Annotated in this window: 53 protein-coding genes (2 of these 53 only partly in view); 28 read left to right on the forward strand and 25 right to left on the reverse strand. The window is 59.7% G+C overall.

Annotation, left to right across the window (positions count from 1 at the left end; all coding sequences use genetic code 11):
* A protein-coding gene (locus JFT85_RS09005; protein WP_053254835.1) for a serine hydrolase domain-containing protein crosses the window boundary here: on the reverse strand, window positions 1-140 show its beginning. 943 nt of this gene lie to the left of the window's left edge; the window shows 140 of its 1,083 coding nt (coding positions 1-140); the start codon lies at window positions 138-140; its stop codon lies off the left edge, out of view.
* Between the two features lie 335 nt (window positions 141-475).
* On the opposite strand from JFT85_RS09005, the gene olsB reads away from it, so the two are divergent.
* Window positions 476-1,231 (forward strand): L-ornithine N(alpha)-acyltransferase, encoded by a 756-nt coding sequence (olsB, locus tag JFT85_RS09010; RefSeq protein WP_053254834.1) that lies wholly within the window; start codon window positions 476-478, stop codon window positions 1,229-1,231.
* Window positions 1,231-2,022 (forward strand): lysophospholipid acyltransferase family protein, encoded by a 792-nt coding sequence (locus tag JFT85_RS09015; protein WP_053254833.1) that lies wholly within the window; start codon window positions 1,231-1,233, stop codon window positions 2,020-2,022. Before olsB ends, JFT85_RS09015 begins: the two co-directional genes overlap by 1 nt.
* Before the next feature lie 109 nt (window positions 2,023-2,131).
* On the opposite strand, the gene JFT85_RS09020 is transcribed toward JFT85_RS09015, so the two are convergent.
* On the reverse strand, window positions 2,132-2,716 hold the full coding sequence (locus JFT85_RS09020; protein WP_201229725.1) for an acyl carrier protein phosphodiesterase: 585 nt from the start codon (window positions 2,714-2,716) through the stop codon (window positions 2,132-2,134).
* 154 nt (window positions 2,717-2,870) lie between these two features.
* Between JFT85_RS09020 and JFT85_RS09025 the strand changes: the two genes are divergently transcribed.
* Genes JFT85_RS09025 through JFT85_RS09035 form a run of 3 tightly spaced genes read left to right on the forward strand, consistent with a single transcriptional unit; the run spans window position 2,871 to window position 5,465 of the window.
* A complete protein-coding gene (locus JFT85_RS09025) occupies window positions 2,871-3,197 on the forward strand; it encodes an ArsR/SmtB family transcription factor (RefSeq protein WP_053254831.1) in 327 nt (108 codons plus the stop codon).
* Between the two features lie 14 nt (window positions 3,198-3,211).
* Window positions 3,212-4,378: an MFS transporter gene (locus JFT85_RS09030; protein WP_201229726.1), complete on the forward strand. Its 1,167-nt coding sequence runs from the start codon at window positions 3,212-3,214 to the stop codon at window positions 4,376-4,378.
* 31 nt (window positions 4,379-4,409) lie between these two features.
* A complete protein-coding gene (locus JFT85_RS09035; RefSeq protein WP_053254830.1) occupies window positions 4,410-5,465 on the forward strand; it encodes an alkene reductase in 1,056 nt (351 codons plus the stop codon).
* A 234-nt stretch (window positions 5,466-5,699) separates the two neighbouring features.
* On the opposite strand, the gene JFT85_RS09040 is transcribed toward JFT85_RS09035, so the two are convergent.
* On the reverse strand, window positions 5,700-6,332 hold the full coding sequence (locus tag JFT85_RS09040) for a TetR family transcriptional regulator (RefSeq protein WP_053254829.1): 633 nt from the start codon (window positions 6,330-6,332) through the stop codon (window positions 5,700-5,702).
* 286 nt (window positions 6,333-6,618) lie between these two features.
* Here JFT85_RS09040 and JFT85_RS09045 point away from each other — a divergent pair, with 286 nt between their 5' ends.
* From JFT85_RS09045 to adeC, 3 genes are read left to right on the forward strand one after another with little or no spacing between them, the layout of a single operon-like run.
* Window positions 6,619-7,773 carry an efflux RND transporter periplasmic adaptor subunit gene (locus JFT85_RS09045; RefSeq protein ID WP_053254828.1) on the forward strand — a complete coding sequence of 385 codons (1,155 nt, stop codon included), beginning with the start codon at window positions 6,619-6,621 and terminating at the stop codon, window positions 7,771-7,773.
* A gap of 3 nt (window positions 7,774-7,776) precedes the next feature.
* Entirely contained in the window at window positions 7,777-10,938 is a 3,162-nt protein-coding gene (locus JFT85_RS09050; protein ID WP_053254827.1) for an efflux RND transporter permease subunit, read from the forward strand.
* The gene (gene adeC / locus JFT85_RS09055) at window positions 10,935-12,392 is read left to right on the forward strand and encodes an AdeC/AdeK/OprM family multidrug efflux complex outer membrane factor (protein ID WP_053254826.1); all 1,458 of its coding nucleotides are present in this window, start codon (window positions 10,935-10,937) and stop codon (window positions 12,390-12,392) included. The genes JFT85_RS09050 and adeC overlap by 4 nt, the downstream gene beginning before the upstream one ends.
* Before the next feature lie 83 nt (window positions 12,393-12,475).
* Here the strand turns inward: adeC and JFT85_RS09060 are convergent, their stop codons facing one another.
* A complete protein-coding gene (locus tag JFT85_RS09060) occupies window positions 12,476-13,000 on the reverse strand; it encodes a hypothetical protein (protein WP_201229727.1) in 525 nt (174 codons plus the stop codon).
* A gap of 178 nt (window positions 13,001-13,178) precedes the next feature.
* Between JFT85_RS09060 and JFT85_RS09065 the strand changes: the two genes are divergently transcribed.
* From JFT85_RS09065 to JFT85_RS09075, 3 genes are all read left to right on the forward strand, one after another.
* Entirely contained in the window at window positions 13,179-14,429 is a 1,251-nt protein-coding gene (locus tag JFT85_RS09065) for an OprD family porin (RefSeq protein ID WP_053254824.1), read from the forward strand.
* Between the two features lie 83 nt (window positions 14,430-14,512).
* Window positions 14,513-15,403 carry a polysaccharide deacetylase family protein gene (locus JFT85_RS09070; protein WP_073637194.1) on the forward strand — a complete coding sequence of 297 codons (891 nt, stop codon included), beginning with the start codon at window positions 14,513-14,515 and terminating at the stop codon, window positions 15,401-15,403.
* A 235-nt stretch (window positions 15,404-15,638) separates the two neighbouring features.
* A complete protein-coding gene (locus JFT85_RS09075) occupies window positions 15,639-16,772 on the forward strand; it encodes a hypothetical protein (protein ID WP_201229729.1) in 1,134 nt (377 codons plus the stop codon).
* A gap of 121 nt (window positions 16,773-16,893) precedes the next feature.
* Here the strand turns inward: JFT85_RS09075 and pcaC are convergent, their stop codons facing one another.
* The 11 genes from pcaC to pcaR all read right to left on the reverse strand — a co-directional run bounded on the left by pcaC (window position 16,894) and on the right by pcaR (window position 27,692).
* On the reverse strand, window positions 16,894-17,286 hold the full coding sequence (pcaC, locus tag JFT85_RS09080; protein ID WP_024073913.1) for a 4-carboxymuconolactone decarboxylase: 393 nt from the start codon (window positions 17,284-17,286) through the stop codon (window positions 16,894-16,896).
* 10 nt (window positions 17,287-17,296) lie between these two features.
* Window positions 17,297-18,088 carry a 3-oxoadipate enol-lactonase gene (gene pcaD, locus JFT85_RS09085; protein WP_053254821.1) on the reverse strand — a complete coding sequence of 264 codons (792 nt, stop codon included), beginning with the start codon at window positions 18,086-18,088 and terminating at the stop codon, window positions 17,297-17,299.
* A 10-nt stretch (window positions 18,089-18,098) separates the two neighbouring features.
* The gene (locus tag JFT85_RS09090; RefSeq protein WP_201229731.1) at window positions 18,099-19,463 is read right to left on the reverse strand and encodes a 3-carboxy-cis,cis-muconate cycloisomerase; all 1,365 of its coding nucleotides are present in this window, start codon (window positions 19,461-19,463) and stop codon (window positions 18,099-18,101) included.
* Between the two features lie 10 nt (window positions 19,464-19,473).
* A complete protein-coding gene (locus JFT85_RS09095; protein WP_053254819.1) occupies window positions 19,474-20,769 on the reverse strand; it encodes an MFS family transporter in 1,296 nt (431 codons plus the stop codon).
* A 182-nt stretch (window positions 20,770-20,951) separates the two neighbouring features.
* On the reverse strand, window positions 20,952-21,518 hold the full coding sequence (gene pcaG, locus JFT85_RS09100; RefSeq protein WP_201229733.1) for a protocatechuate 3,4-dioxygenase subunit alpha: 567 nt from the start codon (window positions 21,516-21,518) through the stop codon (window positions 20,952-20,954).
* 1 nt (window position 21,519) lies between these two features.
* Complete coding sequence (gene pcaH / locus JFT85_RS09105; protein ID WP_053254817.1) at window positions 21,520-22,224, reverse strand: protocatechuate 3,4-dioxygenase subunit beta; 705 nt, start codon at window positions 22,222-22,224, stop codon at window positions 21,520-21,522.
* Window positions 22,225-22,241: 17 nt separating this feature from the next.
* The gene (gene pcaF / locus JFT85_RS09110; RefSeq protein ID WP_171902627.1) at window positions 22,242-23,447 is read right to left on the reverse strand and encodes a 3-oxoadipyl-CoA thiolase; all 1,206 of its coding nucleotides are present in this window, start codon (window positions 23,445-23,447) and stop codon (window positions 22,242-22,244) included.
* Complete coding sequence (locus tag JFT85_RS09115) at window positions 23,444-24,223, reverse strand: CoA-transferase subunit beta (RefSeq protein ID WP_069552634.1); 780 nt, start codon at window positions 24,221-24,223, stop codon at window positions 23,444-23,446. Before JFT85_RS09115 ends, pcaF begins: the two co-directional genes overlap by 4 nt.
* Window positions 24,223-25,080, reverse strand: coding sequence for a CoA transferase subunit A (locus JFT85_RS09120; protein ID WP_078827847.1), 858 nt, complete (start codon window positions 25,078-25,080; stop codon window positions 24,223-24,225). The genes JFT85_RS09115 and JFT85_RS09120 overlap by 1 nt, the downstream gene beginning before the upstream one ends.
* Before the next feature lie 282 nt (window positions 25,081-25,362).
* Entirely contained in the window at window positions 25,363-26,703 is a 1,341-nt protein-coding gene (locus tag JFT85_RS09125) for an MFS transporter (RefSeq protein ID WP_053254813.1), read from the reverse strand.
* Window positions 26,704-26,849: 146 nt separating this feature from the next.
* Complete coding sequence (pcaR, locus tag JFT85_RS09130; protein WP_034103970.1) at window positions 26,850-27,692, reverse strand: pca regulon transcriptional regulator PcaR; 843 nt, start codon at window positions 27,690-27,692, stop codon at window positions 26,850-26,852.
* 569 nt (window positions 27,693-28,261) lie between these two features.
* Between pcaR and JFT85_RS09135 the strand changes: the two genes are divergently transcribed.
* Both JFT85_RS09135 and JFT85_RS09140 read left to right on the forward strand, forming a co-directional pair.
* Window positions 28,262-28,462 (forward strand): hypothetical protein, encoded by a 201-nt coding sequence (locus JFT85_RS09135; RefSeq protein WP_003172389.1) that lies wholly within the window; start codon window positions 28,262-28,264, stop codon window positions 28,460-28,462.
* Window positions 28,463-28,794: 332 nt separating this feature from the next.
* Window positions 28,795-30,270 (forward strand): inorganic phosphate transporter, encoded by a 1,476-nt coding sequence (locus JFT85_RS09140; RefSeq protein WP_053254812.1) that lies wholly within the window; start codon window positions 28,795-28,797, stop codon window positions 30,268-30,270.
* Window positions 30,271-30,421: 151 nt separating this feature from the next.
* On the opposite strand, the gene ccoM is transcribed toward JFT85_RS09140, so the two are convergent.
* The 3 genes from ccoM to JFT85_RS09150 form a co-directional block, all read right to left on the reverse strand.
* Entirely contained in the window at window positions 30,422-30,538 is a 117-nt protein-coding gene (ccoM, locus tag JFT85_RS28595) for a cytochrome c oxidase subunit CcoM (protein WP_053254811.1), read from the reverse strand.
* A 145-nt stretch (window positions 30,539-30,683) separates the two neighbouring features.
* A complete protein-coding gene (locus JFT85_RS09145) occupies window positions 30,684-30,845 on the reverse strand; it encodes a hypothetical protein (protein WP_096236836.1) in 162 nt (53 codons plus the stop codon).
* Between the two features lie 101 nt (window positions 30,846-30,946).
* Window positions 30,947-31,432 (reverse strand): lipocalin-like domain-containing protein, encoded by a 486-nt coding sequence (locus JFT85_RS09150; RefSeq protein WP_053254810.1) that lies wholly within the window; start codon window positions 31,430-31,432, stop codon window positions 30,947-30,949.
* Window positions 31,433-31,591: 159 nt separating this feature from the next.
* Between JFT85_RS09150 and JFT85_RS09155 the strand changes: the two genes are divergently transcribed.
* The 3 genes from JFT85_RS09155 to JFT85_RS09165 all read left to right on the forward strand — a co-directional run bounded on the left by JFT85_RS09155 (window position 31,592) and on the right by JFT85_RS09165 (window position 34,203).
* A complete protein-coding gene (locus tag JFT85_RS09155) occupies window positions 31,592-32,464 on the forward strand; it encodes a LysR substrate-binding domain-containing protein (RefSeq protein ID WP_053254809.1) in 873 nt (290 codons plus the stop codon).
* A 90-nt stretch (window positions 32,465-32,554) separates the two neighbouring features.
* Window positions 32,555-33,025, forward strand: a complete 471-nt coding sequence (locus JFT85_RS09160; RefSeq protein WP_073637198.1) for a RidA family protein — start codon at window positions 32,555-32,557, stop codon at window positions 33,023-33,025.
* Window positions 33,022-34,203 carry an aminotransferase class V-fold PLP-dependent enzyme gene (locus JFT85_RS09165; RefSeq protein WP_053254807.1) on the forward strand — a complete coding sequence of 394 codons (1,182 nt, stop codon included), beginning with the start codon at window positions 33,022-33,024 and terminating at the stop codon, window positions 34,201-34,203. The genes JFT85_RS09160 and JFT85_RS09165 overlap by 4 nt, the downstream gene beginning before the upstream one ends.
* Here JFT85_RS09165 and JFT85_RS09170 read toward each other — a convergent pair.
* A complete protein-coding gene (locus JFT85_RS09170; RefSeq protein WP_053254806.1) occupies window positions 34,200-34,541 on the reverse strand; it encodes a hypothetical protein in 342 nt (113 codons plus the stop codon). The two genes, JFT85_RS09165 and JFT85_RS09170, sit on opposite strands and share 4 nt — an antisense overlap.
* Before the next feature lie 218 nt (window positions 34,542-34,759).
* Here JFT85_RS09170 and rapA point away from each other — a divergent pair, with 218 nt between their 5' ends.
* Window positions 34,760-37,606 carry an RNA polymerase-associated protein RapA gene (gene rapA / locus JFT85_RS09175; protein ID WP_053254805.1) on the forward strand — a complete coding sequence of 949 codons (2,847 nt, stop codon included), beginning with the start codon at window positions 34,760-34,762 and terminating at the stop codon, window positions 37,604-37,606.
* A gap of 178 nt (window positions 37,607-37,784) precedes the next feature.
* Here the strand turns inward: rapA and JFT85_RS09180 are convergent, their stop codons facing one another.
* On the reverse strand, window positions 37,785-39,131 hold the full coding sequence (locus JFT85_RS09180) for a spinster family MFS transporter (RefSeq protein WP_053254804.1): 1,347 nt from the start codon (window positions 39,129-39,131) through the stop codon (window positions 37,785-37,787).
* A 263-nt stretch (window positions 39,132-39,394) separates the two neighbouring features.
* Between JFT85_RS09180 and JFT85_RS09185 the strand changes: the two genes are divergently transcribed.
* The 3 genes from JFT85_RS09185 to JFT85_RS09195 all read left to right on the forward strand — a co-directional run bounded on the left by JFT85_RS09185 (window position 39,395) and on the right by JFT85_RS09195 (window position 44,544).
* Window positions 39,395-39,760, forward strand: coding sequence for a YkgJ family cysteine cluster protein (locus JFT85_RS09185; RefSeq protein WP_053255350.1), 366 nt, complete (start codon window positions 39,395-39,397; stop codon window positions 39,758-39,760).
* Window positions 39,761-39,899: 139 nt separating this feature from the next.
* Entirely contained in the window at window positions 39,900-42,164 is a 2,265-nt protein-coding gene (locus JFT85_RS09190) for a putative bifunctional diguanylate cyclase/phosphodiesterase (RefSeq protein WP_069552060.1), read from the forward strand.
* A 202-nt stretch (window positions 42,165-42,366) separates the two neighbouring features.
* Complete coding sequence (locus tag JFT85_RS09195) at window positions 42,367-44,544, forward strand: hypothetical protein (RefSeq protein WP_053254802.1); 2,178 nt, start codon at window positions 42,367-42,369, stop codon at window positions 44,542-44,544.
* 308 nt (window positions 44,545-44,852) lie between these two features.
* Here the strand turns inward: JFT85_RS09195 and JFT85_RS09200 are convergent, their stop codons facing one another.
* Entirely contained in the window at window positions 44,853-45,155 is a 303-nt protein-coding gene (locus JFT85_RS09200; RefSeq protein ID WP_069552058.1) for a DUF2288 domain-containing protein, read from the reverse strand.
* A 342-nt stretch (window positions 45,156-45,497) separates the two neighbouring features.
* Here JFT85_RS09200 and JFT85_RS09205 point away from each other — a divergent pair, with 342 nt between their 5' ends.
* The 5 genes from JFT85_RS09205 to JFT85_RS09225 all read left to right on the forward strand — a co-directional run bounded on the left by JFT85_RS09205 (window position 45,498) and on the right by JFT85_RS09225 (window position 50,494).
* Window positions 45,498-46,625 carry a branched-chain amino acid ABC transporter substrate-binding protein gene (locus tag JFT85_RS09205; RefSeq protein ID WP_053254800.1) on the forward strand — a complete coding sequence of 376 codons (1,128 nt, stop codon included), beginning with the start codon at window positions 45,498-45,500 and terminating at the stop codon, window positions 46,623-46,625.
* A gap of 228 nt (window positions 46,626-46,853) precedes the next feature.
* On the forward strand, window positions 46,854-47,777 hold the full coding sequence (gene livH, locus JFT85_RS09210) for a high-affinity branched-chain amino acid ABC transporter permease LivH (RefSeq protein ID WP_003172375.1): 924 nt from the start codon (window positions 46,854-46,856) through the stop codon (window positions 47,775-47,777).
* The gene (locus tag JFT85_RS09215) at window positions 47,774-49,027 is read left to right on the forward strand and encodes a high-affinity branched-chain amino acid ABC transporter permease LivM (RefSeq protein ID WP_053254799.1); all 1,254 of its coding nucleotides are present in this window, start codon (window positions 47,774-47,776) and stop codon (window positions 49,025-49,027) included. The genes livH and JFT85_RS09215 overlap by 4 nt, the downstream gene beginning before the upstream one ends.
* Window positions 49,024-49,791 (forward strand): high-affinity branched-chain amino acid ABC transporter ATP-binding protein LivG, encoded by a 768-nt coding sequence (livG, locus tag JFT85_RS09220; protein WP_010212365.1) that lies wholly within the window; start codon window positions 49,024-49,026, stop codon window positions 49,789-49,791. The genes JFT85_RS09215 and livG overlap by 4 nt, the downstream gene beginning before the upstream one ends.
* Window position 49,792: 1 nt before the next feature.
* Window positions 49,793-50,494 (forward strand): ABC transporter ATP-binding protein, encoded by a 702-nt coding sequence (locus JFT85_RS09225; RefSeq protein ID WP_010212366.1) that lies wholly within the window; start codon window positions 49,793-49,795, stop codon window positions 50,492-50,494.
* Between the two features lie 50 nt (window positions 50,495-50,544).
* Here JFT85_RS09225 and JFT85_RS09230 read toward each other — a convergent pair whose 3' ends face one another.
* Genes JFT85_RS09230 through JFT85_RS09245 form a run of 4 tightly spaced genes read right to left on the reverse strand, consistent with a single transcriptional unit; the run spans window position 50,545 to window position 54,538 of the window.
* The gene (locus JFT85_RS09230) at window positions 50,545-51,843 is read right to left on the reverse strand and encodes an MFS transporter (RefSeq protein ID WP_310886758.1); all 1,299 of its coding nucleotides are present in this window, start codon (window positions 51,841-51,843) and stop codon (window positions 50,545-50,547) included.
* 6 nt (window positions 51,844-51,849) lie between these two features.
* The gene (locus JFT85_RS09235; RefSeq protein WP_053254797.1) at window positions 51,850-52,827 is read right to left on the reverse strand and encodes a phytanoyl-CoA dioxygenase family protein; all 978 of its coding nucleotides are present in this window, start codon (window positions 52,825-52,827) and stop codon (window positions 51,850-51,852) included.
* Between the two features lie 23 nt (window positions 52,828-52,850).
* Window positions 52,851-53,546, reverse strand: coding sequence for a hypothetical protein (locus JFT85_RS09240; RefSeq protein ID WP_053254796.1), 696 nt, complete (start codon window positions 53,544-53,546; stop codon window positions 52,851-52,853).
* Window positions 53,546-54,538 carry a hypothetical protein gene (locus tag JFT85_RS09245; protein WP_187601841.1) on the reverse strand — a complete coding sequence of 331 codons (993 nt, stop codon included), beginning with the start codon at window positions 54,536-54,538 and terminating at the stop codon, window positions 53,546-53,548. The genes JFT85_RS09240 and JFT85_RS09245 overlap by 1 nt, the downstream gene beginning before the upstream one ends.
* An 808-nt stretch (window positions 54,539-55,346) precedes the next feature.
* Here JFT85_RS09245 and JFT85_RS09250 point away from each other — a divergent pair.
* The 3 genes in view from JFT85_RS09250 to JFT85_RS09260 are tightly spaced (at most 23 nt apart) and all read left to right on the forward strand, a layout consistent with a single transcriptional unit that may run on beyond the window.
* Window positions 55,347-55,652 (forward strand): BufA1 family periplasmic bufferin-type metallophore, encoded by a 306-nt coding sequence (locus JFT85_RS09250; RefSeq protein ID WP_053254794.1) that lies wholly within the window; start codon window positions 55,347-55,349, stop codon window positions 55,650-55,652.
* A gap of 23 nt (window positions 55,653-55,675) precedes the next feature.
* The gene (gene bufB / locus JFT85_RS09255) at window positions 55,676-56,554 is read left to right on the forward strand and encodes an MNIO family bufferin maturase (RefSeq protein WP_053254793.1); all 879 of its coding nucleotides are present in this window, start codon (window positions 55,676-55,678) and stop codon (window positions 56,552-56,554) included.
* Window positions 56,551-56,928 carry the 5' portion of an HvfC/BufC N-terminal domain-containing protein gene (locus JFT85_RS09260; protein ID WP_201229735.1) on the forward strand. Its footprint extends 399 nt past the window's final position, so the window shows 378 of its 777 coding nt (coding positions 1-378); its start codon is at window positions 56,551-56,553; the stop codon falls past the right edge of the window. Before bufB ends, JFT85_RS09260 begins: the two co-directional genes overlap by 4 nt.

A 56,928-nucleotide genomic window follows, 5' to 3' on the forward strand; every position in this document is an offset into this window, starting at 1 on the left:
GGAAAAGCGTAGGCATTGAGGGCGTCAACAGCGGCACCGTCGAGCGGTGTGCCCTTGGCCCACGCCTTGTCAGGCCAGGTTTCGGCGTGGGCGGTGACGGTGACTAACAGCAGGGCAACACACAACAGGCCTCGGACCATGGGCACGAACTCAAGGGGGGCATTCAAGCCCGCGAGCCTAGCCTGGATGAGTGACAGTTTTGCTACGCGAGTCTTGAGTGGGTGCCTGTTAATTGTGGGAGGGGCCTTGCTCCCGATGGCAGTGGCTCAGTCAGCTGATCTGTAACTGATCCACCGTCATCGGGAGCAAGCCCCCTCCCACATTTGGATCGCGCTGCATCCGGTAGCAGACGCCCTGCCGCGGCTGTCATCTAAGCGTCACTGGAACTTCATGGAGATGACACCGAGCCTACATAGCCTGAGTTTGGACAAACAAGTCGACCGGCCGGAACGTGGCTGGCACTCGGAGATTCGCCATGACTCAGATCGCCCGCATCAGCGACACCGGCAATGAACGCCGTCTGCAAGCCGAACGCCTGATTGGCGCACAGGCTTTGCAGGAAGCCCAGGCCCTGCGGTTCAACGTGTTCAGCGGCGAGTTCAACGCCAAGCTGAAAGGCGCGGAACTGGGTCTGGACATGGATGACTATGATGTTCACTGCAGCCACATTGGCGTGCGTGACTTGAACAGCGGTCGATTGGTGGCCACCACCCGTTTACTCGATCACCAGGCTGCCAGCACCTTGGGCCGGTTCTACAGCGAAGAAGAATTCAGCCTGCATGGCTTGCGGCACCTGCAAGGGCCGATCCTGGAAATCGGCCGCACCTGCGTCGACCCGGCCTACCGCAATGGCGGCACCATTGCGGTGTTGTGGGGCGAGTTGGCGGAAGTCTTGAATCAGGGTGGCTACAGCTATTTGATGGGCTGCGCGAGCATCCCGATGCACGACGGCGGCATCCAGGCCCACGCGATCATGCAGCGCCTGCGCGAACGCTACCTGTGCAACGAACACTTGCGCGCCGAGCCGAAAAAACCACTGCCGGCGCTGGACCTGCCGACCAACGTGATCGCGGAAATGCCGCCGCTGCTCAAGGCCTATATGCGCCTGGGTGCGAAGATCTGCGGCGAGCCGTGCTGGGATGAAGATTTCCAGGTGGCCGACGTGTTCATCCTGCTCAAGCGCGATGAGTTGTGCCCGCGTTACGCACGCCACTTCAAGGCGGCCATGTAATGGGCCGCCTGCGTGTGTACGGGCGCATCGCCCGAGTGCTGCTGGTGGTCGCGCTGGGCTTGAGCATGGCCAGTGTGTTCGGTGTGTTCGAGCGTTTGGGTGTGGCCAACTCAATGGTGCGGCGCCAGCGCTGGTCGCGGTTTTTCATGGCGCGGCTGACCAACGCCCTGCCCTTTCGCGTGACAGTCCACGGTGAGTTGCCGCAAACGCCGATGCTGTGGGTGAGCAATCACGTGTCCTGGACCGATATTCCGCTGCTGGGCATGGTCACGCCGATGTCGTTTTTGTCCAAGGCCGAAGTGCGCACCTGGCCGGTGGCCGGCTGGTTGGCGGCCAAGGCCGGTAGCCTGTTTATCCGCCGGGGTTCGGGCGACAGCCAGTTGATCCGCAAGCAGATGACCCGTCACCTGGAACAACAGCACCCGCTGCTGATGTTCCCTGAGGGCACCACCACCGACGGGCGCAGCCTGCGCACCTTTCACGGACGCTTGCTGGCCAGTGCGATTGATGCAGACGTGTCACTGCAACCGGTGGCGATCCGTTACCTGCGCGACGGGCAAGTGGACCCGCTGGCACCGTTTATCGGCGATGACGATTTGCTCTCGCACCTGATGCGCCTGTTTGCCAATGACCAGGGCGATGTGGAAATCCATGTGCTCACGCCGATTGCCTGTGCCGGGCAGGAACGCGCAGCGCTGGCGTTCCAGGCGCAACAGGCGGTTCAGAAAGCGTTGTTTGGGCCGTTGCCGGAAACTGAGCACGTGGCGGTGCGACCGGCGTTTGCGGCCTAAAGCGGGCACGGTTAAAAAATGTGAGAGCGGGCTTGCTCGCGAATGCAGTCTGTCAGCAACAAATAGGCTGACTGATACAGCGCATTCGCGAGCAAGCCCGCTCCCACATTTAGATCCCACTCATCAGTTGGGCTTGTGCGAATTTCTGCAATTCGGGGTAGAACACCCGGAAGTCTTCGCTCAACGGCTCATACAGCACCCGCAACTCCTGCATCGCATGGCCCAACTCCTCGGGCTGGGTCAACCGCCGCGAGATCCCCCGCAACACTTGCTCCATTACCGCGAACTCTCGGTATGAGCCCAGCCAATCATCCGCTGCCATATACGGTGCAATCTGCGCCAGCCGCCCCGGCAACTGGGGCTCGGCGGCGAGTACGCGGTACACCTGTGACGTGAAGTGCTCCAGAGGCTGCTCGGCATACAGCGCCCAATCCCGCGCCAGGCAGTGGTCGAAAAACACATCGAGGACGATCCCGGCGTAGCGCTTGCGGGTCAGGCTGAAGCGTGACAACGCCGCGCCTACCAGCGGGTGGCTGTCGGTGAAACGGTCAATGGAGCGATGCAACTGAATCGCCGACTCGATTTGCGGGCTGAACTGCCCCTGCAGCCGGCCTTTGACGAAATCACCATAGAGGCTGCCCAGCAGTTGTGCAGGAAGTTGGCCGCCCAGGTGCAGATGTGCGAGATAATTCATGGCGCGCAGTTTAGCACTGCCGTCAACGTATCGTTATAACCCGATATACCGATTTGATCTGGCTTAAGACCAAAATCATATTGGTATATCGGGATATACCGATTTAAAGTTCGCTTCATCGCGATATAACGCTTTACGAAACCGAGCAACCGCCATGTCCATCGACCTCGACGAAATAATAAAAGCACTGGCACACCCAGTACGACGAGACATTCTCACCTGGCTCAAAGACCCGAAAGTGCAGTTCCCAGAGCAATTGCACAACCACGAATACGGCATCTGCGCCGGGCAGATCGACCAGCGCTGCGGCTTGTCCCAGTCGACCGTGTCGGCCCACCTGGCCACCCTGCAACGCGCCGGGTTGATCAGCAGCCAGAAGGCCGGGCAGTGGCACTTTTTCAAGCGTAACGAGGAAGTGATCCAAGCATTCCTCGCGGCACTCACGACTGAACTCAGCGCCGAAATCATCGAACCGCTGTAACCAAGGACACGCAAATGCCCCTCTCGCTACTCATACTGGCCCTGAGCGCCTTCGCCATCGGCACCACCGAGTTCGTCATCATGGGCTTGCTGCCCGACGTGGCGGCGGACTTGGGCGTGTCGATTCCCGGCGCCGGCTGGCTGGTCACCGGCTACGCCCTGGGCGTGGCCATCGGCGCGCCCTTCATGGCACTGGCCACCGCCAAGCTGCCACGCAAGGCCGCCCTGGTAGCGTTGATGGGCATCTTTATTGTCGGCAACCTGCTCTGTGCGCTGGCCAGTGATTACAACGTGCTGATGTTTGCCCGTGTGGTCACCGCGCTGTGCCACGGTGCCTTCTTTGGTATCGGTTCGGTGGTCGCCGCCAACCTGGTGCCGGCCAACAAGCGCGCGTCGGCGGTAGCCTTGATGTTCACCGGCCTGACCCTGGCCAATGTACTCGGCGTACCGCTGGGCACCGCGCTGGGTCAGGAAGCCGGCTGGCGCTCGACCTTCTGGGCAGTGACCGTCATTGGTGTGGTGGCGCTGATCGGCCTGATCCGTTTCCTGCCGGCCAAGCGCGACGAAGAAAAACTCGACATGCGCGCCGAACTGGCCGCCCTCAAGGGCGCCGGCATCTGGTTGTCGCTGACCATGACCGCGCTGTTCGCCGCCTCCATGTTCACCCTCTTCACGTATGTCGCACCACTGCTTGGCGACGTCACCGGCGTGTCGCCCAAAGGCGTGACCTGGACCCTGCTGTTGATCGGCCTGGGCCTCACCGTGGGCAACATCATCGGCGGCAAGCTGGCGGACAAACGCCTGGCGGCCACCCTGATCGGCGTGTTCATCAGCATGGCGGTGGTCTCCACGGTGTTGACCTGGACCAGCGTCGCGGTGATCCCGACTGAAATCACCCTGTTCCTGTGGGCCACCGCCTCGTTCGCTGCCGTACCGGCGCTGCAAATCCACGTGGTGACCTTCGGCAAGGCGGCACCGAACCTGGTGTCCACCTTGAACATCGGCGCCTTCAACATCGGCAACGCCCTGGGCGCCTGGGTTGGCGGCAGTGTGATTGCCCACGGTTTCGGCCTGACCAGCGTGCCTCTGGCCGCTGCGGCCCTGGCGATTCTTGCCTTGCTGGTGACCTTGATTACTTTCCGTCAGAGCGGCGATGCCGACCTGGCCCCTGCGACCAACTGATCAATCCACTTAAAGAGAAGGGTGTTATCCCATGACGACTATTTTCGATCCGATCAAACTGGGCGACCTGGAACTGTCGAACCGCATCATCATGGCACCGCTGACCCGCTGCCGCGCCGATGCCGGTCGCGTACCCAACGCGCTGATGGCCGAGTATTACGTGCAACGCGCTTCCGCCGGGCTGATCCTCAGCGAAGCCACGTCCGTGACGCCGCTGGGCGTGGGCTACCCGGACACGCCGGGCATCTGGTCCAACGACCAAGTGCGCGGCTGGGCCAATGTGACCAAGGCCGTGCATGGCGCGGGTGGCAAGATTGTCCTGCAACTGTGGCACGTTGGCCGGATCTCCCACGCGTCCTACCTGAACGGCGAAACCCCGGTGGCACCGAGCGCCATCCAGCCAAAAGGTCACGTGAGCCTGGTGCGCCCATTGGCCGACTACCCAACCCCACGCGCCCTGGAAACCGCTGAAATCGCCGACATCGTCGACGCTTACCGCGTCGGTGCCGAAAACGCCAAGGCTGCAGGTTTTGACGGCGTGGAGATCCACGGCGCCAACGGTTACCTGCTCGACCAGTTCCTGCAGAGCAGCACCAACAAACGTACCGACAACTACGGTGGTTCCCTGGAAAACCGTGCGCGCCTGCTGCTGGAAGTGACCGACGCGGCCATCGAAGTCTGGGGCGCCGGCCGTGTGGGTGTGCACCTGGCACCGCGCGCCGACTCCCATGACATGGGCGACGACAACCTGGCCGAAACCTTCACCTACGTTGCCAGCGAACTGGGCAAGCGGGGTATCGCGTTCATTTGCTCGCGTGAAAAAGAAGCCGGCGACAGCCTCGGCCCACAACTGAAAAAAGCTTTCGGCGGCGCTTACATTGCCAACGAACGCTTCACCAAAGACAGCGCCAATGCCTGGCTGGCTTCCGGCAAGGCTGATGCGGTGGCCTTCGGCGTACCGTTCATTGCCAACCCGGACCTGCCGGCGCGCCTGAAGGCCGATGCGCCATTAAATGAAGCGCACCCGGAAACCTTCTACGCCAAGGGCCCGGTCGGCTACATCGACTACCCGACACTGGCAATTTGATGTAATCCGCTGAAACGAAAAAGCCCCAGTTCGAAGGAACCGGGGCTTTTTCATTGGGGCCGGGAAACATTCCTTTACAGCCTTGCAACAATATCGCTACAAAATACTTAGGCGGCTACCTATCAACCGCCCGCCAGCCCGTATATAAAGTCACCCCACCAATCGTCCGAAGGGACGATGGACTGTGTCTCGTCTTTACTGTTGACACAACTGGAAGTAATTACGCATTTTGTCTTAATTGCGCAGGCTGGGGCTCAGGCGCAGCATGTCCAGCCCCGCATCAACCCAGCGTTCAGCCTGCTGATGCAGTTGAAAACTGTCGGGCACCAGAAGCCACTGGCCAATGATCCCGTTGATATAGGCATGTATGCACACCGCCCCACGGGTGGTGTCGAGATTTTCCGGAAGTTGCCCGCGATGGATCGCGTTACGCAAGGTCAGGCCAATACGCAGGTTGCATTCCAGGCTATGGGTCTGGCGCTGGCGACGCATGTCACACATTTCATCGGTGAACTCGCACTTATGAAACAAAATCTCGTTGATGCGCCGGGTTTTCGGGTCCAGAGCCACCTGATGAAACAAATGAATCAACAGCTTGCGCATGCAGCCAAGCGGGTCGACTTCATCCTCGCTTTCACTGGCCCGCGCCAACTCGTCCAACGGTTCGTGCAGGGTGTCGAGCAGTGCCTGCAGCAAATCGGACTTGTTACTGAAATGCCAATAGATAGCCCCGCGCGTCACCCCGGCCAACGCGGCGATGTCCGCCAACGTAGTCCGCGCGACGCCGCGCTCATAAAAGGCTTGCTCGGCGGCCTGGAGAATCTGGCTGCGCGTTTCCTGAGCTTCCTCTTTGGTGCGACGAACCATGGCAGTAAAACCTCAATCAGAACACTTGGGACTATCGGTAACGCTGCTTTAATAGGCGGTAACGATCATCTGAATAATTGTGGGACGACACCGTCTTGGGCACCGAACGTACTAAAATCGAGGCTTTCGGGGCTGCTTTGTCAACAACCTGCGAAGCCTGTCAAGAGTTTACAAACAACCATGAACGTAAGTATATTGCGTAGCAAGCTACTTATCTACTCACAGCTTGTTTTTTACCCTTCCACACTTCTTGTGCGCATTCTGCGCGCCTGACCCGAGGATCTTCATGCAACTTAAGCCAGCTGTTACCGCTCTGGTCACTGCCGTCGCCCTGGCATCGCTGCTCAGCGGATGTAAAAAGGAAGAAGCGGCTCCGCCCGCTCAAACCCCTCAGGTCGGCGTGGTCACCATTCAACCGCAAGCCTTTACCCTGACCACCGAGCTGCCGGGCCGCACCACGGCTTACCGCATCGCGGAGGTTCGTCCTCAGGTCAATGGCATCATTCTCAAGCGCCTGTTCAAGGAAGGCGGCGACGTGAAGGAAGGGCAACAGCTCTACCAGATCGACCCGTCGGTGTATGAAGCCACCCTGAAAAGCGCACAAGCGAGCCTGACCCAAACCAAGTCAATCACTGACCGCTACAAGCAGTTGGTCGATGAGCAAGCTGTCAGCCGTCAGGAATACGACACCGCCGTCGCCAACCGCATGACGTCCGAAGCCAATGTGCAAACCGCCCAGATCAATGTGCGCTACACCAAAGTGTTCGCGCCGATCTCCGGGCGTATTGGCCGCTCTTCGGTCACCGAAGGCGCACTGGTGAGCAATGGCCAGGCCGATGCCATGGCCGTGATCCAGCAACTGGACCCGATCTACGTCGACGTCACGCAGTCCTCGGCAGAAATGCTCAAACTGCGCCGCGACCTGGCAAGCGGCCAGCTGGAAAAATCCGGCGAAAACGCGGCCAAGGTCAAGCTGACCCTGGAAGACGGCACCGCTTACGGCCAGGACGGCAAGCTGGAGTTCTCCGAAGTGTCGGTCGACCAGACCACCGGTTCCGTGACCCTGCGCGCCGTGTTCCCGAACCCTGACCACACCCTGCTGCCGGGCATGTTCGTCCACGCCCAGCTGCAAGCCGGCGTGAACAGCAAGGCTATCCTGGCACCGCAACAAGGCGTGACCCGCGACCTGAAGGGCACGCCAACGGCGCTGATCGTCAACGCCGACAACAAGGTCGAGCAACGTGAGCTGGTGGCCAACCGTACGTACGGCGCCTACTGGCTGGTGGAAAAAGGCCTGAACGCCGGCGACCGTGTGATCACCGAAGGCTTGCAGTACGTCAAGCCGGGCGTCGAGGTCAAGGTCAAGGCAGCCGACAACGCTAAGCCTGCTGACGCTGGCACTGCTGCTGCTCCTGCTGCCGCTGCTGGCAAAGGGGAGTAACCCATGTCGAAATTTTTTATCGACCGCCCCATTTTCGCCTGGGTTATTGCCCTGGTGATCATGCTGGTCGGGGCACTTTCGATCATGAAGTTGCCCATCAACCAATACCCGGCCATCGCGCCGACCGCCATCGACATCCAGGTGACCTACCCAGGCGCGTCCGCACAAACCGTGCAGGACACCGTGGTGCAGGTCATCGAGCAACAGCTCAACGGTATCGACAACCTGCGTTATGTTTCCTCGGACAGTAACTCCGACGGCAGCATGACCATCACCGTGACGTTCAACCAGGGTACCAACCCGGATATCGCCCAGGTTCAGGTGCAGAACAAGCTGAACCTGGCCACCCCGCTGCTGCCGCAAGAAGTGCAGCAACAGGGTATCCGCGTGACCAAGTCGGTGAAGAACTTCCTGATGGTGATCGGTCTGGTGTCGGAAGACGGCAGCATGACCAAGGACGACCTGTCCAACTACATCGTGTCGAACATCCAGGACCCGATTTCGCGGACTGCGGGTGTCGGTGACTTCCAGGTGTTCGGTTCGCAGTACGCGATGCGTATCTGGCTGGACCCGGGCAAGCTGAACAACTACCAGCTCACGCCGGTGGATGTCAGCACGGCGATTTCCGCACAGAACGTACAGGTGGCCACCGGCCAACTGGGCGGCCTGCCTGCCCTGCCCGGCACCCAGTTGAACGCCACGATCATCGGCAAGACCCGCCTGCAGACGGCCGAGCAGTTCGGCAATATCCTGATGAAGGTCAATACCGACGGTTCACAGGTACGCCTGAAGGATGTCGCCCGTATTGAGCTCGGTGGCCAGAACTACAGCATTGCTGCGCAGTTCAACGGCAAGCCGGCTTCCGGTATGGCGATCAAGCTGGCGTCGGGCGCCAACGCCCTGGACACCGGCAAGGCCATCCGCGCCACCGTCGCGTCGCTCGAACCGTTCTTCCCGCCTGGCATGAAGGCGGTGGTGCCGTATGACACCACCCCAGTCGTAACCGAATCGATCTCCGGTGTTGTCGACACCCTGGTCGAAGCGATCGTGCTGGTGTTCCTGGTGATGTTCCTGTTCCTGCAGAACTTCCGCGCGACCATCATCACCACCATGACCGTACCGGTGGTGTTGCTGGGTACCTTCGGGATCCTGGCTGCGTTCGGCTTCACCATCAACACCCTGACCATGTTCGGCATGATCCTGGCCATCGGCTTGCTGGTGGATGACGCCATCGTCGTGGTGGAAAACGTCGAGCGGGTGATGGCCGAGGAGCACCTGTCGCCCAAGGAGGCGACGGTCAAGTCCATGGGCCAGATCCAGGGTGCCCTGGTGGGTATTGCCCTGGTACTGTCGGCGGTGCTGTTGCCGATGGCGTTCTTCGGTGGTTCCACCGGTGTGATTTACAAACAGTTCTCCATCACCATCGTTTCGGCCATGGCGTTGTCGGTACTGGTTGCGCTGATCTTCACCCCGGCCTTGTGCGCCACCATGCTCAAGCCGATCGACCCGGAAAAACACGGCCAACCCAAGCGTGGTTTCTTCGGCTGGTTCAACCGCACCTTCGACCGTGGCGTACTGAGCTACGAGCGCGGCGTGGGTAACATGATCAAGCACAAGATCCCGGCGTTCCTGGTGTACGCACTGATCATCGCCGGCATGATCTGGCTGTTCATGCGCATCCCTGCGGCGTTCCTGCCCGATGAAGACCAGGGCGTGATCTTTGCCCAGGTGCAGACGCCGGTCGGTTCTACGGCTGAACGTACGCAAAAAGTCATCGACGACATGCGCACATTCCTGCTCAACGACAAGGAAGGCGAGCCAGGCGAAGGCAAAGGCGTGAAATCGGTGTTTACCGTAAACGGCTTTAACTTCGCCGGTCGCGGCCAAAGTTCGGGCCTGGCCTTTGTGATGCTCAAACCGTGGGGCGAGCGTGACGCTTCCACCTCGGTGTTCGAGATCGCCAAGCGCGCCCAGGGTTACTTCATGCAGACATTCAAGGACGCCATGGTATTTGCCATCGTTCCGCCGTCTGTACTGGAGCTGGGTAACGCCACCGGCTTCGACGTGTTCCTGCAAGACCAGGGCGGTGTCGGCCACGATAAACTGATGGCGGCGCGTAACCAGTTCCTGGGTATGGCAGCACAAAGCAAGATTCTGGCAGGTGTGCGCCCCAACGGCGTGAACGATGAGCCGCAGTACGAGCTCACCGTCGACGACGAGAAGGCCAGTGCCCAAGGCATCACCCTGTCGAATATCAACCAGACCCTGGCGATCGCCCTGGGTGGCAGCTACGTCAACGACTTCATCGACCGTGGTCGGGTGAAGAAGGTGTACGTGCAAGGTGACGCCGCCAGCCGCATGTCGCCTGAAGACCTGAACAAATGGTACGTGCGCAGCGACTCCGGGAAGATGGTGCCGTTGTCCGCCATCGCGTCGGGCAAGTGGATCTACGGTTCGCCGAAACTCTCGCGCTACAACGGTGTTGCGGCGATGGAAATCCTCGGCACCCCGGCGCCGGGCTACAGTACCGGTGACGCCATGGCCGAAGTCGAGCGTATCGCCAAGCAACTGCCGGCAGGTGTTGGCTATGCGTGGACCGGCCTGTCGTATGAAGAACGTCTGTCCGGCTCCCAGGCACCTGCGCTGTACGCCTTGTCGCTGCTGGTGGTGTTCCTCTGCCTCGCGGCACTGTACGAAAGTTGGTCGATCCCGATTGCGGTGATCCTGGTAGTGCCCCTCGGGGTTGTGGGTGCGTTGATGGCGACCAGCATGCGCGGGTTGTCCAACGACGTGTTCTTCCAGGTGGGCCTGTTGGTGACGGTGGGCCTGGCGGCGAAAAACGCCATCCTGATCGTGGAGTTTGCCAAGGAGCTTCACGAACAAGGCAAAGGCATCGTCGAGGCGGCCATCGAGGCGTCCCGCATGCGTCTGCGGCCGATCATCATGACCTCCATGGCGTTCGTCCTCGGCGTATTGCCACTGGCGATCTCCAGCGGCGCAGGCTCAGGCAGCCAGCATGCAATCGGTACCGGCGTAATTGGCGGTATGATCACCGCCACCGTCCTGGCGATCTTCTGGGTCCCACTGTTCTTCGCGACCGTATCGGCCGCGGGCGAACGTAAAAAGACGGTTACTACTGAAACTCCTAAAGAGGCTGGCCAATGAGCAAGTCGCTACTTTCCCTAGCCGTCACGGCATTCGTGCTCAGTGGCTGCTCGCTGATACCTGACTATCAGCGCCCTGAAGCACCGGTGGCTGCTCAGTTCCCGCAAGGGCCGGCGTATTCGTCGGCCCAGGCGCCGGGCCAGGCCGCTGCCGAGCAAGGCTGGAAGCAGTTTTTCCACGACCCTGCCCTGCAACAGCTGATCCAGACTGCGCTGGTGAACAACCGTGACCTGCGTGTCGCGGCCTTGAACATCGACGCCTACGCGGCGCAATACCAGATCCAGCGTGCCGACCTGTTCCCGGCCGTTTCGGCAACCGGCAGCGGCAGCCGTTCGCGCACCCCGGCCAAACTGTCGCAAAGCGGCGAATCGACCATCGCCAGCCAATACTCGGCGGGCCTGGGGATCAGCTCGTATGAACTGGACCTGTTCGGCCGCGTGCGCAGCCTGAGTGAAGAAGCCCTGCAAAAGTACTTCGCCACTGAAGAAGCGCGGCGCAGCACCCAGATCAGCCTGGTGGCCAGTGTGGCCAACGCCTACCTGACCTGGCAGGCCGACAAGGAACTGCTCAAGCTGACCCAGGAAACCCTGGGCGCATTCGAGCAGAGCTACAAGCTCACCACGCGCAGTAACGAAGTTGGCGTGGCCTCGGCCCTCGACCTCAGCCAGGCGCGCACCTCGGTGGAAAATGCCCGCGTGCAATTGGCGCGGTATACCCGCCAGGTGGCTCAGGACGAAAACAGCCTGACCCTGTTGCTGGGCACTGGCCTGCCGGCGAATATCGCCAGCAAGCCGCTGTCGGATGACCTGCTCAGCGAAGTGCCGGCCGGGTTGCCCTCCGACCTGCTGCAACGTCGTCCCGACATTGTGCAGGCCGAGTACAACCTCAAGGCTGCCAACGCCAATATCGGTGCGGCGCGTGCTGCGTTCTTCCCAAGCATCAGCCTGACCGCCAGCGCCGGCACTGCCAGCCCGACGCTGGGCGGCCTGTTCAAAGGCGGCTCGGGTACTTGGTCGTTCGCCCCGCAGATCAACATCCCGATCTTCAACGCCGGTAGCCTGCGCGCAAGCCTGGACTACTCGAAGATCCAGAAAGAGATCAACGTGGCCAACTACGAGAAGGCGATTCAGACCGGCTTCCAGGAAGTTTCCGACGGCCTCGCCGCGCGTGAGACCTACAAGCAGCAGCTGGATGCCCAGCGTGGTTTTGTCGCCGCCAACCAGGATTACTACCGCCTGGCCGAGCGTCGCTACCGCATTGGTGTCGACAGCAACCTGACCTTCCTCGACGCCCAACGCCAGCTGTTCAGTGCCCAGCAATCGCTGATCACCGACCGCCTGGCGCAGCTGAACAGCGAGGTCAACCTGTACAAGGCCCTCGGCGGTGGCTGGAATGAGCAGACCGCGAAGAACGAGCCGTTGAAAGAAGAAGCACCGGCACTGAAGTTGTTCTGATCGTGCTGTTGTGAAAAAAACCGCTTCCCTCACAGGAAGCGGTTTTTTTATATCCCGACATATTGGTCATCATCCCAATGAGCCTAGGTACTGACCTGCAGCGTCGAGCACTTGAGCTCCATCTCGTTACCGTCATCGTCATCCCAACCGATCGAGAAGCTGACATTGATCGATGTCTTGCCGGCTTTGTCGGTGTAGATGTGATTGACGTCTAAATTGCCCCAATAAATGTCGGGGAGGTGCTCAAGGTAGCCTTCCAAACCAAAGCGGGCCCTCACTGGCAAGGATTTCGGACCGATGGGATAGGTCATTCCCGGTTTCAACGGGAGCGCGTCAGCCTCAAGGGTCAACTCATTATTGGCGCCAGGCTTGCTTTGAATCCCCAGGCGAATGCACAGCTGAACGCCCTCGATGCAGGACTGCAACTCAAGGTTGTCGAAGTTAATCGGAATCGGCTTCTTGTGCGCAATGGTCAGGCTGGCGTCGAACTCATCCGAAGACGTTAAACACTGACCCACATATGATCCAAAATTCATGAGCTCTTCTCCCTTAAACACTTGGAAAGCAACGGCTGCCGCCACGAAAATAGGCGCTTGAATACACGGCATCTACTGTTAAACCTGACAGTAGACACCGGCCCCCATACGCCAGAAGCTGACGATTTGACGCGCCACAATTGCGTTCGATCATCGCCCACAACCCGCCCTCCCCCACTTTCATCGCCCCCACACCGCCAAGCACCATGGCCGGCACCTGCATAACCCCAATAACAACAGGTCCACCACCATGAGCACTTTCCACCCGCGCCAGCTATTGCTGGCGACCGCTGTCGCCAGCCTTGCCCTACCCGTGGTCGCCGAGGAACACGGTTTTCTCGAAGACGCCAGCGCCAACCTCAACATGCGCAACTTCTTCTTCAACCGCAATTACACCAACCCGACCAAAGCCCAGGGCGGCGCGCAGGAGTGGACGCAAAGTTTCATCCTCGACGCCAAGTCCGGCTTTACTCAGGGCACCGTCGGTTTCGGGCTGGATGTATTGGGTATGTACTCACAAAAGCTTGATGGCGGGCGCGGCACCGGTGGCACCCAGTTGTTGCCGCTGGACCACGACGGCCGACCGGCGGATAACTTCGGGCGCCTCGGCGTTGCCTTTAAAACGCGGATTTCGAAGACCGAACTGAAGGTCGGCGAGTGGATGCCAGTGCTGCCTATCCTGCGCGCGGACGACGGCCGCTCCCTGCCGCAAACCCTGCGCGGCGGGCAAATTACCTCCAGGGAAATTGCCGGCCTGACCCTTTATGGCGGGCAGTTCCGGGCCAACAGCCCGCGCGATGACAGCAGCATGTCGGACATGTCGATGACCGGCAAAGCCGCTTTCACCTCCGACCGTTTCAACTTCCAGGGCGGCGAATACGCGTTCAATGACAAGCGCACCCAAATCGGCGTGTGGAACGCCCAGCTCAAGGACATCTACAGCCAGCAATACATCAACCTGACCCACAGCCAGCCCATCGGCGACTGGACCTTGGGCGCCAATCTCGGCTTTTTCTATGGCAAGGATGACGGCAGCGCCCGCGCAGGAGACCTGGACAACAAGACCTGGTCCGGCCTGTTTTCCGCTCGCTACGGGGGCAACACGTTCTACGTCGGCCTGCAAAAACTCACCGGCAACAGTGCCTGGATGCGCGTCAACGGCACCAGCGGTGGCACCCTGGCCAACGACAGTTACAACTCCAGCTACGACAACGCCCAGGAGAAATCCTGGCAAGTGCGCCACGACTACAACTTCGCCGCCCTCGGCGTACCGGGCCTGACGCTGATGAACCGCTATATCAGCGGCAGTAATGTGCACACCGGGACCATCACCGACGGCAAGGAATGGGGCCGCGAGAGCGAATTGGGCTACACCGTGCAAAGCGGCGCACTCCGGGACCTCAACGTACGCTGGCGCAATTCGACGATGCGCAGGGACTACAGCAACAACGAGTTCGACGAAAACAGGTTGATCGTCAGCTACCCGATAAGTCTGCTGTAAACCGGCGTCGGACTTGCTGTATGGTTCGCGCCTGCCGCTGCTGATTCGCCCAGCAGCGGCCTCCATTCGAGCCCGTGCACACCATGAAATCTTTCGCCATCGCAATCGCCCTGGCGCTGAGCCTCAGCGGCTGTATTAGTGCGCCTATTGCCTTGACGCCGCAGACCACAGAGCGTCTGCAGGCCCAGGCGCCGATCCGTTTTCTGCTGACCTTCGATGACGGCCCCAGCGCCTCCGGCTATAACAACCCGAGCCGCTCGGTGATGGCCGATCTTGCGAAAAACCCGGTGCTGCCGGGCATCAAGGCGGTGTTCTTCCTGCAGACCGAAGCCTCCCGTTCCGGCGGTAACCCGCGGGGGCACAAGACCATGGAACGCGAATACGCCGCCGGGCATGTCCTGGCCTTCCACACGGCCACGGCGTTTCATACCAACCACCGCTGGCTGAATGACGCCGAACTTGAACGCACGCTCACCCAGGGTGCAGCCGACATTGCGTCGATCACTGGCGCCTCACCGGCGCTGGTACGCCCGCCCTTCTGGAACTACGACAAGCGCACTTTCGCTGCCTACCAGCGCCACGGCATGCACGTATTGTTGACGGACCTGAGTGCCAATGACGGCAAGATCTGGGGCTTCAACGGCAGCCCGCGTCGGCGCGCGAATTTGTATCGGCAACTGTCGGTAGTCCGCGAGCGCATTGCGCTGGGTGAGTTACCGACCGTCGACGGTGTGATACCGGTGGTGGTGACCTTCCACGATATCAACCGCTACACCGCGCGGCATATGCAGGAGTATCTACAGATCCTGATGGACAGTGCCCGGATCAACGGCATGAAGACCGCCGCCGAGCCGTTCTACACCGAGCATGCCGCGCTGGAACGCGCAGCACTGGCGCGCACGGTGAAGGATGTCAATGAACCCGTGCAGTTGCCAGGTGCGTGGAGTTGGATATGGGACGCAGATTCACACTGACACACCCGCCAGCCTTCGCAGGGCATTTATTGTGGACACGTAGTCCCCTTCAGGCGCCCCCGCCTGACTATTCATCAACAGCCGACCGGCTATAAATCCAAAGCACGTGTAGGAATATGAAACAAGTAGTGCTGGAACGCAGAGACCTTGCCTTCCCACTACCGGATCAGTAGCCCGCGAACTTACTGCGGACTACGTGACCCCTTATATTCCCGACCGCCAAAAGGACTTATCCATGTCGCCTGTATCCTCGCTGCATCGCTATTCGCCCATTCATTTCGGCCCTAACGAAAAGACCACTAAAGCAGATAAAAAACACTCAGGGTCAGCACGTACGCTTCATCGCGCAGACGCTAACTTTCTACCGTCCAGCAGCGGCAAAAAAAAAGCATCAACGCATGGTAGAGCGATCACATCGCTTACCGGCCAGCGCATTCACACCTTAATGGATAAGCCCGCAGCCACCGCACTCACCGCCCCTGCATCGCAGCCCATGGAATCGCGCGCAATCACAGAAGTTCCACGCGCACCTACCAGCCCCCCGGTCACTCACACCTACGACAACGGCAATGTGCGGATCACCTCGGCGACGGCCCATGAGGGCAGCTTTCACGGCGCGCCCATGGTGCGCAATAAAGTCACGATCGAAACCGGTAATAGCGCAGACAAGGTCCACTTGAAGAGCCTGCCGGATATCGGCGTCGTCGCAGAAATAAACGACAGGCGCTACTTGCTGCCCATTCAGAATGCTGGCGGCATGACCGAACTGGTGGAAATAAAAACCAATGGGGGCGATGACCACGTCCAGATCGCGGACGACATCTGGTTCCAGACCACCGTCAGTCTTAACGACCAGCACTCAGTCTCCGGGATAAATGGATACACCTCCGCCCCCGAGTCCTCGGGACTGAAAACGTTCTCGCAGCAAGACATCATCGCCATCGCGCCTCATCTGCAAAAAAATGCCGAATTCAAACACGGCGAGACTACTTTCAAGTTTTCGCCTAACGAAAACCCGAGGCAGTTTGGCGATGGGGTCATGCAAATTATCACCGGCGCGGGTAATGACACCCTTCGTATCAGTGTGGGGCCAGACAACTCATTGATGGCTGAGGTGAATGGGCAGAAGTTTCTCCTGCCGATTAAAAATGATCCCGCCGGCGGTTCCAGGCTTTTCCTACAGGCCGGCGACGGTGACGATAAAGTCACCATTGATTCCAATGTAAAAAATTATGCGTTTATCAATATGGGCGATGGTAAAGCAGGCACGCTGTACAGCGGTGGGGGGTTTGTTTCCGGCGAAGAAGAACCTGGCTTGAAACGGCGTTATCACCCACAGAACTATAACCCCGTTCAAGCAAGCGCCTGAATCGCGTAAGGCACGACCTCACGACTCGCGGTGTGTATTGGCGACATCGTGAAAGCGTGCAAAGCGAAGACCTTCGTAACAAAAACCCGCCTGACCTGCGCCAGGCGGGTTTTCGCTCCACTTACTCGCGCGACTCGACGCCCAACTCATCCCACACCGACTCGGCCAAGTGAAACGTCGCGTTCGCCGCCGGGATCCCGCAGTAGATCGCGCTCTGCATCAGCACCTCCTTGATCTCGGCGCGGGTCACGCCGTTACTGGCGGCAGCACGTAGATGCAATTTCAGCTCTTCACTGCGGTTCATGCCAATCAGCATGGCGATGGTGATCAGGCTGCGGGTATGCCGAGGCAGGCCCGGGCGGGTCCAGATATCACCCCAGGCATGGCGAGTAATCATTTCCTGGAACTCGCTGTTGAACTCGGTCAGGGCATTGAGGCTGCGGTCGACATGGGCGTCGCCCAACACCTCGCGGCGCACTTGCAGGCCATCGGCATAACGTTGTTTCTCGTCCACAAAAAGCTCCTTAGCGGGCCAGCAGGAATTCCAGCACACGGTTGCTGAAATCAGCGCCGGCCTGAACATTGGACAGGTGCGCTGCGTAGAACTCGGCGTACTCGGCGCCCTTGACCTGCTGCTGGATAAAATGACTGCCGGCTGGCGGGGTGACGGCGTCTTCGGTGCCGGCAATGACCAGGGTCGGCACCTGGATCTTCGACAGTTGTTCACGCAAATCCGCATCGCGCACCGCCGCGCAATTGGCCGCGTAACCCTCAGGCGAGGTGGCGGCGAGCATGTCGGTAATCTGCCGGGCCTGGTGCGGGTTGGCGGCGGCGAAATCGGCGGTGAACCAGCGTGCAATCGACGCATCGCGAAGCGCAACCATGGCTGCCGCGCCGTCGCGCAACACCATGTCGATACGTGGGTTCCAGATGTCCGGGGTACCGATCTTCGCGGCGGTGTTGCACACCACCAGGCGCTGCAGACGGTGACCGGCATTGATGCCCAGCCACTGACCGATCAGGCCGCCCATGGACAGCCCGCAAAAATGCGCACGCTGGATATCCAGCGCATCCAGCAACGCGATCACGTCGCGGCCAAGTTGCTCAATGCTGTAGGGGCCCTTGCTCACCAGGGATTTACCGTGGCCCCGGGTGTCTAGCCGCAGCACGCGAAAATGCGCGGTGAAGGCCGGGATCTGGATGTCCCACATATGCAAATCGGTGCCCAACGAATTGGACAGTACCAACACCGGCGCGTCGACCGGACCGTCCAATTGGTAATGCAGTTCGCCCTCGGCGAGTTGTACAAAGGCCACAGCGGTCTCCTTACGCGGTCAATGCAAAATGGTCGGTCACCGCACGGGTGACCCAAGTGTGGGCCTGGCCCAGGTAATGGGCCGGGTCGAGTAGACGGTCGAGTTCGGCCGCCGACAGCTCGGCGGTGACCTGCGGCTCATCCGCCAGCACCGCGCGTAAATGGCGGTGTTCGGCGACGGCACGTTTGCAGCATTGTTCCAGCAGGTGGTGCGCGGTCTCGCGCCCCAGGCGCTGGGCAAGCACACTGCTGACGGCTTCGGCCAGCACCAGGCCCTGGGTCAAATCAAGGTTGTGGGCCATACGCTCGGGGTCGACTTCCAAGCCTTCGCTGATCAGCAACGCCTGTTTCAAGGCGCCGGACACCAACCGGCAGATCTGCGGCAGGGTTTCCCATTCGGCATGCCAGAGGCCCAAGCTGCGCTCGTGTTCCTGGGGCATGGCGCTGAACATCGTCGCCACCAGGCCCGGTACGCGTGTGGCAGCGCTGATCAGCACGGCCGCACCGACCGGGTTGCGTTTGTGTGGCATGGTCGACGAGCCACCTTTACCCGGCGCCGACGGCTCGAACACCTCGGCCGCCTCGGTCTGCATCAACAAGCTGATATCACGCCCCACTTTACCCAGGCTGCCGGCGATCAAGCCGAGCACGCTGGCGAACTCCACCAGGCGGTCACGTTGGGTGTGCCAGGGTTGCTCGGGCAGGCTCAGTTGCAACTCAGCCGCCAAGGCTTCGGCGACGGGCATGGCGTGTTCGCCGAGCGCCGCCAGGGTGCCGGACGCACCGCCGAACTGCAGCACCAGCAAGCGTGGCTTCAGTTCGGCAAGGCGCTGACGACTGCGTGTCACGGCGCCCAGCCAACCGGCAATTTTCATCCCCAGCGTCACCGGTGTGGCGTGCTGCAACCAGGTGCGGCCGGCCAACGGCACCTGCGCGTAAAGCTGGGCTTGCGCCGCAAGCACCTCGCCCAATTGCGCCAGGTCGGTTTCGATCAACCCCACCGCGCGCCGCAATTGCAGGACCAGGCCGGTGTCCATCACGTCCTGGCTGGTGGCGCCCAAATGCACATAACGCTCGGCCCCCGCGTCTTCACTGGCAATCAATTTGCCCAGCGCCTTCACCAGCGGAATCGCGGAGTTGCCCGCCGTGGCAATCGCCACGCCGAGGGCATCCACGTCATACAAAGACGCCAGGCACGCCTGGGCAATCGGTGCGACCGCGGCCTGCGGAATCAACCCGACCCCGGCCTGCGCCCGGGCCAGCGCCGCTTCGAAATCCAGCATGCCCTGCAAACGCCCCTCGTCGCAGAACACCTCAGCCATGCTGTCAGCGGTGAAGTAGGCGTCGAACAGTTGATTGCTCGTGCGCAGTGTCATAACTCATCCCTTACAAATCGTGATGCAGGTACGCCGCCTCTTTCGGCAGGCGCAAGCTGAACAGGAAGGCCACCGCCATCATCGCGGTGACGTACCAATAGAAGGTGTTTTCCATGCCGATGGACTTCAGGCTCAGCGCGACGACTTCCGCCGAACCGCCAAACACCGCATTCGCCACCGCATAGGCCAGGCCCACGCCCAACGCACGCACCTGGGGCGGAAACATCTCCGCTTTGACCAGGCCGCTGATGGAGGTGTAGAAGCTGACAATCGCCAGGGCCAGGGTGATCAGCACAAAGGCCAGGAACGGACTGCTGACGGTTTTCAGGGTCAGCAGGATCGGTACGGTAAACAGGGTGCCAAGGCCGGCAAACCAGAGCATCGAATTACGTCGGCCGATCTTGTCCGCCAACATGCCGAACAGCGGCTGCATGCACATATACAGGAACAGCGCGCCGGTCATGATGTAGCTCGACGTCTTGGCGTGCATGCCAACGGTGTTCACCAAATACTTCTGCATGTAAGTGGTGAATGTGTAGAAAATCAGCGAGCCGCCGGCGGTATAACCCAGCACCGTCACGAACGCTTTACCGTGGTCGCGAAACAGCGCGACGACGCTGCCGGCGTCCTTGTCCTGACGCATTTCCTTGCTGGTGGTTTCCTTGAGCGTGCGTCGCAACAACAGCGAAATCACCGCGGCAATCGCGCCGATCACGAATGGAATCCGCCAGCCCCAGGCGCGCAATTCGTCTTCGGTGAGGATTTGTTGCAGGATCACCACCACCAGCACCGCCAGTAACTGGCCGCCGATCAGGGTCACGTATTGGAACGAAGCGAAGAAACCGCGCTGGCCCTTGAGGGCAACTTCACTCATGTAGGTGGCCGTGGTGCCGTATTCGCCACCCACTGACAAGCCCTGGAACAGGCGTGCTACCAGCAGCAAGGCCGGGGCCCAGGCGCCAATGTCTTTATAAGTGGGCAAGAACGCGATGACCAGGGAACCGGCGCACATCATCAGCACCGAGATCATCATCGAGTTTTTGCGCCCGTGCTTGTCGGCCACCCGGCCAAACAGCCAGCCGCCGATAGGCCGCATCAGGAACCCGGCGGCGAACACGCCGGCAGTGTTGAGCAGTTGGACCGTTGGGTCATCCGACGGAAAAAACGCCGGGGCGAAGTAAATGGCGCAGAACGCGTAGACGTAGAAGTCGAACCATTCGACGAGGTTGCCGGAGGAAGCACCGACAATCGCAAAAATCCGTTTTTTGCGTTCTTCTCCGGTGTAGTGACTCGTTGTTGTTGTCATGTTTTTTCACTCAGTGGGAACGGTTATAGCCTAGACATACTTTGCAACAACCATGTTCCGCAAGCAGACTTTTGCATATCGGTTGCCTGCAAGGGCCGCATCGCGGACAAACCCGGCGCCCACATTTGACCGTAATCACCTGTGGGAGCCGGGCCTGCCTGCGATGAGGCCCTTAAGCCGACTCAATAGTCGAAGAACACCGTTTCCTTGTCCGTGCCCTGCAAAATCACATTCCACTGATGCACACCGCCTACATCCGCCTTGGCAATCAAGGTGCTGCGCCGCTCTGCAGGCACACACGCCAGTAACGGGTCATCGCCATTGAGCGCTTCACCGTCAAAATAAATCCGCGTCAGCAAGTGCTTCACCAAGCCACGGGCAAACACCAGCACCACCAGGTGCGGCGCCTGGGTCGTGCCGTTCAGGCCCGGCACGCTGCCCGGCTTGATGGTGGTGAATCGAAAACGCCCTTCGGCGTCCACCGGCACCCGGCCAAAGCCTTCGAAGTTCGGGTCGACAGCCTTTTCCTGTTCATCTTCCGGGTGGTCGTATTTACCGGCGGCATTGGCCTGCCAGACTTCAAGCATGGCGTCGTTGACGACATCACCGTTGCCGTCCACTACTTGCCCGCTGATCGCCACGCGTTCGCCCAGGGTCGCGGGCACGGTCAAGTCTTCGCGGTTCAGCCAGGTCAGGCCGATGTGGTAATACGGCCCGACGGTGTGGGACGTGGTCGCGTTGAGTGTCATCTCATTTCTCCATCGGCGTGGCGTCGCGGCCGCGCAGGACGATGTCCCAGCGGTAGCCGAGGGCATAGGAAGGAATGGTTTTTTCCAGGTCGAAGCGGGCGATCAAGCGCTGCTTGGCCGAGGTGTCCGGCACACAGTTATAGATCGGGTCATATTCAAGCAATGGGTCGCCGGGGAAGTACATCTGCGTCACCAGACGCGTCAGCACACTCGGGCCGAACAGCGAAAAATGGATATGCGCCGGGCGCCACGCGTTGTGATGGTTGCCCCATGGGTAGGCGCCAGGCTTGATGGTCTGGAACTGATACCAGCCATCGGCGTCGGTGACGGTGCGGCCGGTACCGGTGAAGTTCGGGTCCAGCGGCGCGTCGTGCAGGTCACGCTTGTGGTTGTAGCGACCGGCGGCGTTGGCCTGCCAGATCTCCACCAGAATGCCCGGCACGGGCAGACCGTTTTCATCCAGCACGCGGCCATGGATGATGATGCGTTCGCCCTGGGGCTCGCCATCGTGCTGGGCGGTGAGGTCGTTATCCTTCTCGTTAACCCGCTCGGCGCCGATGGTCGGGCCGGTGATTTCCGACAAGGAATGGGGCAGGAACACCAACGGCTTGGACGGCGAACGCAGGTTCGTCGACTGGTAGGCCGGGTGCAGGTAATCCGGTTGAGTGCCCGCTTGCGGGCGCCGATATCCAGGCTTGTCACTCATGGAGCAATCCTCTCTTATTAGATGCGTTCAATTGCCAGGGCCAGGCCTTGGCCCACGCCCACACACATGGTCGCCAGGCCTTTGCGGCCGCCGGTTTTTTCCAGCTGGTGCAACGCCGTCAATACCAGACGCGCGCCGCTCATACCCAGCGGATGGCCGAGGGCGATGGCGCCGCCGTTCGGGTTCACCTGAGGCGCGTCATCTGCAATACCCAGCTCACGCAGCACCGCCAGGCCCTGGCTGGCGAAGGCTTCGTTGAGTTCGATCACGTCAAAGTCGGTGACCGCCAACCCCAGGCGCTCCACCAGTTTGCGTACCGCCGGCACCGGGCCGATGCCCATCACCCGCGGCGCGACACCCGCACTGGCCATGCCCAATACCCGAGCGCGGGCGGTGAGGCCGTGTTTCTTGACCGCTTCAGCCGAGGCCAAAATCAGCGCTGCCGCGCCATCGTTCACGCCAGAAGCATTGCCGGCAGTGACGGTTTTGTCGGCGCCATTCACCGGTTTGAGTTTGGCCAGGGCCTCCAGCGTGGTGTCCGCTCGAGGGTGTTCATCCTGATCCACAACGGTTTCGCCTTTTTTATGGGCGACGCGCACCGGCACGATTTCTTCAGCGAAGAACCCGGCGGCTTGCGCGACGGCGGTACGTTGCTGGCTGCGCAGGGCAAAGGCGTCCTGGTCGGCGCGTGACACCTTATAGTCGTCAGCCACGTTATCAGCGGTCTGCGGCATGGCATCCACGCCGTATTGGGCCTTCATCAGCGGGTTGATAAAACGCCAGCCGATGGTGGTGTCTTCCAGTTTCATGGCGCGTGAAAAGGCGGCGTCAGCTTTGCCCATCACGAACGGTGCGCGTGACATCGACTCGACGCCACCGGCAATCGCCAGCTCCATTTCACCACTGGCGATGGCGCGAAACGCCGTGCCTATGGCGTCCATGCCCGAAGCGCACAGGCGGTTGAGGGTCACACCCGGAATGCTCTCCGGCAGGCCCGCCAACAACAGCGCCATGCGCGCGACGTTGCGGTTGTCTTCACCGGCCTGGTTGGCGCAGCCAAGAAACACCTCATCAACGGCAGTCCAATCCACCGAGGGGTTGCGCGCGACCAGTGCCTTGATCGGCAAGGCGGCCAGGTCATCGGCGCGTACCGTGGACAAACCACCGCCAAACCGGCCGATGGGCGTGCGGATGGCGTCACAGATAAATACGTCGCGCATCAGGCTTCTCCCGGCGCTTGGCCATGGGCGGCGGCGGTGCGTGCTTCGAGATCACGCAAGGCCGTGAGTTCTACGTCGGTCGGCGCGGCGGTGGTGCTCACCTGGTCGGCAAAGCGGATCGCCCAACCGGTGGCCGCGATCACTTGCTCACGGGTCACGCCAGGGTGCAACGCGGTCACCACAAACTCGTGGCTGCCCTCCTCCGGTTCCATGATGCACAGGTCGGTAATAATCCCTACAGGACCGGCCCCCGGCAGGCCCAGGCGTTTGCGCGAATCGCCGCCTTCACCGTGGCCGACCGACGTGATGAAGTCGAGCTTGTCGACAAACGAACGGGCCGACTGCTTGAGGATGATCAGCACGCTCTTGGCCGAGCCGGCGATTTCCGGCGCGCCACCGGCACCTGGCAGGCGCACTTTGGGGTGGTGATAATCGCCGACCACGGTGGTGTTGATGTTGCCGAAGCGGTCGACCTGAGCGGCGCCGAGGAAGCCGACGTCGATACGCCCGCCTTGCAGCCAGTAGCGAAAAATCTCACCGGTCGGTACGACGGTGTCAGCGGTTTCCGCCAACTCGCCATCGCCGATAGACAGGGGCAATACAGACGGCTTGGCGCCTATCGGGCCGGATTCGTAGATCAGCACCACATCCGGCGACGAGGTCAGGCGTGCCAGGTTGGCGGCCTTGGAGGGCAAGCCGATGCCGACGAAGCACACCGAGTTGTTCTTGAGGCGGCGCGCGGCGGCGACGGTCATCATTTCATTGGTCGAGTAAGCCATTACTTGGCCTCCTGCGCGGCGGCCAGCTTGGCCTGGAATTCACGGAAGTCGGCGGTGCCATGGATGTATTCGTCGATCCAGGCGGTGAAGGTCTCACGGTCGCGGGCGATCGGGTCCCACGCCTGATAGAAACGGTTGTCGCGCTCGTTGTAACCGTGGGCGTAGGACGGGTGCGCACCGCCGGGCACATGGCACACCGCAGTCAGGGCCCAGGTCGGCAGCACACAGCTGTTCATCGGCGCGTTCAAGTCATCGACGATTTCTTCCACCGTGACGATGCAACGCTTGGCCGCCAAGGCCGCTTCCTTCTGCACGCCGAGAATGCCCCAGAGCAACACGTTGCCCTTGCGGTCGGCCTTTTGGGCGTGGATCACGGTGATGTCCGGACGTACCGACGGCACCGCCGCCAGCACTTCGCCGGTGAACGGGCAGGTCACGCTTTTGATCAATGGGTTGACCTTGGGCAGATCGGAACCGGCGTAGGCGCGCAGCACCGCGAACGGTAGGCCCGAGGCACCGGCGACGTAGGCATTGGCCAGGTCGGCATGGCTGTGCTCTTCGATCTCCAACGGTTGCGGCCACTGCTTCTCGACTGCGTCACGCAGGCGATGCAGAGAACCCACACCCGGGTTGCCGCCCCACGAGAAAATCAACTTGCGGGCGCAACCGGCGCCGATCAACTGGTCGTAGATCAGGTCAGGCGTCATACGCACCAGCGTCAGGTCTTTCTTGCCCTGACGAATGATTTCATGACCCGCTGCGGTAGGGATCAGGTGAGTAAAGCCTTCGAGTGCGACGGTATCGCCGTCGTTCACGAATTGCTTCACGGCGTCACGCAGCGCAAGAATTTCAGCCATGGGGTCGGGCTCCCGGTGTTGATCGAAAAAGGCGCTGAGGTCGCGCCGAAGTGCTTGAAGGTTAAGCCGTGGCCATGGGCCGAACAATCCGATAATCGACTCACTGTTCGATTATCGAACGGATTGTTGTCTAGCTAACCGTTTCTGAAAAACCGCCATCCGCCCGTGGGCGCGGTCTGTGTGGGCACTGGCGTGCCTGCCATCGCATCGACTCGGCCCACCTGTTGGACCGCGTCGCTTGCATCGCAAGCACGCCTGCTCCCACAGGAATGGCGACCGTTTTTATGTGGCATCCGCATGGCTGACCATGCCTTTGATCACCACCGCTGCGGTGGCCAATGCGGCCGGGATCACCAGCGCCGTCAGCACTTGCTCGAAGTTCCAGCCCAGGCCCAATAAGGTGGCGCCCATCCACGCGCCGAGGATCGCGCCGAAGCGGCCGATGCCGAGCATCCACGACACGCCCGTGGCGCGACCTTGGGTCGGGTAGAAACGTGCGGCCAGGGATGGCATCGCCGATTGCGCACCGTTGACACACATCCCGGCGATCAGCACCAGGGTCGCCAGCAGCGTGATATTGCCCAGGCTCTGGCCTACCGCGTAGGCAAACACCCCGGCAAGCAGGTAGAAAATGCCGATGACCTTGTGCGGGTTGAACCGGTCCATTGCCCAGCCCACACCCACCGCACTCAGTACCCCGCCGAACTGGAACAAGGCACCGATAAACGCGGCCTGTTCCATGCTGGCGCCACTGTCGCGCATCAAGGTTGGCAACCAACTGGTCAGCAGGTAAACAATCACCAGGCCCATGAAGTAGGTAAGCCACAGCAACAAGGTGCCGGCGCTGTAGGTGCCGGAGAAGATCACCGCGAAGACGTTGCGAGCCTTGACGGTTTTTTGCTCGGGCACGCTGAAACTGCTGGCCTGGGCGACAAGGTTGGGCTCGATGGGAGACAAGGTCTTGCGCACCCGGTCAGTGCCGCGATTGCGCACTACCAGGTAACGCGCCGATTCCGGCAACCACACCAACAGCACCACCGCCAGCAGCAACGGCAGGATGCCGCCGATCAGCAGCAAACTATGCCAGCCGAACGCCGGGATCAGCTTGGCCGAGATAAACCCGCCACCGGCCATGCCCAGGTTGAACCCACAGAACATGCTGGTCACCAGCAGCGATTTATGGCGCTCGGGGGTGTATTCGGAGAGCAGCGTTGTCGCGTTCGGCATCCCCGCGCCCAAGCCCAGGCCGGTCAGGAAGCGCAACACCAGCAGTTGGTCGACATTGGCGCTGTAGGCCGAAGCCAAACTGAACGCGCCAAATACCAGGACCGCACCGACCAACACCACTTTGCGGCCGAAGCGGTCAGCCAGCGGGCCGGAACCGAGTGCGCCAAACACCATGCCGATCAACGCAGCACTCATCACCGGGCCGAGGCTGGCGCGGTCGATCCCCCAATCCTGGGACAGCGCGGGCGCAATAAACCCCATGGCGGCGGTGTCGAGGCCATCAAGGAAGACGATCAGGAAACACAGGATCACCACGCGCCACTGATAGCGCGACAGCGGCTGGGCATTGATAAAGGACTGCACGTCCAGGTTAATACCGACAGAAGGTTGATTCATTATTGTTATTTCCACACCGATGGCGGGCTGGCGGCCTGGGGCCGTCATTATTATTGGGGCGACGCTGAGAGCGCTGCCGCACATTAATAAGCCTTGGGAAACACCGTCAATTGATCAAGCCTGGATCTGTGCGGTCACCGAACACCTTAGGCAAACAATTGCGCACTTAACTCACGGCTGGCACTGAGCATGCTCGGCAGGAAACGCTGCTCCAGCTCACTGCGACTGACCCGCCCGGCGTGTGTGCTGACATTCAGCGCGGCCAACACCTGGCCGGAGGCGTCATACACCGGCACGGCGATGGAGCGCAGGCCCTGCTCCAGTTCCTGGTCAACGATGCACCAGCCTTGCTGACGCACTTGTTGCAAGCACTCGAACAACGCTTCGGGGGTGGTCAGGGTACGGCTGGTCTTGGTCTGCAGCTCGGCGTGGTCGAGGTAGTCCTGCAACGAAGCGTCATCGAGCGCGGCGAGCAGGATTCGGCCCATGGAAGTGCAATAGGCCGGCAAGCGCCCGCCCACCGACAGGTCCACGGAAATCAGGCGCTGAGTGGTGGCGGAACGCGCGATATAAAGGATGTCGTCGCCTTCCAGTGTCGCCATGTTGCAGGCTTCATGCAGCTGCTCGCTCATGCGGTCCAGGTACGGCTGGGCCGACACGGCCAGTGGCGTGGACGACAAATAGGCATGGCCCAGGGTCAAGACTTTGGGCAACAGCGAGTAGGTACGCCCATCGGTGGTGGCATAACCGAGCTTGATCAAGGTGTGCAGGCAGCGACGCACGGCGGCGCGGGGGATTTCGGTACGGTGGCTGATCTGGGCGATGGTCAGGTGGCGCTTGCGCTCCTGAAACGCCTGGACCACAGCCAGGCCACGCGCCAGGGAGGTCATGAAGTCCGGATCACCGGTAAACGCCTGGATGCGCTTGGCCGGTGAAGCCACGATCGGCGGCGCCACTGACGCGAAGGAGTTGCGCAATTGATCGTTCATTTCAGGGTCCTTCTCTTATTTTCAACCGCTGGGAGGGTTGGCCGCTATTACAAGCCGCGCCAGCCGGGATGTACAAGGCAGCACCGGCAACATTGGGCGATTATCGGACGATCATGCGATTATCGCAATTTGGCGAGCGCGCGCGGGTCAGTCTCGACACCTCAAGTTTAGGGTTTGTCTGATAGCGTCATAAAGTTCGAGTATTCATGCTGACATTTAGAAACGCGCACATTGATGTCGGCGCTTTTTGCAAATACCGACGTTCACATGTAACAAAACCCTCACACAACATTGACGCTTTTTAACTTCACGATGATAGTGTTATTCAAATGCGCCGCTATAATGCAACCTGTGCAGAGGTCGGCCCGGTATCACAATCGGGATGGGAGCTCACCAGGCGATGCCGTCGCATGCATCACAGGTCACAAGTACCCGCTTAAAAGATCTGCCCTTTGGCCGCCTTTCAAACTTGAATGGTTCTACCGTTCAATTTGAAACACCCCGAGGACGCCTTTCAGGTATGACGCTGCACACTCAATAAACTCAACTCATCTCAATTAGGTAACACTGTGACGAAAGACGAACTGCGCGCGGAACTTGAGCGCCAGGAACAACGTTACAAGGACGTTTACGGCGGGGAAGTCACCACCTACGCCGCTCAGCCTGAGCCGGAGCGCAAACCATGGCGCAAGCGCGCCAGTTTGCTGGATCAGGCATTTGCCCAGGAAATCCAAAAGATTGAACAGGAACTCAAAGCCGAAGAGCCATAAGCGCTTCGCTCAGAGTCCAGGGTCTTGCCGTCTCTGCCGGCCCACCACCGGCGGAGGGCACCTCGCATTGACACGAAACTGGTCAGCGTCCTGCTGCTATCAGCGAAATTTCATACAAATGTTTCAGACATGACGTTTGCGTGACAAAACCGCGTGTTTTCGACCCGGCACTTTATAAATCAAAGACTTGCCAAACCCCCGAAAACCCTGGGATGCGCCGCTTTCGCCGACATTTTTTCAATGAAGATTGTTACCGATGAGCAGCTAATGCATCGATTACTGAGGTTTTCTGGCATAATCGCGCCCCCTTACGACCGGGTCAGAAAACCTTCATGATCGATTTATTCAGCGGACTGGATGCTTGGGTTCTAGTGAGCCTGTTGCTCGCCCTGGCCTTTGTCCTCGCCTTCGAGTTCATCAATGGCTTTCATGACACCGCTAACGCGGTGGCCACAGTCATCTATACCAAAGCCATGCCGCCGCACCTGGCCGTGTTCTTCTCCGGGGTGTTCAACTTCCTCGGCGTGTTGCTCGGTGGTGTCGGTGTCGCCTACGCCATCGTGCACTTGCTGCCGGTGGAGTTGCTGATCAATGTGAATACCGGCCACGGCCTGGCCATGGTCTTCTCTTTATTGGCAGCGGCGATCACCTGGAACCTGGGCACCTGGTACTTCGGTATCCCGGCCTCCAGTTCCCACACCCTGATCGGCTCGATCCTCGGTGTCGGCCTGGCCAATGCCCTGATCAACGATATCCCCCTGGCTGACGGTGTGAACTGGCAGAAAGCGATCGATATCGGCGCCTCCCTGGTGTTCTCGCCGATGGCTGGCTTCCTGGTCGCAGCCCTGGTGCTGCTGGGCCTGAAGTGGTGGCGCCCGCTGTCGAAAATGCACAAGACCCCGGACCAACGCCGCAAGCTTGACGACAAGAAGCACCCGCCGTTCTGGAACCGCCTGGTGCTGGTCATTTCCGCGATGGCCGTGAGCTTCGTGCACGGTTCCAACGATGGTCAGAAAGGCATCGGCCTGATCATGCTGGTGCTGATCGGTATCGTACCGGCACAGTTCGTACTCGACCTGGGCAGCACCACTTACCAGATCGAACGGACCCGCGACGCCACCGTGCATTTGAGCCAGTTCTACCAGCGTAACAACGCCACGCTCGGCGAGTTCCTGGCACTGGGTAAAAGTGTTAAAGACGACCTGCCGGGCAAGTTCCAGTGCAACCCGCAGCAGACCGAGCCAACCATCAGCGCGCTGATGGAAACGCTCAAAGGTGTCTCCGACTACCATTCGTTGACCTCCGACCACCGAATTGAAGTGCGCCGCTACCTGCTGTGCCTGGACGATACCGCGAAGAAAGTCGGCAAGCTGCCGGGCCTGGATGCGCGTGAGAAGTCCGACCTCGACAAGCTGCGCAAAGACCTGACCGCCACCACCGAGTACGCACCGTTCTGGGTGATCCTCGCGGTCGCACTGGCCTTGGGCCTGGGCACCATGGTCGGCTGGAAACGTGTGGTCCTGACCATCGGTGAGAAGATCGGCAAGCAGGGCATGACCTACGCCCAGGGCATGTCGGCGCAGATCACCACGGCGAGCATGATTGGCCTGGCCAACATCTTCAGCCTGCCGGTTTCCACCACTCACGTACTGTCTTCAGGCGTGGCCGGCACCATGGTTGCCAATAAGAGCGGCCTGCAAGGCGGCACGGTGAAGACCATTCTGATGGCTTGGGTGTTGACCTTGCCGGCAACCGTAGGCCTGTCAGCCGGGTTGTTCTGGCTGGCCTCCAAGGCGCTGGGTAATTGATAGCCCACCGCTGAAAAAGAAGGTGCGACCTCGATGAGGATCGCACCTTTTTTTATGCCGCCTATTCATGAGTGCAACTAAATCCGAGGCAAAAAAAAAGGCGACCGAAGTCGCCCAAAATGCCTTGCGTGCTCATGTAATCCGGAAAGACTTAGGGTTCTTTACGCTTTTTCGCGTCTTTCCAGATAAAAATTCCAAACCCTACAAAAAACAGCACCATGAGGCTGACGGTCAGCACCCCGGCAAACACCACATTATCGAAAAACATGACCGGCCTCCTGTGCTCATGCCCTGTTGCGATAGGGCTAAGTTAATGGAGAAGGCGGATTGGAAAATTGACCGGGATCAATGTCGCCCGCAACGGGGCTTAAAGAAGGGTAATAACTGACCTGCATCAACAGATGCAGGCTGTTTCAACGCTTTTTCGGCTTGTTCTTGGGTTTTTTCTTAACGTTACCAAGCGGCATCGCCTGCTCAAATGCCTGGCGAACTTCATTCAGTCGCTTGTCATTCAAGTCATGCACACGTTTGGCGCGTTCGGCATTCAAGTCGATCAGTTTGTCATCTTCACTCATGGCTGGGCTTACGTCGTGGCGGGAATGGCTCAATAATGCGGCCTCTCCCGCTCGACAGCAAATGCCAGGGTGAAAATCCTCGTACTTGCCTCTCCTGGCGCTTATTTATCGCGCTCAAACGTGATGATGGAACGTGTAGTCCCCGGCCAATTAGGCATTTGGCGCCAAGGCGTCAGCACTTCCAGCGTGTCGCCCCTGACCTGAAAATCGCGGCATTGCACCGTTCCCACCCACTGCGGATTCCAGGCAGAATCAACCGCTGTGCACCATTGATTGCCGTCGACCCGCTCAATTCCGGTATAAGCCACCAGCGTATTCAACAGCACTGATTTTTCTGCGTCGGACGCGCCGGCTTTTCTCCCCTCACCGGTCAACACGAAAGCCACGCGATGATCCGCGGTAAAAATAACCCGCCCGGACGGACGGCTGCCCATCGCCGGGATTTTCTCACGGGTGTCCTGGGACTCGACCTCATAACCGACCAGCTTCCAGGCCCCGACCAGCGGAGACTCATTGGCGGCGGCCGCCGCGCAAAGGCCGATTGAAATAGCCAAGCCGATCACCGTTGCCTTTATAGGATTTTTCATCGCTCTACCGTCTCAAAAAAGACACAGAGCTTTGCGCACAGCTACCCGGGGAGATGTAAGACACATCCCCAAACTACGACGGAAGAATCTGCGGGCGACAAAAGGAAGCACATCGCCCAAAATCGACACTTTCCCCCCTTAACCGGTAGGCGCACTCAGTTGGCACTGCACAATGACCTTCCGCCGCTGCTGGCCCTGCGCGCTTTTGAGGCGGTGGCGCGGCACTTGAGTTTTATCAAGGCCGCCAATGAGCTGTCGGTTACCCAGAGCGCACTCAGCCACCAAGTGCAAAAGCTCGAACAACATCTGGGCAAACCACTGTTTATCCGACGCACCCGTGCGATCGATCTGACTGCCGACGGCCAACGTTACTACGACGAAATCCGCCCCGCCCTCGACGCCATTGCCGCCGCCACCCGCACCCAACGGGTGGCGACCCGTGTCACGGTATTACGTGTCGGCCTGCTGGCATCCTTCGCCACGCTGTGGCTGGCCCCGCGTCTGGCCGGGTTTCTCAACCGCTACCCGCATATCCAGGTGGAGTTGCTGCCGGCGATTCAATTGGCCAACGTCGCCGCCGCCGAGGTCGACCTGGCCATCCGTTACGGCAAGGGCGATTGGCCCGATGTGCAAACCACCCGGCTGATGCCTGAAGTAATCTCACCCGTGTGCAGCCCGGCCTTCAAGGCCAACCAGCGAGACAACGGCGCACTGTTGATGGCCACCTCGCACCGCCCCTTCGAGTGGACGGATTGGTCTGCGCACTTCCAAGTCGACCTCAAGCAGCATCCGCACGTGCTGCTGCACGACTACAACATCGTGGTCGAAGCCGCCGTGGCCGGCCAGGGCATCGCCATGGGCCGTCACCGCTTGATCGAGCGCAAGCTGGCGGACGGCAGCCTGGTGGAAGCCTTTGAATGGCCGCCCTATCACAGCGAAATCGGCTACTGGCTGATCACCCCCCAAGGCCCCACCAGCGAAGCGGCGGAGTGCTTCAGCCAATGGCTGAAGGACGCCTGCGCCGACGCGTGAGTTATTTCGATACGTCGAGTGAGATCTATCCGTTTGTCGCCCATCGCCGCAGCCAACATGCTGAAACCTCCCACCCGAAGAGGATTCAACATGAGCGATTCCATCCGCCAACGCGTGCAAGCCCTTGGCCTGACGCTGCCCACGCCCAGCCAGCCGGCGGCCAATTACATCAATCATGTGGTCAGCCAGAACCAGCTGTTCATTTCCGGGCAGATCCCCATGATCGACGGCAAACCCGCCTACGTCGGTCGGCTGGGCGGATCCCTCAGCGATGAAGAAGGCGCCCAGGCGGCGGAACTGGCGGCGCTGGGCCTGTTGGGCCAATTGAGCGATGCGCTGGGTGATGACCTTTCGCGCGCGGTGCGGATTTTGCGCCTGGGGGTGTTCATTGCCAGCAGCGCCGACTTCCAGCGCCAAAGTGTGGTGGCCAACGGTGCCTCGAACCTGCTGGTCAACGCCCTCGGCGACAAGGGCCGGCACGTGCGCACTGCCGTAGGGGTTTCCAGCCTGCCGGCTGGGGTGGCGGTGGAGGTTGATGCGATTTTCGAGCTGCAGCCGTGAGCCCGCTCGAAGTCCAGCAACTGCGCGACGACACGCCCGGCTGCCAGTCGGGCCTGGTGCATTTCAACCACGCCGGTGCCTCACTGCCGAGCCAGGCCAGCCTCGACGCGATCATCGACCAATTACAGCGTGAAGCCCGCGACGGCCCGATGGAGGCCGGCGAGCATGGCGCTGTGCTGGTCGAAAAAGCCCGGCGTGCGGCCGGGCAATTGCTCAATGCGCCGACTTCGTCGATTGCCTTTGCCAGCAGCGGCTCGACCGCCTGGAGCATGGCATTCGAGGCCTTGGGCGCCTGGAAGCCAGGCGAGCGGATTCTGGTCGGCCGCCATGAATGGGGCGGCAACCTGGCGAGTATGCAACGGGCCGTGCAGTCCGGCGCCCAGGTGGACGTCATTCCTTGCGATGAAACCGGCGCGGTCTGCCCGGTGGCACTGGAGTCGATGATCGATGCCAACGTCAAGTTGATCGATTTGACCTGGCTGCCGGCCAACGGTGGCCTGATCAACCCCGCCCAGGCGATCGGCGAAGTGGCCAAGCGTCACGGTATCGCCTATTTCATCGACGCCGGCCAAGCCGTGGGGCAACTGCCGGTCGACGTGCAGGCACTGCACTGCGATGTGCTCAAGTCAGCCGGGCGCAAACACCTGCGCGGGCCACGCGGTACGGCGCTGATGTATGTAAGGCCGGGCTTCCTCCAGCGCCTGAACCCCGCCCAGCGCGATGTGTTTTCAGCCCCTTGGGCCGCCGACGGTTTCCACCTGCGCGACGACGCCCGGCGCTTTGAAACCAGCGAAGTGTCCTACGCCTTATTGGCAGGGTTAGGCACGGCGTTACAGGAGGTCAATCGACTGGGCGTAGAGAGGACGTGGGAAAGGGTCTTGCAGATCAGCGGGCAAATCCGCGAAGGCTTGCGGCAGATTCCGGGAGTTTCCCTGCATGACTTGGGCGCCAATCACTCAGGACTGATCGCCTTCAACCTCGCTGGCTGGGATGCCTTCGAACTCAAACGACGCTTGGGCCTCAAGCGCATCACTGTCGGCGCCAATGGCGTGGCCTACACTCCATTGGACATGCAGGCGCGTGGCCTGAGCAGTATCGCAAGGGTGTCCGTCAGCCCGCTCAACACCGAGGATGACATCGCACGACTGCTCGCGGCGCTGCGTGAGTTGCGCGATTAAACCTCAACGTCCACCCACAGCCCCTGGCGCGGCGCATCTTCGATCAGCGGCACCACCGGCACAGTATTATCGGCATTCAATGTATCGCCGGGAATCGCCAGGTGCTCCTCAGGGTCTTCGTCGGCTTCGCGCCGGCGCTTCTGCTGCTCTTGCTGGCGGCGTTGCTCTTCGCGCAACAGCAAGGTCGCCTGTTCGGAATCGCCCTTTTTCAAGTCGATCGTGCTTTCGTTGGAGCCCGCTTGTACTGGCACCACGGGCGGGATATCCGGCTTCTGGCGCACCGGGTCAAGTTGTGACGTGACCGGCACGACGCTGACGGGCAGCATGGGTGGCAGCATAATAATATTCTCCTGATCAACAGGCTGTCGGCGGGTTGCAGGGCGACTTGAGCGCCAGCTCGCCAAGCTGTGACCGAATCGACACTCGCAAGTGCCCGCCACCCGTCGATCGAGCTTTCGAACCCATGCGTTAACGGAGTAGTTTTTGTCAGAGTCCTTTGGCTGAGGGCCTTGTTCCGTTAAGATAGTCGGCTTTTTCACGGCGGGAGTCAGGCAGCATGGCGCAGCAGTATCAACCGGGGCAACGCTGGATTAGTGACAGCGAAGCAGAGCTGGGGTTAGGCACCGTTCTGGCACAGGACGGCCGCTTGTTGACCGTGCTCTATCCGGCCACTGGCGACACTCGTCAGTATGCGCTACGGAATGCGCCCCTCACTCGTGTGAGGTTTTCGCCGGGTGACTCCATCACCCATTTCGAAGGCTGGAAAATGACCGTACAGGAAGTCGACGACGTCGATGGCCTGCTGGTTTACCACGGCCTCAATGGGCAGAACGAGCAGGTCACCCTGCCGGAAACCCAACTGTCCAACTTCATCCAGTTCCGTCTGGCCAGCGACCGTCTGTTCGCCGGGCAGATCGACCCGCTGGCCTGGTTCTCGCTGCGTTACCACACGCTGGAACACACCAGCCGCCAGTTGCAATCCTCGTTGTGGGGCCTGGGCGGCGTGCGTGCACAACCTATTGCTCACCAATTGCACATCGCCCGCGAAGTCGCTGACCGTATCGCGCCACGGGTATTGCTGGCGGACGAAGTGGGCCTGGGCAAGACCATCGAAGCCGGCCTGGTGATTCATCGCCAGTTGCTGTCGGGCCGCGCCAACCGCGTGCTGATCCTGGTCCCGGAAAACCTGCAGCACCAGTGGCTGGTGGAAATGCGCCGCCGCTTCAACCTGCAGGTTGCGCTGTTCGACGAAGAACGCTTTATCGAAAGCGATGCCACCAACCCGTTCGAAGACACCCAGCTCGCCCTCGTCGCGCTGGAGTGGCTGGTTGACGACGAGAAGGCCCAGGACGCGCTGTTCGCGGCCGGCTGGGACTTGCTGGTCGTCGACGAAGCCCACCACCTGGTGTGGCATGAAGAGAAAGCCAGCCCTGAGTACTCGTTGGTCGAGCAACTGGCCGAGGTGATTCCCGGCGTACTGCTGCTCACCGCCACCCCGGAGCAACTGGGCCAGGACAGCCACTTCGCGCGCCTGCGCCTGCTGGACCCGAACCGCTTCCACGACCTGCACGCCTTCCGCGCCGAAAGCGAGAACTATCGCCCGGTGGCCGAAGCCGTGCAGGAGCTGCTGGACAAAGGCCGCCTGTCGCCAGCGGCACATAAAACCATTCAGGGTTTCCTCGGCGACGAAGGTGAAGCACTGCTCACCGCCGTCAACGATGGCGACACCGAAGCCAGCGCACGCCTGGTGCGTGAGTTGCTCGACCGCCACGGCACCGGCCGCGTGCTGTTCCGTAATACCCGTGCCGCCGTGCAAGGGTTCCCGGAGCGCAAGCTGCACGCCTACCCGCTGCCGAACCCGGACGAATACCTCGAGTTGCCACTGGGCGAACACGCCGAGCTGTACCCGGAAGTCAGCTTCCAGTCGCAGCCGGATGTTGAAGAGGAAAACCGCTGGTGGCGCTTTGACCCGCGCGTCGAGTGGCTGATCGACCAGCTGAAAATGCTCAAGCGCACTAAAGTGCTGGTGATCTGCGCCCACGCCGAAACCGCCATGGACCTGGAAGACGCCCTGCGCGTACGCTCCGGCATCCCGGCCACCGTGTTCCACGAGGGCATGAACATCCTCGAACGTGACCGCGCTGCTGCCTACTTCGCTGATGAAGAGTTCGGCGCCCAGGTGCTGATCTGCTCGGAAATCGGCAGTGAAGGCCGCAACTTCCAGTTCTCCCACCACTTGGTGCTGTTCGACCTGCCGTCCCACCCCGACCTGCTGGAACAGCGGATCGGCCGTCTGGACCGGATCGGCCAGAAGCATGTGATCGAACTGCACGTGCCGTACCTGGAAACCAGCCCGCAAGAGCGCCTGTTCCAGTGGTACCACGAAGCGCTGAACGCGTTCCTCAACACCTGCCCGACCGGTAACGCCTTGCAGCATCAGTTCGGCCCGCGCCTGCTGCCGCTGCTGGAAAACGCCGACGACGGCGAGTGGCAAGCCCTGATCGACGAAGCCCGTGCCGAGCGCGAGCGCCTGGAGCAAGAGCTGCACACCGGTCGCGACCGCTTGCTGGAGCTCAACTCCGGCGGTGCGGGTGAAGGCGATGCGCTGGTGGAAGACATCCTTGAGCAAGACGACCAGTTCGCCCTGCCGATCTACATGGAAACCCTGTTCGACGCGTTCGGCATCGACAGCGAAGACCATTCGGAAAACGCGCTGATCCTCAAGCCCAGCGAAAAAATGCTCGACGCCAGCTTCCCGCTGGGTGACGACGAAGGGGTGACTATCACCTACGACCGCAACCAGGCGCTGTCGCGCGAAGACATGCAATTCATCACCTGGGAACACCCGATGGTGCAGGGCGGCATGGACCTGGTGCTGTCCGGCTCGATGGGCAACACCGCCGTGGCGCTGATCAAGAACAAGGCGCTCAAGCCGGGCACCGTGTTGCTGGAACTGCTCTACGTCAGTGAAGTGGTTGCGCCGCGCTCGCTGCAACTGGGCCGCTACCTGCCACCGGCCGCCTTGCGCTGCCTGCTGGATGCCAACGGCAATGACTTGTCCGGCCGCGTGTCGTTTGAAACCCTGAACGACCAACTGGAAAGCGTGCCACGCGCCAGTGCCAACAAGTTCGTGCAGGCCCAGCGCGATCAGCTGACGCCGCGCATCAACGCCGGCGAAGAGAAGATCACCCCGCGCCACGCCGAACGTGTGGCCGAGGCAAAACGCCGCCTGGCAGCGGATACCGACGAAGAGCTGGCGCGCTTGACCGCGTTGCAAGCGGTCAACCCGACCGTGCGCGACAGCGAGCTGGTGGCCTTGCGCAACCAACGCGAGCAGGGCCTGGCCATGCTCGACAAGGCGGCGCTGCGACTGGAAGCGATTCGGGTGTTGGTGGCGGGTTGATAACCGCCCTGCCCGGCTAAAAAAGGCCCGCGCAATGCGGGCCTTTTACATGCTTTTGAGAATATCGTTGCCTTTAAGGGCCTCTTCGCGAGCAAGCCCGCTCCCACATGATTCGGTGATCGAGCTGGACTCGGTCAAAGGTGGGAGCGGGCCTGCTCGCGAAAGGGTCACCTTGGCATCAGGCCGTAGCCGCAGCAGCCGGCACCTCCACCGCCCCCAGCCCCGCCTTCATCCGCTTGGCATCACGCACAAAACTGCGCGACGCCTGGAACAGAAACAGCATGGTCAGAAACAGCGCCACCGGAATCAGGTACATGGCGTCGTGCAAGCCCACGGCCTTATAAGCCTCAGTCATCTGTGCCGCTCCGTCGGCATACATCGCCGAATGGGCAAAGTGATCCGACAGCCCGCCCACCACCACCGGCCCCATGCCTCCGCCGAGCAGATACAACCCGGCAAAAAACAGCGCCATCGCCGTGGCCCGCAGGCGGGGTTCGACCACATCCTGAATCGCCGTGTACACACAGGTGTAGAAGTTATAAGCGAACAACCAGCCCACACTGAACAGCGCCACAAACACCCCAATCTCGATGCGCCCCGCATGCAAGGCCCAGGCGGTGGTAACCGTGGAGATGATCAGGCTGCACGCCGCGAACAGCAGTCGGCCATTGGCCACGCGCTGATGGATCTTGTCGGCAATCCAGCCGCCCAGCGTCAGGCCCACCAAGCCGGTCAAGCCGACGATTACCCCGGTGGCAACCGCAGCGTCCTGCAACGGCATCAGGAAGTAGCGTTGCAACATCGGCACCAGGAACGAGTTGCACGCATAGGTGGCGAAGTTGAAACACAGCCCGGCCAACACCAGCCAGAGGAACGTCGGCACCGCCAGCACGCGGCGGATTGGACGGTCGACGCGTTCCTGGGAAACCTGCACGGTTTCTGCGGCGCCGCGCTTGGGCTCTTTGATATAGAACATGAACACCGCGAGGATCATTCCCGGCACGGCGGCGATAAAGAACGGCGCGCGCCAGCTGTCGAACGCCTTGACCATCGCGCCGATGGTGAAGAATGCCAGCAGCAGCCCCAACGGCAGGCCCAGCATGAAAATGCCCATGGCCCGCGCGCGCCGGTGAGCGGGAAACAGGTCGCCAATCAGCGAGTTGGCCGCCGGCGCATAGCTGGCTTCGCCAATGCCGATGCCCATGCGCACCAGCAGGAATGTCCAGAAACTGCCGACCATGCCGTTGATCGCCGTCAGCCCGCTCCAGGCGAAGAGGCCCCAGCCCATCAGTTTGCTGCGTGAGCCCGTATCGGCCATGCGCCCCAGCGGCAGGCCGGCGATGGCATAGACAATGGTGAAAGCGGTGCCGATGATCCCGAGCTGAAAGTCGCTCAGGTGCCACTCCATGCGGATGGGCTCGATGATGATCGCGGGAATGGTGCGGTCGAAGAAATTGAACAGGTTGGCGAGGAACAGCAGGAACAGAATGCGCCAGGCATTCGCCGCTTGGGTCGAGTTCTGCATGGGTCCGTCTCTTTTATTGTTATGAGCGCAGCGATGCCCGATGCATCCTGCTCAGGTATCTGCAACATAGTCAGGCAGACGGCCGTTGTCTGTAATGATTCGTAAAGCTGATAGGGCGTAATTTCACCCGGACCTTGACCCGCAATTGCGAGGGTTTTCCTACGAAAATATAAGTGCTCGCCCCCCTTCCCAACGGCCATGGCAGGATTAGAATGGCGAGCCTTCCGAAACACCCCATCCTACTTTTCTTATCGATGACGCCCATGTCCGAAGCCAGTCCGTGTCTGAGTTGCGGTGCCTGCTGTTCACACTTTCGCGTGTCTTTCTTCTGGGGTGAGTGCGCCTCCTCCGGGGGCACGGTGCCCGATGACCTTGTGGTGCAGATCAACCCCACACGCGTAGCGATGATCGGAACCGACCAGAAACCCGCGCGTTGCTGCAGCCTTGAAGGGGAAGTCGGCAAGGGCACACGCTGCACGATCTATGAGCAACGGTCGAGCCCCTGCCGTGAGTTCGACGCGTCGTGGAGCCAGGGTGTACCGAACGTCGATTGCGATACCGCACGCGCGGCATTCGGCCTGCCGCCATTGGAAGCCCCTTTTGAGCTGGAACTGCCCATCAGCGCTTAGCATCAATCGCTATGAGCGGCATGCCAAAATCATTGAAATCAAAGTGCCATTATTCCTGGCAAATCCCGCGAGGCTTCTATACTGGAGTCCATAGGCCATTGCTCAAGGCAATGACGTACGGACTTTGACGGGACATGCTATGGAATGGCTAGGTATGTATTTTTTTACCGACCTTCCAGAGAATGGGCACTTATTACTCAATTGCAGTCATAACCCCTTTCTGGTGTTGCTGGCCTACCTGGTCGCTTGCGCGGCCGGGTTTGGTACGTTGGACATGGCCGAACGTGTCGGCCATGTAGAAGACCCTACCGCCCGCCGCCATTGGCGCTGGCTGGGTGCCGGGTGCCTCGCCGGCGGTATCTGGTCGACTCACTTCATCAGCATGCTGGCTTTCCAGGCACCTATTGCCATTCATTACGAATTGCTCATGACGTTCGCCTCGCTGGTGATCGCCCTGATTGCCTCGTTGTTTGCCATGCAAACCCTCAGTCATGCCCACCTGCGGTTCCATCAGTATTTACTGGCGTCGGTGTGGATGGGCCTCGGTATCGCCTTGATGCACTATGTGGGCATGTCGGCCATGCGCTCCCAGGCCCAGGTGTACTTCGAGTCGTGGCTGTTCATCGCGTCGGTGGTTATCGCGATTGGCGCCAGCCTGGCGGCATTGCTGCTGTCGAGCCACCTGCGCAACGGCGCCGGGGTTTTCCATCAATTGCTCAAATACGCCGCGAGCCTGGTGCTGGGCGCCGGCATCCTGAGCATGCACTTCACCGGCATGGCCGCTATGCAAATGCTGGTGCCCAGCGGAGCCGACCTCGCGCTGCCGCTGGACAACAACCCTATTCAACTGGGCCTGTCTGTGGCGGTTATCACCCTGTTGGTGATCGGCAGCAGCGTCAGCGCGGCCCTGGCGGACAAAAAGCTGCAGCACAAGGAACGCGACTTGCGCCGGGTCAACGCCCTGCTCAGCGAACTCGACCAGGCCCGCGCATCACTGCAACAGGTTGCCCATTATGACGCGTTGACCAGCCTGCTGAACCGCCGAGGGTTCAATCAGATCTTCGCTGAGAAAGTCGCTGAAAAAACGGCCAATAACGGCATGATGGCGGTGATATTCCTCGATATCGACCACTTCAAGCGGATCAATGACAGCCTGGGGCATGACGCCGGCGACCAGTTGCTGACGGTATTGGCCGGGCATATCAAAGGTTCGATACGCAGCCACGACGACGTGGTCGCGCGGTTTGGTGGGGACGAATTCTGCATTTTGATCAATATTCACCATCGCGATGAAGCGCGGCACATGGCGCAGCGGATCATGCAGAAGATGAAAGAGCCGGTCGAACTGGCCGGTCGGCGCATGGTGATGACCACCAGCATCGGCATCAGCCTGTTTCCCGAAGACGGCCTGACCTGCGAAGAGCTGCTGAAAACCGCCGACCTGGCGCTGTACCAGTCCAAAGACGCCGGGCGCAACAACCTCAACTTCTTCAGTTCCAACCTTAAAACCCGTGCCTTCCTTGAGCTGCAACTGGAAGAGGAATTGCGCGCAGCCCTGCGTGGCCGCAACGAGTTGGTGCTGTTTTACCAACCGATCTTCGACATGAAACTCGGCAAGGTCACCCGCCTGGAAGCCCTGGTGCGCTGGCAACATCCGCAACACGGGCTGCTGGCCCCGGACCGGTTTATCGACATCGCCGAAAGCAACGGGTTGATCGCCGAACTGGACCACTGGGTGTTGCGGCAGGCCTGCCATGATTTAAGCCTGCTGACCGACCGGGGCTACAGCGAACTGACCATGGCCGTGAACTGCTCGGCCCTCAACCTGACCCGTGACGAGTTGGCCGATGAAATAGAAGCCGCCCTGCGCTTCGCCGGGATTGCCGCCAACCGCCTGGAACTGGAAGTTACCGAAAACGCGCTGATGGGCAATATCAGCAGCACCCTGGCGCTGTTGCGGCAAATTCGGGCCTTGGGGGTTTCGCTCGCCATCGATGATTTTGGCACCGGCTACTCGTCGCTGGCTTACCTCAAGCGCCTACCGATCAACACGTTGAAGATTGACCGTTCATTTATCCAGGACATCCCCAAATCCACCGCCGATATCGAGATCGTCCAGGCGATTATCGGCATGGCCCACACCCTGCACTTACAGGTGGTCACCGAAGGCGTGGAAACCCAGGCACAGTTCGAGCTGCTGCTCAAACATGGCGGTGACTTCATTCAGGGCTACCTGCTGAGCCCGGCGGTGCCGTTCTGCGACATCGTTGGCGTGATCCAGGGCATCCAGATGCGCAACCCGCTCTACCCTTTCAGCGTGGAAGGCAGCAAAGAGGCACCTGCGCCGAAAGCCCCCACCCCGGCCCGTATCAGCCCACCCGCGACCGTCAGGCCAATTCGCTGACGCCGGTTCTTTGGCATTTCGCCATCATTTGCCTAAAGAACCCCGACGAACGGCCGATTCATCAGAGTCCGGCCACGATTCCCCTTGAAAAATCAGGGTTAAACCCGACCGTCCCGGACTCAGACGCACTGTAAAGTCGCGAACTCTCATTCAATGATGGCTCCTTGATTTTTAAGCCATCTGTCCAGGTACATGGCGCCCAATGACCTCTAAAAATAACTCTGCCACCGAGATCCTCGACCTGTTGCCGACAGCTCCTGCGGAAAAATCCTCAGGTTCAAAGTCATTGAGCAGCGCCCGTCCGCTGGCCACCCAGCAGTACTTGTACTTCACCGAAACCAATACCGACCGCATCCTCGATAACCTCGACGGCCTGCGCGACATGGTGTTCCCGCGCCCACCCCAGCAAGACGGTGACGGCGACCCGCGCGACGAGCAGGAATTTCCCTCGGTGTGCCTGATCGGCCTGGGCCGCTGCGGTTCGAACATCGCGCTGGACGTGGCAGAGTTGGTCTACAACGCGCGCAAGTTCTACTTGAACGAATTCAGCACGCAAGACACGTCGCAGGACAAGGGCTACAGCCCGGCCCAGTGGATCCGAAACAACCTGCGCCTGGGCGGCGGCAAGGCCACCAAACCGGTGTTCCTGGTGGAGCCGCTGGTGATGCTGGGTGACCTGGACAAGGACATCGCCGGGCGCATCCGGTTTTCGCGCAAGGGCGAAAAAAGCGGCTTCCTGCGCGACTACAGCAAGATGAAAATAATGGACCTCTCGGAAGTCCATGCCGGCGGCGCCGGTAACGCGCCGATCCTGGGCCAGTACCTGGCCAAGATCATCCTCAATAAAGATACCCAGCGTTTTTCCAGCCCCGACTGGAAGATGATTCACTCCTACCTGATCGACTCCTGCGGCATCAAGGCCAACCAGTCGCGTCTGTACTTCTCGATCTTCAGCGCCGGCGGCGGTACGGGGTCGGGCATGGCCTCGGAGTTTGGCCTGGCCCAGCAACACTCGTACATGAACAAGACGTTCGACACCAAACCCGCCGACGAGCACGACAGCAAGAGTGGCCACGCGTTTGTCTTCGAGCCGATCTTCACCAGTGGCATCTGTGTGCTGCCGAACATCTCCGACCACCGCAGCGAAATGTCCGAGGCCCTGCACATCAACGCTGGGCGGTTGTTGTGCAAATACCTGTCGGAAGAATGGGACTTCTCTTACAACTTCGACAATGAAGACAGCAGCGAAGCCAGTGTGAAGGGACGTATCCGGCCATGGAACGCGATGATGCTGATCTCCAACGACATCATGCGTTACGCCGAAGAGAGCGATGACGGCAATATCCAGAACATTGACGTCAATGCCATGGAAAAACACGCCAACCAGTACATCTCCCAGCAGATCTTCAACATCCTCACCGCCCAGGCGGTGACGACCGATTACGACCAGAACTATTTCCGGCGTGCCGGTATCGACATTGGCGAAACCATCCGCCTGGATGCCAACGACCTGTTTATGAGCCTGGCGGGACCGGTAGCGATTGCCTATGCCGAGTCCGTGGTGCCGGAAACGCCGGCGCCGTCGAATGACAAGTTCAAAGTGTTCGATAAAGAGCCACAGCGGCTGAATATCGATGACTTGTTTTTCCGCTCCATCGACCTGCCGCACTTCAATAAAGTGACCCAGGCCATCGAAGGCATCAGCCTGTTGCCGATCGAGTCCAAGCGCTACAAGGCGTCACTGGAGCAATACAAGAATTCCGGATACGACGCAGCCGCCCTGCATGACCTGCACTTCTTCAAGAACTGCTCGTCGGTGGTGTCGATTGTGTCCTTGCCCAAGGACTACAAGCTGTCCTACATGGACCTGAACCGGCTGAAGACGCACCTCAATAGCCTGTTTCCCAACACCACGCTCAAGCGGTATGCGCTGGTGATCGGGGCGTCGGCCAACTTGTCGCTGACCACGCTGATCGCCAAGAGCCCGTGCCTGTCAGATGATTTCCTGACGTTGATCGTGGCCTTTATCAAGCGTTGCTTTGCGCGTAACCCGTACCGGTTTGATGACACGTTGGATAATTCGATCCTGGACTTCATCATCCATGAGGATTTCGATGAAGACCGGATTGATGAGCTGCTCAACGAGTTCGAAAACCCGGCGAAAATTCTCGATACCAACTGGTACGCGATCAAACCGATGTATGAGAAGAAGTACCGGGAGTTGATCAACGACAAGGAGAAGTTTGTGTCGATCAACGATATTCGCTTGTCACGGGATTGTGTGAAGAAGGCGATCAAGTACCTGCGCGAGATTTATCGCCATCGGATTGGCAAGACCAAAGTTATTTCGTTGAATAACCATACTGGCAAGACTGCCTAGACCGAGTCGCGCCCTTCGTGAGCAAGCCCGCACCCACATTGACCGCATTCCGTGTGTAGGAACGCCGTTGAATGTGAGCGCTGGCTTGCTCGCGAAGGCGGCCAGTCAGCCACTCCATACGTTGATCTTGGCCACACCCAGAAACAATTCCCCGAGCCTTCGACCCCGCGCAAAACTGTTCCCGTGACGCGCACGTCACCCTGACCTGTGACCTTTCTCTACGGCAAGATGCCATCACGGCGTCAGCGGTTACTCAGCTACACACTTGCACCGACGAAAATAGCGCACCACTTTGGTGCTGACGATTCTTACGCTGCCCTTTCCTGGATCAAAATCCACGGCGAAACCACCACCGCCCACAGGCTGGGATCACGCTCAACCAGGTCCAATGCCCGCGTCGCAGACACTTCGCCAAGGCTCCCCGCAGCCAGCCACGCAGCGACTTTCTCACGGTTATCCTCGGCCATTCCCTCGGCCGCTTCGATCAAATCCAGCTTGGCGTCGACCCACAATAGGGCACCCTTGGCAAAGAACGGTTCAAGCTCCTTCCAGGAAATTTCGGCGGTTTCGCCGAGCAGCTTGGCATAGAGGGTGCTAGGTTCTTGCGTCATGGGAATTCACCTGATGTAAAAAACGGCGCAATCATAACGTCCGGGCTCAGGCAGAAAAACCCAGTTGCAAATGAGGCATCGATAGAAAGTGTCAGAAAAGCCAAGGATTGCCCGAGACTCTGGCATCACCCCGCCGCAATTCTGTCTTTTTCTTTCATTAAAGCGACACACCCAGGTTTTGCCCCCAGCAGCCAGCTTTTCAAGCGATCAACCGGCGCTCTACACTGTACCGGTACAGTTGCCAGGGCAATGCCGGGGGGGATATCCGAGATATCTGATCCGGTTCTGCAGCTCACAAGGCCGCTAGAACTATAAAAAATACAACAGTAAGAGTGGAGCACTATGAATAAGGCTACTAAGCAGATTTCCAAACTGTTTGCCGCTATGGTCCTGGCTGGGGTTGCTGGCCATTCGTTCGCAGCCGACACCATCAAGATCGGCATCGCCGGGCCTAAGACAGGTCCTGTGACGCAATACGGCGACATGCAATTCATGGGTGCCAAGCAGGCCATCGCCGACATCAACGCCAAAGGCGGCGTCGACGGCAAGCAGCTCGTCGCGGTTGAATACGATGATGCGTGCGATCCGAAACAAGCCGTGGCCGTGGCCAACAAAGTGGTCAACGACGGCGTCAAGTTCGTAGTCGGTCACCTCTGCTCCAGCTCCACTCAGCCAGCGTCCGACATCTATGAAGACGAAGGCGTCATCATGATTACCCCGGCGGCCACCAGCCCGGAAATCACCGCACGTGGCTACAAGCTGATCTTCCGCACCATCGGCCTGGATAGCGCACAAGGCCCAGCGGCCGGCAACTACATTGCCGACCACGTGAAGCCGAAGATCGTTGCCGTACTGCACGACAAACAGCAATACGGTGAAGGCATCGCCACCGCCGTTAAACAGACCCTCGAGAAGAAAGGCGTGAAAGTCGCGGTCTTCGAAGGCCTGAACGCTGGCGACAAAGACTTCTCCTCGATCATCCAGAAGCTCAAGCAAGCCAACGTGGACTTCGTCTACTACGGCGGCTACCACCCAGAGCTGGGCCTGATCCTGCGCCAGTCCAAGGAAAAAGGCCTGAACGCCAAGTTCATGGGCCCAGAAGGTGTCGGCAACGACTCCATCTCGCAAATCGCCCAAGGCGCTTCCGAAGGCCTGCTGGTGACCCTGCCGAAATCCTTCGACACCGACCCGGCCAACAAAGCCATTGTTGAAGAGTTCGCCAAGAACAAGCAGGACCCAACCGGTCCTTTCGTGTTCCCGGCCTACTCGGCTGTTGAAGTGATCGCCGGCGGTATCACTGCCGCGAAAAGCGAAGACACCGCCAAAGTCGCTGCCGCCATCCACGCAGGCACCTTCAAGACCCCAACCGGCGAGCTGAGCTTCGACGCCAAGGGCGACCTGAAGGACTTCAAGTTCGTGGTCTACGAATGGCACTTCGGTAAACCAAAAACCGAAGTTTCCCCTCAGTAAGCCAGGCGTTACTGGTCAACAAGCCCACTGTGCAAGCAGTGGGCTTTGTTTTACGAGGTTTATGGGCCTGACACCCGCGATCCGGGCGCTGGCTCACCTGAAAATCTTAAAACCGTCACCAGCGGTTCGCTGGCAAACGCTTTGCGCAAATGTGCTCACAGAACACAGCGCAGGGCCGGAACATGACTCCACCAGTGAAATGCGTATCGGGTTTTTAGGAGCGCTGTAATGCCTGAGATCTATCATTTTTTCCAACAGCTGGTTAATGGCCTGACCATTGGCAGCACCTATGCCTTGATAGCCATTGGCTACACAATGGTTTACGGCATCATTGGAATGATCAACTTCGCCCATGGCGAGGTGTACATGATTGGTTCCTACGTGGCCTTCATCGCCCTTGCCGGGCTGGCCATGATGGGTATCCACTCCCTGCCGCTGTTGATGACCGCCGCGTTCCTTGCGTCGATCGTCGTGACCAGTGCCTATGGCTACAGTATCGAGCGGGTTGCCTACCGTCCCTTGCGTGGCAGCAACCGTTTGATTCCGCTGATTTCCGCCATCGGCATGTCGATTTTCCTGCAAAACACCGTATTGCTGTCCCAGGACTCCAAGGATAAATCCATCCCCAACCTGATCCCGGGGAGCTTCTCCTTCGGCCCGGGCGGTGCGGAAGAAGTATTGATTTCCTACATGCAGATCCTGGTCTTCGTCGTCACCCTGGTGGCCATGCTGGGCCTGACCCTGTTCATCTCCCGCTCCCGTCTGGGGCGCGCCTGCCGGGCCTGTGCCGAAGACATCAAGATGGCCAACCTGCTGGGCATCAACACCAACAACATCATCGCCCTGACCTTCGTGATCGGTGCCGCTCTGGCAGCCGTTGCGGCGGTACTGCTGAGCATGCAGTACGGCGTGATCAACCCCAACGCCGGTTTCCTGGTAGGCCTCAAGGCCTTTACCGCGGCGGTCCTGGGTGGCATCGGCAGTATTCCGGGCGCCATGCTCGGCGGGCTGGTGCTGGGTGTGGCCGAAGCTTTTGGCGCCGATATCTTCGGCGACCAGTACAAGGACGTTGTGGCGTTTGGGCTGTTGGTTCTGGTGCTGTTGTTCCGTCCGACCGGCATTCTGGGCCGTCCGGAGGTTGAGAAAGTATGAGCAGATATCTTAAATCGGCGTTTTTCAGCGCCCTGTTGGTATGGGCTGTGGCCTTTCCGGTCCTCGGCCTCAAGCTGAGCATTGTCGGCATCAACCTGGAAGTGCATGGCACCGGTCCCGTGACCTTGACCATCATCGCCCTGTGCTCGGTGCTGATGTTCCTGCGCGTGCTGTTTACCCAGCAAGTCGGTGCCTTGTTCAAGGGCAACCGTGGTCCGTTGGTGTCGCCCAAGGTCAGCCAATTTCTGACCCTGCCGCGCACCCAGCGCTACATCATCATCGGCCTGATCGTGGCCGCGTTGATCTGGCCGTTCTTCGGCTCGCGCGGCGCGGTCGACATTGCCACCCTGATCCTGATCTACGTGTTGCTGGGCCTGGGCCTGAACATCGTGGTGGGCCTGGCGGGTCTGCTCGACCTGGGTTATGTGGGTTTCTACGCCGTGGGTGCCTACACTTACGCGTTGCTCTCGCACTACCTGGGCTGGAGCTTCTGGGTCTGTCTGCCGCTGGCCGGCCTGATGGCGGCCACCTTTGGCTTCCTGCTGGGCTTCCCGGTCCTGCGCCTTCGCGGTGACTATCTGGCGATCGTGACCCTGGGCTTCGGTGAAATCATCCGTCTGTTCCTGCGTAACCTCACCGACATCACCGGCGGCCCCAACGGCATCAGCAGCATCCCCAAGCCAACGTTCTTCGGGCTGTCGTTCGACCGCACCGCGGCCGAAGGCATGCAGACCTTCCACGAATACTTCGGGATCGACTACAACCCGGTGAGCAAAGTGGTGTTCCTGTACCTGGTGGCCTTGTTGCTGGCACTGGCCGCCTTGTTCGTGATCAACCGCCTGCTGCGCATGCCGATCGGCCGTGCGTGGGAAGCCTTGCGCGAAGATGAAATCGCCTGCCGTGCGTTAGGCATGAACCCGACGGTCATCAAACTCTCGGCATTTACCCTCGGCGCAACATTCGCCGGTTTCGCTGGCAGCTTCTTCGCCGCTCGCCAAGGTTTGGTGACTCCGGAGTCGTTCACCTTTATCGAGTCGGCAATCATCCTCGCCATCGTGGTACTGGGTGGCATGGGTTCGCAACTGGGTGTGATCCTGGCGGCGATCGTGATGATCCTGCTGCCGGAAATGATGCGTGAGTTCAGCGAATACCGCATGTTGATGTTCGGCGCCATGATGGTGCTGATGATGATCTGGCGTCCTCAAGGCCTGCTGCCCATGCAACGTCCACACATGGAGCTGCGCAAATGAGCCGCGAGATCCTGAAAGTAGAAAACTTGAGCATGCGCTTCGGCGGCTTGCTGGCGGTCAACGGCGTGGCCCTGACCGTGAAAGAGAAACAGGTGGTGGCGCTGATCGGCCCGAACGGCGCCGGCAAAACCACGGTGTTCAACTGCCTCACCGGTTTCTACAAGCCGAGCGGTGGCAGCATCCTGCTGGACGGCCAGCCGATACAGGGCCTGGCCGGTCACGAGATCGCCCGCAAGGGCGTGGTGCGCACCTTCCAGAACGTGCGCTTGTTCAAGGACATGACGGCGGTCGAGAACCTGCTGATTGCCCAGCACCGTCATTTGAACACCAACTTCTTTGCAGGCCTGTTCAAGACCCCGGCGTTTCGCAAAAGCGAGCGCGAGGCCATGGAATACGCCGAATACTGGCTGGACAAGGTCAACCTCACCGAGTTTGCCAACCGCCCGGCCGGCACCCTCGCCTACGGTCAGCAACGTCGTCTGGAAATCGCCCGCTGCATGATGACCCGCCCGCGGATCCTCATGCTCGACGAACCGGCCGCCGGCCTGAACCCCAAGGAAACCGAAGACCTCAAGGCGCTGATCAGCGTGTTGCGTGAGGAAAACAACGCCACGGTGCTGTTGATCGAACACGACATGAAACTGGTCATGAGCATTTCCGACCACATCGTGGTGATCAACCAGGGTACGCCGCTGGCTAATGGGACGCCGGAACAGATCCGCGACAATCCCGAAGTGATCAAAGCCTATTTGGGGGAAGCGTAAAATGCTGCAATTCGAAAACGTTTCCACTTTCTACGGCAAGATCCAGGCCCTGCACAGCGTCAACGTCGAAGTGCGCCAAGGCGAGATCGTCACGCTGATCGGCGCCAACGGTGCCGGCAAATCGACCTTGCTGATGACCCTGTGCGGTTCGCCGCAGGCCCACAGCGGCAGCATCCGCTACATGGGTGAAGAGCTGGTGGGCCAGCAGTCATCACAGATCATGCGCAAAAGCATTGCCGTGGTGCCTGAGGGCCGTCGGGTGTTCTCGCGCCTGACCGTGGAAGAGAACCTGGCCATGGGCGGGTTCTTTACCGACAAGGGCGATTACCAGGAGCAGATGGACAAGGTGCTGCACCTGTTCCCAAGGCTCAAGGAGCGCTTCAGCCAGCGCGGCGGCACCATGTCCGGTGGCGAGCAGCAAATGCTCGCCATCGGCCGTGCGCTGATGAGCAAGCCCAAGTTGCTGTTGCTGGACGAACCGTCCCTGGGCCTGGCACCGATCATCATCCAGCAGATCTTCGACATCATCGAACAGCTGCGTAAGGACGGTGTCACGGTGTTCCTGGTCGAGCAGAACGCCAACCAGGCGCTGAAAATCGCCGACCGAGCCTACGTGCTGGAAAACGGCCGGGTGGTGATGCAGGGCACCGGGGAGCAATTGCTGACGGATCCGAAGGTGCGTGAAGCCTATCTCGGTGGCTGAGCCATTGAGGTAACAAAAAAACGGCCTTCGGGCCGTTTTTTTATCGCGGTTCAAAGCGTCGCGACCAACTCCCCCTTGCTCGCGCGCTGGCCTGCCAGCATCAATGCCCCGCCCAATAGCAACAAGCCCGCCGCCAGGAAGATATACGCGCCGTACACATCCAGCGGCGCGTCGAAATAGGCTATGACACGCTGTGCCACATTTAACGTCTGAGAGCACACCAGCGTACCGGTTAATGAGGCGATGGCCAGCACCGGCGTGACCGTTGCAGACACACGCCCCATGTAACCTTCCGGCACGGCTTCCTGGAGCATCGGCCCTTGCACAATCGCAAACACCGAGAAGAACAACCCACAGCTGAACATCAGCGCCCAGGCCAAGTAAAACGGCGGATGCAGCGAATACGCCAGGTAGCTGAACCCCATGCACAGCAATGCAAGGGTAAAGGCCTGGCGCGTGCTCAATGACTTCAACAGCGGCCGGACCAGCACGGCAGCAATCAAGCCGCCGACAGGGAACGCCGCGAGAATCAGGCCGTATTCATAAGGGCTCAAGCCCAAGGTTTTGAATGCATACAAGGACAATGCGACGTTATTGACCCCCAAGGAAAACCCGTATAACGCCACACCGATCAACAACGTCCTAATCGAGGCGTGCCCCCAGGAAAACCGTAGCCCTGCGAGCACTCCATGCCAGAAGGGCAGCCGTTGTTGCTCGGCCAGCAAGGTCCGGCGCAGGCCCTGGGTAGACGCTATGCACAGGGCCGAACAGGCAAAAGCCAGCACATTGATCAGCAGTGCCAGGGCGGGGCCCACCCACACAAATAATGCCGGCCCAAGGGACGCCGACAACACTGAAATGCCCGTCAGGGAAAACATCGCCTTGGCCGATGCCTCAACGCGTCGTGCCGAAGGGATGACCACTTGCATGATCGCCTGGCGTGACGGGTTGAAAAACTGTGCAGCCGTGCTGTTCACCAACAACAAGAGCAGAACGCCGACGAGCACTTGCATCGGGTCCAGCCCGGCCAGGGAATAGATCACGAAAAAGATCAGGAAGTTGAGCACCCGAATCCCATCCGCCGCGATCATCACGTACAACGGGGCCATCCGATCGACCCAAGCCCCGGCCAGTGGGGCCACCAATACACGCGGAATAGCAGAGGCCGCCACCGCCAGGCCTACAGCCGTCGGCAAGAACGCACTGTCGTGAAACAAGTCAGTCACCAGCCACACAATGACGGTGCTCTCGAAAACGAACTCGCCAAACGATGAGAGGGCTTGCCCCAGCCACAAGAATGAGAAATTTCTGCTGATGAAAAAATCTGCAAAGCGGTTCTTCACAGCCACATTACCTTATTGGTCGTAAATACGTTCAAAGGACTCGAGCAACCCCTGGGCACAGGACTTGATGGGTTCGGACATACCGAACCTAGCAGCGATTTCGAGGGCCGCCACCGCATTCTTGTTACCTTTAACCGCTTCCCCGATAGCGGTCAGATCCCGCCAATGCTCCCAGGATGGATCAAAGGGAATAAGCGGCGGATGCCTGTCCCGCCAGTAAAACCCCCAGGTCCGCCACCCTGCGTAGAACGTTTGCCAATCCTGGGTCAACAGCGGCTTGGCAAAATTACTGAGTGCCAAAGGCTCAGCGAGCGGCTGAAACCGTGCCTCGATACTGCAACGCCAACCTGTGCCGGTATTGGTCGCTCCCCCATGCGGGGTAAACGTATTGAACAGCAGTACATCACCCGGACGTAATGCGAAAACGTTTTTTGCGCCCAGCACGTCGGGGCAGACTTGCCATCCTGATGGGTTGAGTGCCAGCTCGAGCGGTAACAGGGTTTCACCTGGTTTTTTGGTGTAAACCGGCAGCGATCCCGACCCTTCATCGACATTAAAAAAGGGTGCCCACAGGGTGATCTGCTGACCACTGCCCTGCAATTCCGGAAAATCCTGGTGAACGCCCGGTGAGGAGTGCATGGAAGAATCCAAGGGTGCCAAACCGCGCACCCATTTGATCGGATGAACGAACACCTCATCGGTGTCGAAGAGCAGCTTCATCACCTCAATCACCTTGGGCGCTTGAAAGAGTTCTTCGGTCAATTCGCTGCGCATGACGTCGACAAACTTCAGAAAGTCCGGATCAGCCTGCTCTGGTTCCTTGAAACGCGGCTGACCAATCTCGGTGAAACCATCCGTTATTCGATGCTTACGCAATTGCTGGATCAGTTTTTCAGCGAGCAGTGCCAATTTCTGGCGATCAAGTAACTCGCGAACAACGACATAACCCTCTCGCTCGTAGGCGTCCTTCAGCGGCGAAAGTCCGTTCATTTTTGCAACTCCTTGCGACGCACTCAGCCTGGAAAAACCAGCCGGATGGCATAAAGAACATCCCTTTCTTCCGTCAGGCGCAGCATATTTGACGCTGTTTCTTCGTGTACGGCCGGCGTCATTCTCGCCGCCAGCCCTTGATGCTGCCCCTCCAACAACAGGGCATGCCCTACACGCCCTACATCCAGCAAGGCTTTGGCGTAGGCAATATCAGGATCGCCGAATGCAGCAACAGCAAATTGCCAATTGATCCCAAGCAACACTGTAATGCCTTTGCCCCCGGCCCATCCTTGGCCCTGAATGATCTTGGCGACCACCTCGCTGTCACTGGCGCGGTCTGAACGCTTGAGCGCTCTGGGCGTATGGTCCAGTAACCAAGCTGCATCCGCCCAGCCCTGTACGCCCTGGGTAACGATTCCAGCAAACAGATGTGTTTCCTGGGCCAAAGCCTGATAGAGGCACCTGAGTACCGCCTCCAGCACCGAAGAAGGAACCTCGCGCTCGGCAACCGACGTAAAGCTGCGTCTTGAAATAGCGCGTTTGACGTCATAGCCGGTCACCAGCTTATCCAGCAGGTAACGATGGCTTTGAAGGGCCTGCGGCTGGGCGACCTGATCAGCCTGCAATTGCTTCAGGAACACATAAGGGCGCTCCCAGTTATGAGTCTCCCACGTATCGGGGATTGAAACTTCACTGCCGTGTTGGCTGACATATCTCATTAATTCCACCCTTCCAGCAAACCGATGGAAAACGCAGGAAGGCCGTCATCCAAAGACTCGTCGCTGAAGCTTTTGGCGTACTCGAAGTCCACGACAAAGCGTGATGTGTAGTGCCAGTTGCAATAACTGGCCAACGCCGACAATTGCGCCTCTGCATGACCGGCGTCGACGAGCAAGGCACGAAAACTTCGGGGATCACGGTAGCGGAACATTGATCGCCTTACCGCGGCACACAATACCAGCCTCACCACCCAGTCGGCATCCGAACTTGAAATGCGCTCAGCCTCCATTGAGTCGGGCAACTGCGGGGTAATTAATTTAAGCGAACTATCGATCGGGGAAAAATAGTAGACACCCGGCGCAATTATCGACGAACGATGTATTTCGACAAAACATTCCGTGGGGTGCCGGGCGCCGCCGGAAGGAATGGACTTCTTGAGCAGTTCAACTTGGTGATAATCACGCTCGCCGTCGTAATACGCCGGTTGGTGCAAACGCACGCCAAAGGTCCCAGACATAATCATACTGAACTGATAGAAAACAGAGTTTCTTAATTCATCGATGTCCAGATTAATGGCGTCAATGAGCGCAACATCATTGCCTGACTCAATACTCAACTCGACAGCGGGGTACGCATGTTCCTTGACGTAGGCTGCCATGATCTGAGCATCTGCCTCCAACGCCGAAAGACCTTGGGACATGTCCAGGAAAGGGTGGTTCTGGGTCGCACGGTGATAGCCGGACTTGGGCTGCGCCAGCGCAGGCAGGCAAACATGGGCCAGCAAGGTGTCAATGCCAGCCTCACTGAGGGTGTTATCACGCGCAATGGCTTCCTTTACCAGATCGGCATTGACCGCCTGGCCGCAGTGCTCGGCAATGAGCCTGCCCAAGCCCTTGGAAATCTTGACGCCATTATGGCCTGACGAGTAGTCAACCCAACAGTCTTCTTTACCGTCTTCAAACACTAATGCCGCGGGATTTATATGATACATGAGCTGCTCCTTGAAAGACCTGGAGAGCGAACTCTCCAGGCCCGCTGCTTCTTACTTAGCCACTTTCACTGGCTTAGGCTGGGAAGGCAGTTTTACGTGCATCAAGTTGCAGGTAGCACTTTGCAGGAGAGCGACTTTTACTTCTTTCATCGTTAAATTCCTTCTTTTAGTTTAACTGGAAAATATCCAGAAGAGGGTTCCTGAATTGCGCATTTCATTTGTTGCCGGCCAAATCAAACTAAACAGCCGACTAATAAAAGTCAAACCGAAAAAGACTTAAATTTATAACTGACTGTTCCGCATATACAAAATTATTGTAAACCCCCGATAACGGGGACACAGCACTATTCCAGCCAAAAAATATCAGATTAAAAACACCCAACAAGCGCATGACTCGCGCCCTTCCCCATTCAAACGTCCACGACACATAGGCATTAACCCCCCACACAGGGCCTGAATAACACCGCCCGCTTTCTTTTGAGATAGCGAAAATCCGCCACTTATATTTAAAAAATAGGATCTATTAAATTACGCCATCAGTACTTAAACCCGATCAGATGAAACCTTACCCGTTACCGAAAACAGCGTTAACCGAACGTCGTTCATCAGGCTTTTATTTGGCTTGGTAAATAGCCACGCAAGGAAACACCTCAACGCCCGAGCCCGAGCATTCAGGGGCGAGTGATCGCGGCGGCTGGCGAATTGAAATTTTTTTGCCAGCCGCTGTAACGCATGGGGGTGCCCCAACTCTAGAGGGGTAAGCAAGCAAAAACGCTTCCTTACCCAACCTCACTGCTGGAGTTACACCATGACGACTAAATCCCGTTCGCTGTCCGCCGCCACCCTCGTTCTGGCCCTGGGTTCGGCCCTGAGCCTGTCCGCCCTGACAAGCACCGCGCACGCCGCCGATGACATGCAGAAGTGCTTTGGTGTCGCCGAAGCCGGCAAGAACGATTGCGCCGCAGGCGCTGGCACTTCCTGCGCCGGCACCTCGAAACTCAAGGACCAGGCCAACGCCTGGAAGCTGGTCCCTGCCGGCACCTGTACCAAAACCCCGAGCAGCACCTCACCGACCGGTTTCGGCCAGGAAACAGCCTTCACCGCCAAGTCCTGAAACAGCCCTCGGCCTGAGTACTGATGATGACGCTTTCTCCCCAACACACGGTCTCACCCGCTCAGGCGCCCGGGCTCCCTTGCAGGGCCGGGCTGGGGCTGAAGAACGAGCACTTCAGCGAAGTGCTCGAAACCTCGCCCGACATCGGTTTTTTTGAAGTGCACGCCGAAAACTACATGGTTGCCGGCGGCCCGTTCCACCATTACCTGGGGTTGATCCGCGAGCAGTACCCACTGTCGTTGCACGGCGTGGGTCTGTCCATCGGCGGCGAAGGCCCGTTGAACCGTGAGCACCTGGCACGGTTGGCCACGCTGATCGAACGCTATCAACCCCACTCTTTTTCCGAACACCTGGCCTGGTCCAGCCACGGCCCGGTGTTTCTCAACGACTTGCTGCCCTTGGCTTACGATGCCGCCACCCTGAAACGGGTGTGCGAACACATCGACCAGGTGCAAAGCACCCTCAAGCAGCCGATGCTGCTGGAGAATCCGTCGACCTATCTGCAATTCCAGCGCTCCACCCTGGACGAGACAGACTTCATCAGCGAGATCATTCGCCGCACCGGTTGCGGCCTGTTGCTGGACGTCAACAACGTCTATGTGTCGTGCATCAATCACCAGCGAGATCCCCTTTCCTACATTGACGCACTGCCATTGCGTGCCGTGGGAGAGATTCATCTGGCCGGATTTGCCGAAGACACTGACAGCCTGGGCGATCGCCTGCTGATCGATGACCATGGTGCGCCCGTCGATAACGCCGTATGGCAGTTGTACCAACACGTCCTTATGCGTACGGGCCCGGTGGCCACGCTGATTGAGCGCGATAACCACGTGCCGGCCTTCAGCGTGCTGCACGCCGAAGTCCAACACGCCGACTGGCATCTGTCGCAGGTGAACCAATGAGCCTTCAAGATGCGTTTGCCAGTGCCCTGCTCGCACCCGACCCGGTCTGCCCCGAGGGTCTGTTCAGCAGCAACGGCGCCGATCCGGCCAGCCGCTTTGCGGTGTATCGCAACAACGTCCACAGCGCGCTGATCAATGCGCTGGCGACGGCCTATCCCGTCACGTTGCAATTGGTCGGCGAGGCATTCTTTCGCGCCATGGCCAGCCTCTATGTACAGGCCTGCCCGCCCAACAGCCCACTGATCAGTGAATACGGCAGCAGCTTTGCCGACTTTATCCAGGGCTTCGAGCCGGCTGCCAGCGTGCCCTACCTGGCTGATATCGCGCGCCTGGAACGCTTGCGGGTGCGCGCCTATCACGCGGCGGATGTTGCG

The organism is Pseudomonas sp. TH04, assembly GCF_016651355.1.
In the GTDB taxonomy this organism is placed as follows: Bacteria; Pseudomonadota; Gammaproteobacteria; order Pseudomonadales; family Pseudomonadaceae; genus Aquipseudomonas; species Aquipseudomonas fluorescens.

Excerpts from the sequence above, each read along its gene's own strand:
- olsB (WP_053254834.1), top strand. The coding sequence starts at position 476 with ATGACTCAGATCGCCCGCATCAGCGACACCGGCAATGAACGCCGTCTG.
- JFT85_RS09015 (WP_053254833.1), top strand. The coding sequence starts at position 1,231 with ATGGGCCGCCTGCGTGTGTACGGGCGCATCGCCCGAGTGCTGCTGGTG.
- JFT85_RS09020 (WP_201229725.1), bottom strand. The coding sequence starts at position 2,716 with ATGAATTATCTCGCACATCTGCACCTGGGCGGCCAACTTCCTGCACAA.
- JFT85_RS09025 (WP_053254831.1), top strand. The coding sequence starts at position 2,871 with ATGTCCATCGACCTCGACGAAATAATAAAAGCACTGGCACACCCAGTA.
- JFT85_RS09030 (WP_201229726.1), top strand. The coding sequence starts at position 3,212 with ATGCCCCTCTCGCTACTCATACTGGCCCTGAGCGCCTTCGCCATCGGC.
- JFT85_RS09035 (WP_053254830.1), top strand. The coding sequence starts at position 4,410 with ATGACGACTATTTTCGATCCGATCAAACTGGGCGACCTGGAACTGTCG.
- JFT85_RS09040 (WP_053254829.1), bottom strand. The coding sequence starts at position 6,332 with ATGGTTCGTCGCACCAAAGAGGAAGCTCAGGAAACGCGCAGCCAGATT.
- JFT85_RS09045 (WP_053254828.1), top strand. The coding sequence starts at position 6,619 with ATGCAACTTAAGCCAGCTGTTACCGCTCTGGTCACTGCCGTCGCCCTG.
- JFT85_RS09050 (WP_053254827.1), top strand. The coding sequence starts at position 7,777 with ATGTCGAAATTTTTTATCGACCGCCCCATTTTCGCCTGGGTTATTGCC.
- adeC (WP_053254826.1), top strand. The coding sequence starts at position 10,935 with ATGAGCAAGTCGCTACTTTCCCTAGCCGTCACGGCATTCGTGCTCAGT.
- JFT85_RS09060 (WP_201229727.1), bottom strand. The coding sequence starts at position 13,000 with ATGCCGTGTATTCAAGCGCCTATTTTCGTGGCGGCAGCCGTTGCTTTC.
- JFT85_RS09065 (WP_053254824.1), top strand. The coding sequence starts at position 13,179 with ATGAGCACTTTCCACCCGCGCCAGCTATTGCTGGCGACCGCTGTCGCC.
- JFT85_RS09070 (WP_073637194.1), top strand. The coding sequence starts at position 14,513 with ATGAAATCTTTCGCCATCGCAATCGCCCTGGCGCTGAGCCTCAGCGGC.
- JFT85_RS09075 (WP_201229729.1), top strand. The coding sequence starts at position 15,639 with ATGTCGCCTGTATCCTCGCTGCATCGCTATTCGCCCATTCATTTCGGC.
- JFT85_RS09090 (WP_201229731.1), bottom strand. The coding sequence starts at position 19,463 with ATGACACTGCGCACGAGCAATCAACTGTTCGACGCCTACTTCACCGCT.
- JFT85_RS09095 (WP_053254819.1), bottom strand. The coding sequence starts at position 20,769 with ATGACAACAACAACGAGTCACTACACCGGAGAAGAACGCAAAAAACGG.
- pcaG (WP_201229733.1), bottom strand. The coding sequence starts at position 21,518 with ATGACACTCAACGCGACCACGTCCCACACCGTCGGGCCGTATTACCAC.
- pcaH (WP_053254817.1), bottom strand. The coding sequence starts at position 22,224 with ATGAGTGACAAGCCTGGATATCGGCGCCCGCAAGCGGGCACTCAACCG.
- JFT85_RS09115 (WP_069552634.1), bottom strand. The coding sequence starts at position 24,223 with ATGGCTTACTCGACCAATGAAATGATGACCGTCGCCGCCGCGCGCCGC.
- JFT85_RS09120 (WP_078827847.1), bottom strand. The coding sequence starts at position 25,080 with ATGGCTGAAATTCTTGCGCTGCGTGACGCCGTGAAGCAATTCGTGAAC.
- JFT85_RS09125 (WP_053254813.1), bottom strand. The coding sequence starts at position 26,703 with ATGAATCAACCTTCTGTCGGTATTAACCTGGACGTGCAGTCCTTTATC.
- pcaR (WP_034103970.1), bottom strand. The coding sequence starts at position 27,692 with ATGAACGATCAATTGCGCAACTCCTTCGCGTCAGTGGCGCCGCCGATC.
- JFT85_RS09140 (WP_053254812.1), top strand. The coding sequence starts at position 28,795 with ATGATCGATTTATTCAGCGGACTGGATGCTTGGGTTCTAGTGAGCCTG.
- ccoM (WP_053254811.1), bottom strand. The coding sequence starts at position 30,538 with ATGTTTTTCGATAATGTGGTGTTTGCCGGGGTGCTGACCGTCAGCCTC.
- JFT85_RS09145 (WP_096236836.1), bottom strand. The coding sequence starts at position 30,845 with ATGAGTGAAGATGACAAACTGATCGACTTGAATGCCGAACGCGCCAAA.
- JFT85_RS09150 (WP_053254810.1), bottom strand. The coding sequence starts at position 31,432 with ATGAAAAATCCTATAAAGGCAACGGTGATCGGCTTGGCTATTTCAATC.
- JFT85_RS09160 (WP_073637198.1), top strand. The coding sequence starts at position 32,555 with ATGAGCGATTCCATCCGCCAACGCGTGCAAGCCCTTGGCCTGACGCTG.
- JFT85_RS09170 (WP_053254806.1), bottom strand. The coding sequence starts at position 34,541 with ATGCTGCCACCCATGCTGCCCGTCAGCGTCGTGCCGGTCACGTCACAA.
- rapA (WP_053254805.1), top strand. The coding sequence starts at position 34,760 with ATGGCGCAGCAGTATCAACCGGGGCAACGCTGGATTAGTGACAGCGAA.
- JFT85_RS09180 (WP_053254804.1), bottom strand. The coding sequence starts at position 39,131 with ATGCAGAACTCGACCCAAGCGGCGAATGCCTGGCGCATTCTGTTCCTG.
- JFT85_RS09185 (WP_053255350.1), top strand. The coding sequence starts at position 39,395 with ATGTCCGAAGCCAGTCCGTGTCTGAGTTGCGGTGCCTGCTGTTCACAC.
- JFT85_RS09190 (WP_069552060.1), top strand. The coding sequence starts at position 39,900 with ATGGAATGGCTAGGTATGTATTTTTTTACCGACCTTCCAGAGAATGGG.
- JFT85_RS09195 (WP_053254802.1), top strand. The coding sequence starts at position 42,367 with ATGACCTCTAAAAATAACTCTGCCACCGAGATCCTCGACCTGTTGCCG.
- JFT85_RS09200 (WP_069552058.1), bottom strand. The coding sequence starts at position 45,155 with ATGACGCAAGAACCTAGCACCCTCTATGCCAAGCTGCTCGGCGAAACC.
- JFT85_RS09205 (WP_053254800.1), top strand. The coding sequence starts at position 45,498 with ATGAATAAGGCTACTAAGCAGATTTCCAAACTGTTTGCCGCTATGGTC.
- livH (WP_003172375.1), top strand. The coding sequence starts at position 46,854 with ATGCCTGAGATCTATCATTTTTTCCAACAGCTGGTTAATGGCCTGACC.
- JFT85_RS09215 (WP_053254799.1), top strand. The coding sequence starts at position 47,774 with ATGAGCAGATATCTTAAATCGGCGTTTTTCAGCGCCCTGTTGGTATGG.
- livG (WP_010212365.1), top strand. The coding sequence starts at position 49,024 with ATGAGCCGCGAGATCCTGAAAGTAGAAAACTTGAGCATGCGCTTCGGC.
- JFT85_RS09225 (WP_010212366.1), top strand. The coding sequence starts at position 49,793 with ATGCTGCAATTCGAAAACGTTTCCACTTTCTACGGCAAGATCCAGGCC.
- JFT85_RS09235 (WP_053254797.1), bottom strand. The coding sequence starts at position 52,827 with ATGAACGGACTTTCGCCGCTGAAGGACGCCTACGAGCGAGAGGGTTAT.
- JFT85_RS09240 (WP_053254796.1), bottom strand. The coding sequence starts at position 53,546 with ATGAGATATGTCAGCCAACACGGCAGTGAAGTTTCAATCCCCGATACG.
- JFT85_RS09245 (WP_187601841.1), bottom strand. The coding sequence starts at position 54,538 with ATGTATCATATAAATCCCGCGGCATTAGTGTTTGAAGACGGTAAAGAA.
- JFT85_RS09250 (WP_053254794.1), top strand. The coding sequence starts at position 55,347 with ATGACGACTAAATCCCGTTCGCTGTCCGCCGCCACCCTCGTTCTGGCC.
- bufB (WP_053254793.1), top strand. The coding sequence starts at position 55,676 with ATGATGACGCTTTCTCCCCAACACACGGTCTCACCCGCTCAGGCGCCC.